The sequence below is a fragment of the Alloalcanivorax venustensis genome (assembly GCF_047495515.1).
In the GTDB taxonomy this organism is placed as follows: Bacteria; Pseudomonadota; Gammaproteobacteria; order Pseudomonadales; family Alcanivoracaceae; genus Alloalcanivorax; species Alloalcanivorax venustensis.
The window spans coordinates 1-57671 of sequence record NZ_CP179934.1; the positions used below are offsets into that span (position 1 = coordinate 1).

Consider the following 57671-nt stretch of genomic DNA (forward strand, 5'->3'; position numbering starts at 1 on the left):
TGCCCGCGAAAGGCCGGCTCTGCCGGCCGGCAGGATTCCAGAGAGGTTTGGAGTGGGGCTGAGCTACTTAGGTCGCTTTGCCGGTAGCGGAGGCTTGGCGTGAGCTGACCTACTTTAGGTCGCTTTGCCGGTAGCGGAGGCTTGGCGTGGGCTGACCTACTTTAGGTCGCGAGCGGTGCTCGCGATCGCTTCGCGACGCCTTCTGCGCCTCCGCCTGGCTCCTGCGGAGCATCGGCGGTCACATGGCCTTGTAGGGAGAGGAGTTCATCGTATCTTAAATATAAAAAACCCCCGCCACTTTCGTGACGGGGGTTCTTTATATTTAAGAGCCTGACGATGACCTACTCTCACATGGGGAAGCCCCACACTACCATCGGCGCTGAGTGGTTTCACTTCTGAGTTCGGCATGGATTCAGGTGGTTCCCACTCGCTATGGTCGTCAGGCAAACCGGTTGGTGCGTGATGTTCCACTCACCTAATGGGGTTGCCCTGCCTGCCTTTCGGCACGCAAAGCCAATTCTGGGCAATGAGATTGTCCGCGTTAGAGCGTCTCCGACACTCGCGCTATCGGTGCGTATCGATATCGTTGCGACCGCGCCTGGGCTCCGATGATGGTCTGCGGGTTTCGCAGGCCACACCGTGACCGCTTTGGCGTTATATGGTCAAGCCGCACGGGCAATTAGTACGGGTTAGCTTCACGCCTCACAGCGCGTCCACATCCCGCCTATCAACGTGGTGGTCTTCCACGGCCCTTTAGGGGCATCAAGTGCCCAGGGAGATCTCATCTTGAGGGAGGCTTCCCGCTTAGATGCTTTCAGCGGTTATCCCGTCCGAACGTAGCTACCCGGCAGTGCCACTGGCGTGACAACCGGAACACCAGAGGTTCGTCCACTCCGGTCCTCTCGTACTAGGAGCAGCTCCTCTCAAATCTCCAACGCCCACGGCAGATAGGGACCGAACTGTCTCACGACGTTCTAAACCCAGCTCGCGTACCTCTTTAAATGGCGAACAGCCATACCCTTGGGACCGGCTTCAGCCCCAGGATGAGATGAGCCGACATCGAGGTGCCAAACACCGCCGTCGATGTGAACTCTTGGGCGGTATCAGCCTGTTATCCCCGGAGTACCTTTTATCCGTTGAGCGATGGCCCTTCCATACAGAACCACCGGATCACTAAGACCTGCTTTCGCACCTGCTCGACTTGTGGGTCTCGCAGTCAAGCACCCTTCTACCTTTACGCTCATTGCACGATGTCCGACCGTGCTGAGGGTACCTTTGTGCTCCTCCGTTACTCTTTGGGAGGAGACCGCCCCAGTCAAACTACCCACCACACAATGTCCCCGACCCGGATAACGGGCCTGGGTTAGAACCTCGAACATGCCAGGCTGGTATTTCAAGGACGACTCCACGATGACTGGCGTCACCGCTTCAATGTCTCCCAGCTATCCTACACAAGCAGGCTCAAAGTCCACTGTGAAGCTATAGTAAAGGTTCACGGGGTCTTTCCGTCTAGCCGCGGGTACACAGCATCTTCACTGCGATTTCGATTTCACTGAGTCTCGGGTGGAGACAGTGCCCCCATCATTACGCCATTCGTGCAGGTCGGAACTTACCCGACAAGGAATTTCGCTACCTTAGGACCGTTATAGTTACGGCCGCCGTTTACCGGGGCTTCGATCAAGAGCTTCGCCGAAGCTAACCCCATCAATTAACCTTCCGGCACCGGGCAGGCGTCACACCCTATACGTCCGCTTACGCGTTTGCAGAGTGCTGTGTTTTTAATAAACAGTTGCAGGGGCCTTTTCACTGCGACCACTCGGTGCTTACGGGGCAAGCCCTTCACACCAAGTGGCGTACCTTCTCCCGAAGTTACGGTACCACTTTGCCTAGTTCCTTCACCCGAGTTCTCTCAAGCGCCTTAGAATACTCATCCCAACCACCTGTGTCGGTTTGGGGTACGGTTCCTTGTAACCTGAAGCTTAGAAGATTTTCCTGGAAGCAGGGCATCAACCACTTCCCAGCCGCAAAGGGCCGGTGGTCTCGACTCTCAGCCTTAGGATCCCGGATTTGCCTAAGATCCCAGCCTACGGTCTTTCCCCGGGACAACCAACGCCCGGTAGGCCTAGCCTTCTCCGTCTCTCCATCGCAGTTACAAGAAGTACGGGAATATTAACCCGTTTCCCATCAGCTACGCCTTTCAGCCTCGCCTTAGGGGCCGACTCACCCTGCGCCGATTAGCGTTGCGCAGGAAACCTTGGTCTTTCGGCGTGCGGGTTTTTCACCCGCATTATCGTTACTCACGTCAGCATTCGCACTTGTGATATCTCCAGCATGCTTCTCAACACACCTTCACAGACTTACACAACGCTCCCCTACCCAGTATGCCTAAGCACACTGCCGCAGCTTCGGTATCCAGTTTGAGCCCCGTTACATCTTCCGCGCAGGCCGACTCGACTAGTGAGCTATTACGCTTTCTTTAAAGGATGGCTGCTTCTAAGCCAACCTCCTAGCTGTCTAAGCCTTCCCACATCGTTTCCCACTTAACTGGAATTTGGGGACCTTAGCTGGCGGTCTGGGTTGTTTCCCTCTCCACGACGGACGTTAGCACCCGCCGTGTGTCTCCCGTACTGCACTCACCGGTATTCGGAGTTTGCATCGGTTTGGTAACCCGGGATGGGCCCCTAGCCGAAACAGTGCTCTACCCCCGGTGGTGATATACGAGGCGCTACCTAAATAGCTTTCGGGGAGAACCAGCTATCTCCGGACTTGATTAGCCTTTCACTCCGACCCACAGCTCATCCCAGCATTTTTCAACATACTTGGGTTCGAGCCTCCAGTGCGTGTTACCGCACCTTCACTCTGGCCATGGGTAGATCGTCCGGTTTCGGGTCTATTCCCAGCAACTAAACGCCCTATTCAGACTCGGTTTCCCTACGGCTCCCCTAGATGGTTAACCTCGCTACTGAGAATAAGTCGCTGACCCATTATACAAAAGGTACGCCGTCACCCAACAAAGCGGGCTCCGACTGCTTGTACGTGCACGGTTTCAGGATCTATTTCACTCCCCTCTCCGGGGTTCTTTTCGCCTTTCCCTCACGGTACTGGTTCACTATCGGTCAGCCAGGAGTATTTAGCCTTGGAGGATGGTCCCCCCATGTTCAGTCAAGGTTACACGTGCCCCGACCTACTCGTTTTCACTGAATCAGATTTTCGGATACGGGACTATCACCCACTATGGTCGGCCTTCCCAGACCGTTCTCCTAATCAGTCATCAGCTTAAGGGCTAATCCCCGTTCGCTCGCCGCTACTCAGGGAATCTCAATTGATTTCTGTTCCTACGGGTACTTAGATGTTTCAGTTCCCCGCGTTCGCCTCACCGACCTATGGATTCAGTCGGTGATACCCGCCTTACAACGGGTGGGTTGCCCCATTCGGAGATCTCCGGGTCAAACGGTTGTTTGCCACCTAACCGGAGCTTATCGCAGGCTACAACGTCCTTCATCGCCTCTGGCTGCCAAGGCATCCACCGTGCACGCTTCGTCACTTGACCATATAACCCAAAACAGTCATACGGCCGCAACGATTAACGATACGCACCAAATAGACACAAGTGTCAGATAAACTTCTAACGCTTGTATTCCATTGGAATACTTGGACTTTCTCATTTCCCAGATTGTTAAAGAGCATGCCGGTCCGATAACGGACTGCAGCGCTGACCAGAAGTCAGAAGCAAACGGTCGCGTACAACCGCTTGACTATGACTTCGCCGATGGCCGGCGAACGATTTTGGAAATTGGTGGAGCCGAGGAGGATCGAACTCCTGACCTCCTGCGTGCAAGGCAGGCGCTCTCCCAGCTGAGCTACGGCCCCTTTAATTCAGCACAAAACCGTAAACTGTTGATGGAACCGACCCGCCGCCTTCCTTGGAAAGCGGCGGGCTTGTTCTGGTGGGTCTGGGCCGATTTGAACGGCCGACCTCACCCTTATCAGGGGTGCGCTCTAACCAACTGAGCTACAGACCCAAAAACAGCGCTTTGGCATCTTTAACCGTTCAGACAAGCAAACGTGTGGGTCCCTGCTTGGGCAGGTACTCAAGTCGTTAAGGAGGTGATCCAGCCGCAGGTTCCCCTACGGCTACCTTGTTACGACTTCACCCCAGTCATGAACCACACCGTGGTGACCGTCCTCCGTAGTTAGACTAGCCACTTCTGGTGCAATCCACTCCCATGGTGTGACGGGCGGTGTGTACAAGGCCCGGGAACGTATTCACCGCGGCATTCTGATCCGCGATTACTAGCGATTCCGACTTCACGGAGTCGAGTTGCAGACTCCGATCCGGACTACGACTGGCTTTAAGGGATTAGCTTCGCCTCGCGACTTCGCAACCCTCTGTACCAGCCATTGTAGCACGTGTGTAGCCCAGGTCGTAAGGGCCATGATGACCTGACGTCGTCCCCACCTTCCTCCGGTTTGTCACCGGCAGTCTCCCTAGAGTTCCCACCATGACGTGCTGGCAACTAAGGACAAGGGTTGCGCTCGTTACGGGACTTAACCCAACATCTCACGACACGAGCTGACGACGGCCATGCAGCACCTGTCACTCGGCTCCCGAAGGCACCAAGGCATCTCTGCCAAGTTCCGAGGATGTCAAGACCTGGTAAGGTTCTTCGCGTTGCATCGAATTAAACCACATGCTCCACCGCTTGTGCGGGCCCCCGTCAATTCATTTGAGTTTTAACCTTGCGGCCGTACTCCCCAGGCGGTCTACTTATCGCGTTAGCTGCGCCACCAAAGTCACTAAGGACCCCGACGGCTAGTAGACATCGTTTACAGCGTGGACTACCAGGGTATCTAATCCTGTTTGCTCCCCACGCTTTCGCACCTCAGCGTCAGTGTCAGTCCAGGAGGCCGCCTTCGCCACTGGTGTTCCTTCCGATCTCTACGCATTTCACCGCTACACCGGAAATTCCACCTCCCTCTACTGCACTCTAGCGTGCCAGTATCGGATGCAATTCCAAGGTTGAGCCCTGGGCTTTCACATCCGACTTAACACACCGCCTACGCGCGCTTTACGCCCAGTAATTCCGATTAACGCTTGCACCTTTCGTATTACCGCGGCTGCTGGCACGAAATTAGCCGGTGCTTCTTCTGCAGGTAACGTCAAGTACTCACCCGTATTAGGGGTAAGCCTTCCTCCCTGCTGAAAGTGCTTTACAACCCGAAGGCCTTCTTCACACACGCGGCATGGCTGGATCAGGGTTGCCCCCATTGTCCAAGATTCCCCACTGCTGCCTCCCGTAGGAGTCCGGGCCGTGTCTCAGTCCCGGTGTGGCTGATCATCCTCTCAGACCAGCTACGGATCGTCGCCTTGGTGAGCCTTTACCTCACCAACAAGCTAATCCGACGCGAGCTCATCCATCAGCGCAAGGCCCGAAGGTCCCCTGCTTTACCCCGTAGGGCGTATGCGGTATTAGCCCGAGTTTCCCCGGGTTGTCCCCCACTCATGGGTAGATTCTCACGCGTTACTCACCCGTCCGCCGCTCGACGCCTCCTAGCAAGCTAGGATCGTTTCCGCTCGACTTGCATGTGTTAGGCCTGCCGCCAGCGTTCAATCTGAGCCATGATCAAACTCTTCAGTTCAGAAAAGCTTTTTAAGTGCCTACGCACTTAGTACATGCTCAGCTCGAAACAAATTCAACTAGGTTGACTTGTTCAAAGCCGATATCTTTTTGAGATACCTACTCCAAACAGGTCCCACACGTTTGCTTGCCTGATTGTTAAAGAGCTGCGGGGTCGGCGTTGTTGTCGTCGCCCCGTCGAGGAATGCGCATTCTACGGATCGGGCCTTTCCTGTCAAACCTTTTTTGGCGGATTCCTCGAAATTCTTTGCGGTCGGCCAATTTTCATTCAAATCCAGGCCTTAGGGCCCGATTCCTAGCGAATCGTGACCCGCGCGATCTTCTTCTTGCCCGCCTGGATCACCGCGCTTTCGCCACGGGCGAAGGTGCGCTCCTCGGTGAGCTGCTGGCCGTCCACGTAGACCGCGCCCCGCCCGAATACGTCCTTGGCGGCTTTACCATTCTGGGCCAGACCGGCAAGGCGGAGCAACGGCACCACGTGCACCTCGTAGCCCTCCTCCAGGACCACCTCCACTTCCGGGACGTTGTCGGGTATCGCCCCCAGGGAGGTCAGGTTGCCCGCCGAGGAAGGCGCCGCCTGGGCGGCCGCCTCACCGTGGAAGCGGGTGACCATCTCCAGTGCGAACGCTTTTTTGGCCTCCTGCGGGCTACCCAGCCGCTCCGCTTCCGCCTTGCGCTCTTCCAGAGCCTCATTGGAGAGACCACTGAGCAATTCATAGTAGCGCCAGGTCATATCGTCGGGGATCGACAGCAGCTTGCGGTACATCTCCCCGGGGGCGTCGTTAACGCCGACATAGTTCTTCAGCGACTTGGACATCTTCTGGACTCCGTCCAGCCCCTCCAGAATCGGCATGGTCAGGCAGATCTGCGGCGCCTGCCCATAGGCCTTCTGCAGGGTACGCCCCATCAGCAGATTGAACTTCTGATCGGTACCACCCAGCTCCACGTCCGCCTCCATGGCCACCGAATCGTAGCCCTGCACCAGCGGATACAGGAATTCGTGCACCGCGATCGGCTGATTGGCCCGGTAGCGCTTGTCGAAATCGTCGCGCTCGAGCATGCGCGCCACCGTATACTGGCTGGCCAGCTTGATCATGCCGGCGGCGCCCACCTGATTCATCCAGGTGGAGTTGAACACCACCTCGGTCTTTTCCGGGTCCAGGATCTTGAACACCTGCTCTTTATAGGTTTCCGCGTTGCGCTCGATCTCTTCGGGGGTGAGCGGCGGGCGCGTGGCGCTCTTGCCGGTGGGGTCACCGATCATGCCGGTGAAATCGCCGATCAGGAACATCACATGGTGGCCCAGCTCCTGAAACTGCCGCAGCTTATTGATCAGAACCGTATGGCCCAGGTGCAGATCCGGGGCGGTGGGATCAAAGCCCGCCTTGACTCTTAAAGGGCGGCCGCTGGCGATGCGCTCGCGCAATTCGTCTTCCTGAATGATCTCATCCGCGCCACGGCGCAGCAGCGCCAGCTGTTCGTCCACCTTGATCATCATCACCTCATTCGCGGCCCGGGAATGGCCGGACCCAGCCTGTTTTAGGAACTTGCCCCGGCGGCACCGGTCTCAAACGCCAACCCGCCGACCACATCTCACCCTGAAAAGCGCGCCATTGTAGCACTTGAAGCGGGTTGTAGAAGGCGGGTATCTTTGCTGCAACTAAATGAACGCCCTCGGCGGCGCACCTCAGAGCGTAGTAAAAGCATGAGTATTAAATTATCCGCCCTCGGCCGTGCCGCGCGCCGTTTCCCCCGCACCCATCTGATCCTCTCCGGGGCGCTGGTGATCACGGTGGGGCTGATCGCCCTGACCCCGGAATCCGGAGAGTCCCGCCCGGAACGTCTGCAAACGCTGGACCTGCCCAAGCCGTCGGCCAGCGAGGAACTGGTCCGCCAGGAAAGCGCTCAGCCGGTCGCCGACGTCCGCGCGCCGGCGGAGACGCCCGACGAGGAGCAATGGATCAAGATCACCGTGGCGTCCGGCGACACCCTGTCCGGGCTGCTGCAGTCGCGCGGCGTCAGCGCGGCGCAGGTGCACCGCCTGGTTACCGGTGACGAGCGCCTGGCCGAGCTGGCCACCATCCGCCCCGGCGATTCCCTGAATATTTCCGTGGACGAAGCCGGCGAGCTGACCTCGCTGCGCTACAGCCCGTCCCGGGTGGAAACCGTGGAAGCCACCCTGGAAGACGGCAACTGGCGGGTGGAGAACGTGGTGCGCGAATATCAGCGCCGCACCCGCTTCGCCGAGGCCACCATCGACAACTCCCTGTTCCTGGCCGGCCACGCCGCGGGCATGAGCGACAACCTGACCATGCAGCTGGCCAACATCTTCGGCTGGGACATCGACTTCGTGCTCGACATCCGCAACGGCGACCGCTTCCGGGTGCTCTACGAGGAGCTGTATCTGGATGGCGAGAAGGTCGGCGAAGGCGAAATCATCGCCGCGGAATTCTGGAACCAGGGCCGCCACCTCACCGCCTACCGCTACCAGACCCGCGACGGCGACGTGTCCTACTTCGACAGCGACGGCAACTCCATGCGCAAGGAGTTCATCCGCACCCCGGTGGCCTTCTCGCGCATCAGCTCGCGCTTCAGCACCGGCCGCAAGCATCCGATTCTGAACAAAGTACGCGCCCACAACGGCATCGACTACGCCGCCCCCAGCGGCACCCCGATCAAAGCCGCCGGCAAGGGCAAGGTGATCTTCGCCGGCGTCAAAGGCGGCTATGGCAATGTGCTGATTCTCAAGCACGGCCAGCGCTACTCCACGCTGTACGCCCATATGCGCGGCTTCGCCAAGGGCATTCGCGTCGGCAGCCGGGTGAATCAAAGCCAGACCATCGGCTATGTGGGCGCCTCCGGCCTGGCCACCGGCCCGCACCTGCATTACGAGTTCCGCATCGACGGCGTGCACCGCAATCCGCAGACCGTGCCGCTGCCCAAGGCCAGCGGCATCGCCAGCAGCGAGAAGCCCCAGTTCCGTCTTCAGAGCAGCCGTCTGGCGGCGCAAATGACCATGTTCGCCGAGGCCGCCACCCTGGCCAGCAGCAATGTCTTCTGAATCGCTGTTCGTCGGTCTGATGACCGGCACCAGCCTGGACGGCGTGGACGCCGTCCTGGCCAGCGTCACCCACGCCGGCACCCGGGTGCTGGCCCACCACGGCAGCGACCTTCCCACCGCCCTTCGCGCGGACCTGCAGCGGTTGTGCCGCCCCGGCGACGATGAAATCGACCGGGCCGGCGCCTGCCACCGGGCCCTGGGCGCTCACTATGCGGACGCCGTGGCCGCCCTGCTCAGCAAAGCGGACGTGCCGGCGGACGCCGTCACCGCCATCGGCTGCCACGGCCAGACCGTGCGCCACCGCCCCGGCGACGCCGGGTTCAGCGTGCAGCTCGGATGCCCGGACACCCTGGCGGTCCGATCCGGCCTGCCGGTAGTCAGCAATTTCCGCAACAAGGACATGGTGCTCGGCGGCCAGGGCGCGCCCCTGGCGCCGCGCTTCCACGAGCACGCCTTCGGTGATCCGCACGAGCGCCGGGTGGTTCTCAATCTGGGCGGCATCGCCAACGTCTCGCTGCTGGACAAAGGCGAATTGATCGGCGGTTTCGACACCGGCCCCGCCAATACCCTGCTGGATCAGTGGCACCAGCGGCACCAGGGCGGCGACTACGACCCGCGGGGCGACTGGGCCGCCGGCGGCGAGGTGATTCCGGCCCTGCTCGACAGCCTGCTGGGCGACCCCTACTTCCACCTTCCGCCGCCCAAAAGCACCGGCCGGGAGTACTTCCATCAGGACTGGCTCGCCCCGCATCTGGGTGCCGACATGGCACCGCGCGATGTGCAGGCCACCCTCGCGGAGCTGACCGCCCGCACCGTCGCCGAGGCGATCAGCGGGTTCCATGCCGACCGCCTGCTGGTCTGCGGCGGCGGCGTGCATAACCGGGATCTTCTCAACCGGCTCGCCCGGCATTGCGGGCTGCCGGCGGACAGCACCGAAGACGCCGGTGTCGCACCGGAATGGGTGGAGGCGGCCGCCTTCGCCTGGCTGGCCTGGGCCTTCTGGGAACGGGTGCCGGGCAACGCACCGCAAGTGACCGGCGCCGGCCGGCCGGCGGTGCTCGGCCATCTGAGCCTGCCCTGAATCGCGTGAATTATACGAAGAGCGAGCCGATCATCGCGCAACTGGTGCCGAGCAAGGCGCCGGCGGCGATATCCGACGGGTAGTGCACGCCGAGCAGCACCCGCGACAACCCCACCAACAGTGCGAACGCCAGCGCCAGCGTCGCCACCACCGGATAGAAGATACCCAGCAGCGTCGCCATGACGAAGGCCGCGGCGGTGTGGCCGGAAGGGAAGCTGAAACGGCCCGCGGGCTTAATGAAGGCGCACAGCGCCATCTCGGAATCGGCGGGTCTGGGGCGTTTGATCAGGTTCTTGAGCACCATGAAGGCCGGCACTTCCAGGCCGTAGGCCACCGCCGCCGCCAGGGCGAAGCGGGTGCCGTCATCGGGGTCGACCAGCCAGAGCATCACGACCAGCGCCGCGTAGAAGGGGCCGTCACCGAACCGGGAGATGGCCCTGGCCATGCGGGCGCGGCTGGCGGCCCGGGGCTGGGCCAGCAACCAGCACATGGCGCGGGTATCCGCGGCCGTCATTTTCTGGATGGAAGGTCTTTGTATCGTCATGCCTACAGCCTCCATGCTGCTCAAGACAATATTCTGATACTTTAATGACCGTTAAATGACAGCGCCAGCCCGACTCACACCGAGAACGACGAACCGCAGCCGCAGGTGGTGGCCGCGTTGGGGTTATTGACGATAAACCGCGAGCCCATCAGGCCCTGCTCGTAGTCCACCTGGGAACCGTCCAGATACTGGATGCTCATGGCGTCCACCAGCAGCGTCACGTCTTCACGGGCCACCGCCGTATCGTCCTCGTTCACCGCTTCATCAAAGGTGAAGCCGTAGGAAAACCCCGCGCAGCCGCCGCCGGTGATGTACACCCGCAGTTTCAGTTCGGGGTTGCCTTCGTCGTCACGGAGCTCGCGCACCTTGGCGGCGGCCCGTTCGGTCAGGATTATGGGTCCGGATTCGCTCATGTCACTCAATGCCGTTATCACATCGCCATAGTCCAGTACCCGACTATTACAGTCAAGTATTCTCGGGCCGGGCGTCCGCCTCCGCGGGGTCCGCATCCGGCCGGCCACCGGGCTTCTCGGGCGCCGGCAGGTTGCGGCGCTCTTCGTCCAGACGCACCAGCTTGCCGTTCACCCGCGCGCCCATCAGCATCTCGATCATCACGTAGAAGACATTGCCCTCCACCTGGGCCTTGCTGGCCAGTTCCAGATGCTCGGTGGCGTTCACGTCGCCTTCCACCCGGCCGTTGATGGTGATTCTCGGCACGCGGATCTCGCCACGCACCACGCCGCTCTCGCCGATCACCAGCTGGCCACCGTCTTCACCGACGGTGATATTGCCGTCCACTTCGCCCTGAACGTGCAATCCCCCGTTGAACTCAATATCGCCCACGATGCGGGCACTGGGAGCGATCAGGGTGTGATCGCGGAAATTTTGCTGACCACCCGTGCTCTTCTTGTCTCGCCCAATCACCTGTCGTCTCCTGCTTGATTATTCGATACGCCATCACCAAGGAAGGCTCTGAACCACCTCCGCGCGACGCGGCGCGGTGGCTGTCGCGGTCATCTCCAAAGCGTCGATGCGCGTGCCCTCGGGCACCGTCAGCGTACCGGAAAGCTCCTGGAAGTACCGGAAACGGAATCGCAAATCGCTGTTTTCCCCCAACAGCTCACCGCCATCCAGCGTCACCGGCTCGCCGTCACGGGAGCCTTTCAGCGCGAAGCTCACCGTGCCCGACAAGTATCCCCGGTTATCACCGGACTGAACCAGTATCAAACGGTAACGGAAGCGCCGTTCCCCGTTCTCCGGGCTCACCTCGAATTTCTCCACCTGCATGGGCGCGTCGGACGCCCCCGGGGACATCACGTTCTTGTAGAACGCCACCGCCTCTTCCAATTCCGCGCTCTGATCACGCAGGCCGCGAATCTCCTGGCGCAACTGCTCGCGGGCCTGATCGGCCACCTCCACCTCCGCCCGGTAGCGGGCCAGATCGTGGCGCACGGTGCGCAATTCCTGGCGGGCGTCGCGTAATTCCGCGCGCAGCTCGCTGTTTTTCATGTTGCTGTCCAGGGCGCCGCTCTGGCCCAGCCAGGAGCCCGCCAGAAACGCCACGATCACCGCCGCCAGCGCGGTCACTGTCAGCAGCACGCGGGTGCGCCGGCGGTGCGACGGACTCACCGGAACCAGAATGACATCGTCAACGCCCGCTCTGGGCCGGCTTCCCGTCGCCATCAGGGCAGCAACGCGGGGAGATCAATGCCGGCCGTCTCTTCCAGGCCGAACATGAGGTTCATGCATTGGATCGCCTGGCCGGACGCGCCCTTGACCAGGTTATCGATCACCGACAACACCACCAGGACGTCGCCGCCCCCGGGCCGGTGGATCGCCAGACGGCAATGGTTGGAGCCTTTCACGAAACGGGTCTCCGGATGGCTGCCCTGGGGCATCACGTCGACGAAGGGTTCGTCGGCGTAGCGCGCCTCGAAGGCCGCCTGCACCTGATCCAGCGCCGGGGTGTCGCCGTTGACGGTGGCATACAGGCTGGCATGGATGCCCCGCACCATCGGCACCAGATGCGGCACGAAGGTGACCGACACCGGCCCGCCGGCGATGTCACCCAGGCCCTGCTCGATTTCCGGCAGATGCCGGTGCCCGCCGGCGCCGTAGGCCTTGAAGCTCTCCGACGCCTCCGCCAGCAACATCGGCACCTTGGCGCCGCGTCCGGCGCCGCTGGCACCGCTGGCGGCACTGGCGATCAGTTGTTCCGGGCGCACCCAGCCGCGCTCCAGCAACGGCAGGTAGCCGAGCTGAATCGAGGTGGGGTAACAGCCGGCGCAGGCCACCAGCCGGGCACCGCGAATGCGTTCGCGGTTCACTTCCGGCAGGCCGTAGACCGCCTGATCCAGCAGTTCCGGGCAGGCATGGGGCTCGCCGTACCACTGGCTCCAGACGCCGGCGTCGCGAAGCCGGAAATCCGCCGACAGGTCCACCACCCGGGTGCCGGCGGCCAGCAACTCCGGCACCAGCCGCATGGCGACATTGTGCGGCGTGGCAAAGAACACCACGTCACAGGCCGCCAGCGCGGCCACGTCCGGCTCCTCGAACTTGAGGTCGGTGTAGCCGCGCAGGGTCGGGTACAGATCACTGACCTTCAGGCCCTGCTCGCTGCGCGAGGTAATGGTTTCCAGGCGCACCAGCGGATGCCGCACCAGCAGGCGCAGCAACTCCACACCGGTGTACCCGGTGCCGCCGACAATGCCGACTTTCAAAGGGTTCGCCGCGTCGACCTGGGTCATACCATTACTCCCGTTACTACTTTCCACTAAAGGAACCGCATGATAGGCACCACCGCCATGGGCGGCAACTTCATTGGCCGCCGCCGCGGCCCCGTTCGTCCGGCGGGCCGCTTTCGGTGCTCACCACCCGCGCCCGGTCCAGGGCCATGCCCTCGCCTTCCTGCAACCGTTCCGCCAGGGAGTCGTAAAGCGGGCGCACCCAGACCAGCTTGGCCACCGCCGCCGCCACGAACGCGCCGGCCATCAACGGCAGCAGGATGTCGTGGCGGTTGCCGGTGAGCTCCATGACGATCACGAACGACGTGATCGGCCGCTGGATCACCCCGGCCAGAAACGCCGCCATCGCCACCAGGGTGATGCCCACCACCGAGGAGTCGGGAAACAGCCCGCCGATCACATTGCCGACGCCGGCGCCGGCGGTCAGGCTGGGGGAAAACAGGCCGCCGGGAATACCGGTGAAATAGGACACCAGGGTGGCCGCCATCTTGGCGAGCGGGAAACTCCAGTCGCCGTCGGCGTCACCGCTGAGCAGGTGGCGGGCCTGTTCATAGCCGCTGCCGTAGGTCATGCCGCCGGTGACCAGCCCCAGCAGCACCAGCACCAGCGCGCACAGCAACACCACCCGGTAGGGGTGCTTGCGGCCATAGGGCGCCAGAAAACGGCTGCCGGTGATCAGCAGACGGCTGAAGGCCCCGCCCAGCAAGCCGCACACCAGGCCGGTGACGCCGATGGCGAGCCAGTCCTGGGTAATGTCCAGCGCCCCCTGGGGATGGCCGAAAAAGCTGTAATGTCCGGCGATCGCCAGCACCACCACGCCGGACAGGATAATCGCCAGAATCAGGGTGCCGCTGGTGCGCTGTTCGAACGAGCCGGACAGTTCCTCGATGGCGAACACGATGCCCGCCAGCGGCGCGTTGAAGGCCGCCGACACCCCGGCGGCGCCGCCGGCCACGATCAGGGCGTTGTCCACGTACTTCTGGTGAAGGCGGCCGACCTGCCCCACCGAGTACATCATCGCCGCGCCCATATGAACGCTGGGTCCCTCGCGGCCGATGCTGGCGCCGCACAGCAGCCCCATGCAGGTGAGCGCGAACTTCATGACGATAACGCGGAACGACAGAAAGGTGGGCCGCAGCCAGTGATAGCGCTGTTTGAGCACCACCAGCACCTGGGGAATACCGCTGCCCTGGGACTCGGCGCCGGTGCGGCGCATCACGAACACGGTCGCCAGCATCCCCAACGGTGTGATCAGCACCGGCCACAACGACGAGTGCCGCTCCATCTCAGCGAACGCCTCGGCGCACAGTTCCGCCACCCAGGCGAACCCCACGGTGACCAGACCGACCATCAGCGCGCCGATCCAGAACACCACCCGCATCTTCCAGTCCTGGAGGGTGCCCAGCTGCCGACGTGACAGACGCCGGGTGCGAAACAGATAGTATCGCAGCAGGCGGCTGGCGCGTGGTGGCTTGGTCACGGCATCCTCTTTTGTGTCAGATCGGCGTCAGCGGCTGGCACCGGAGTGGCGGAACAGGGTCCGGAAGCGGCCCGCGGCCTCAGCGGCGCGGGACGATACAAGCAAGGCGCTGTAGTATACAGCGGCTAGCGGGTGACACTCCAACGCGGTGCACCCCGACCACCCTGCGTACCGGGAGAAGACTCCAATGCTATGGCTGAAAGCGTTCCACCTTATTGCCGTGATTTGCTGGTTCGCGGCGATCTTTTATCTGCCCCGCCTGTTCGTGTACCACGCCATGGCCGAGGACCAGACCAGCCGCGACCGCTTTAAGGTCATGGAGCGCAAGCTCTACCGGGGCATCATGAACCCGTCCATGATCGCCACCCTGGTGCTGGGCATCTGGATGCTGGCGCTGAACTGGGACTACTACAAAACCCAGGGCTGGCTGCACGCCAAGATCACCCTGGTGGTGCTGCTGATCGGCTACCACCACGTCTGCCTGGCCTACCTGAAGAAATTCGCCGCCGACGCCAATACCAAGAGCGACAAGTTCTACCGGATCTTTAACGAAGTGCCGGTGTTACTGCTGGTGGCGATTGTTATCCTGGCGGTGGTGAAACCGTTTTGAGCGTATTCAATGAGACCTAATATTCTTGTCATCGCGGGCCACGACCCGTCCGGTGGCGCCGGCATCCACGCCGACATCGAGGCGATCCAGAGCACCGGCGGCTTCGCCAGCACGCTGATCACCGCGCTGACGGTACAAAACAGCCGCAAGGTCAGCAGCTTTCAACTGACCCCGCTGGAGCTTCTTGAACAGCAGGCGGACGCCCTGCTCGCCGATTATGAGTTCCAGGCGGTGAAGATCGGCATGACCGGCTCGGTGGCCACGGTGGAATGGATCGCCCGCCTGCTGGCCCGCCTGCCCGGCGTGCCCGTGGTCCTGGACCCGGTGCTCGCCGCCGAGTCCGGCGGCAGCCTGGCCCAGGGCGATCTCAACGAGGCCCTGATGGACCGGGTCGCCCCCCAGGCCACCGTGCTCACGCCCAACCTCCCCGAAGCCGGCCAACTGAGCGGCGAAACAGGGGTGGCCGAGGCGGGCGCCGCGCTCACCCGGCGCTGCGGCCGCGCGGTGCTGGTGACCGGGACCCACGACGACACCGACCAGGTCGCCAACCACCTGTTCCAGGGCGAGCACCACCGCCAATGGGAATGGCCGCGCCTGCCGGAGGTGTACCACGGCTCCGGCTGCTCGCTGGCCTCGGCGATCGCCAGCCTGCTGGCCCGCGGCCTGCCCCTGGAAGACGCCGTCGGCGACGCCCAGGCGTGGCTGCACCGCACCCTGCAGCACGCTTGGCAGCCCGGCGGCGGCCAGTTCGTACCGGACCGGAGCCTGACACCATGAGCCAGCCCCTGCAGGGCCTCTACGCCATCACCGATCCGCAGCTGACGCCCGGCGACCGCGTGCTCAGCGCCGCCGAAGCGGCCCTGCGCGGCGGCGCCACGGTGCTGCAGTACCGCGACAAACCCGCCGACGCCGACACCCGCCGCCACCGGGCCGCGCGGCTGGCCCTGCTGTGCAAGGACTACGGCGCGCGCTTTATCGTCAACGACGACGCCGCCCTGGCGGCGGAAGTGGAAGCCGACGGCGTGCACCTGGGCCAGAGCGACGGCGCGGTCGGCCGCGCGCGCATGCTGCTCGGCGACGACAAGCTGATCGGCGTGTCCTGCCATGGTCGTCTTGATCTGGCTCAAAAAGCCGCCGACGAGGGCGCCGACTATCTCGCCCTGGGGCGTTTTTTCGAATCGCGTACCAAGCCGGGCGCGCCGCCCGCGTCGCTGGACACCCTGCGCGAAGCACGCCGCCGCTTCTCCCTGCCGCTGGTGGCGATCGGCGGAGTGAATCCGCATAATGCCCGCCAACTGATCGAGGCCGGCGCCGACCTGGTGGCCGTTATCCACGCCCTGTTCGGCCACGCCGACGACGCCGACGTGGAAGCCGCCGCCCGGCGGCTGCACGCCGCCTTCCCGGCGCCCCCCTTCAAGGAGTCCCAATGAGTCGCAAGCATTCCGAACAACTGTTCCGCCGTGCCCAGAAACACATCCCCGGTGGCGTTAATTCCCCGGTCCGCGCCTTTAAGGGCGTGGGCGGCACACCGGTGTTCTTCCGCCACGCGGAAGGCCCCTACCTGTTCGACGAGGACGACAACCGCTACGTGGATTATGTCGGCTCCTGGGGGCCGATGATCCTCGGCCACAACAACCAGGAAGTGCGCGAAGCGGTGCTCAAGGCGGTGGCCGACGGCCTCAGCTTCGGCGCCCCCACCGCCGCCGAGGTGGACATGGCCGACCTGGTCTGCGAGATGGTGCCGTCCATGGACATGGTGCGCATGGTCAACTCCGGCACCGAAGCGGTGATGAGCGCGCTGCGTCTGGCGCGCGGCCACACCGGCCGCGACAAGGTGATCAAATTCGAGGGTTGCTACCACGGCCACGTGGACAGCCTGCTGGTGAAAGCCGGCTCCGGCGCGCTGACCCTGGGCACCCCCAGCTCACCGGGCGTGCCCAAGGCGGTCACCGACGACACCCTGACCCTCAATTTCAACGACGCCGGCGGGCTGGCGGAAGTGTTCAAGGCCCAGGGCGACCAGATCGCCGCCGTGATCGTCGAACCGGTGGCCGGCAACATGAACTGCGTGCCGCCCACCCAGGGCTTTCTGGAAGCCCTGCGCGAACAGTGCGACCAGCACGGCGCGGTGCTGATTTTCGACGAAGTGATGACCGGCTTCCGGGTCGCCCGGGGCGGCGCCCAGGCCCGCTACGGCGTGACCCCGGACCTCACCACCCTGGGCAAGATCATCGGCGGCGGCATGCCGGTGGGCGCGCTCGGTGGCAAACGGGAAATCATGGAAAAGCTGTCACCGCTGGGCCCGGTCTATCAGGCCGGCACCCTGTCCGGTAACCCGGTGGCGATGGCCGCCGGCCTGGCGACGCTGAAACAGCTGCGCCGCGACGGCTTCTACGAAGAGCTGGAAGCAAAAACCGAACGGCTCACCGCGGGGCTGGCCGAAGCCGCCCGGGGCGCCGGCGTCGGCTTCCACACCACGCAGGCGGGCGGCATGTTCGGCCTGTTCTTCACCGACCAGACCCGCATCAGCCGCTTCGACGAGGTCATGGCCTGCGACCAGCCGCGCTTCAACGGCTTCTTCCACGCCATGCTGGACCGCGGTGTCTATCTGGCGCCCAGCGCCTTCGAAGCCGGCTTCGTGTCGATCACCCACAGCGACGACGACATCGACGCCACCATCCAGGCCGCCCGGGACGCCTTCAGCGTTCTTTGAGGCGGACAGGAGCTAGCGGGCCAGTGCCACACACTGGCCCGCGGTCAGCGCCAGCAGATCCACCGCCGCCATCTCGATTTCCAATCCACGCCGGCCGGCGCTCATGTACAGGGTATCGAAACTCAGAGCGCTCTGATCCAGCCACAGCGGCAGGCGGCGTTTTTGCCCCAGCGGACTGATGCCACCCAGCACATAGCCGGTGACCCGTTGCGCCAGATCGGCGTCGGCCATCTGCGCCTTCTTGCCGCCGGCCGCCTTGGCCAGCGCTTTCAGATCAAGGCTCAGGTGCACCGGCACCATCGCCACCTGGGGCTGATCGTCGACCACCGCCAGCAGCGTCTTGAACACGCGGCGCGGGTCCAGATCCAGAAGCTCCGCGGCCTCCAGGCCGTAGCTTTCGGCACCGGGGTCGTGCTGGTAGCGGTGCAGCCGGAAATCGACGCCGGCGTCCTCCGCCATTTTTACCGCCGGGGTCATGCGCGGTCCGGCTGCCGCAGGGCCTGGGCCCGCGCGCGCGCTTCATCGGCGCCGCTGCGGTCGCCCTGCTCGGCGCGGGCGGCGGCCACCAGCTCCCACAGCTCGGCGCGGTAGTCGTCGTTATCCGGCGCCAGACGCAGCGCGCGCTGGGCAAAGCCTTCGGCGGCATGGCCATCGCCCTCTTCCAGCCGCAGCAGCGCCAGCTCGCGGTACAGCCACGAGGAGTTGGGCGCCATGGTCAGCGCCCGTTCCAGGTAGCGGCTGGCCGCGCCGGTCTCTCCCTGGGCACGGGCCTGCTCGGCGCGGCTCAGCAGCGCCATCGCCGGAGACCCTTGCAACTCGGTGTCGGCGGTGACCGGCTCCGCTTTCTCCGCCGGCGGCGTCACCGCGCAGCCGGACAGCAACAGCACCGCCAGCAGCGTTAGTCGAACCAGCCCTTGAACCATTCCACCACTCCTTCCTTAACCTGGGTCGCGCTACCGCAACCGTCGCTTTGCTCCGGGATGGAGGCCTCCAGCATCGGGTATTCCCGCGCCCCGGAACAGCCTTTGCCACTGGTTTTCTCCCCGGAGGGATCCATCCACACCTCTTCCACGCCCGGCGGCGGCACCTGGGACAGGCTGGTCTGCGGCAGGCCGGCCATCAGCCGGCTCCACACCGGGAGCGCGCCGGACGAGCCGGTCACACGGGCGTTTTCGTTGTTGTCACGGCCCACCCAGACCACCGACAGGTGGTTGCCGGAGAAGCCGGCGAACCAGGCGTCCCGGTATTCATCACTGGTGCCGGTCTTGCCGGCCACTTTCAGGTCCGCGGGCAGCACCGAGCGGGCGGAACGGGCGGTGCCCTTCTCCACCACCTGCTGCATGCCCCACTGAATCAGATAGGCCGGCCCGGAATCGATCACCTCTTCGGTGTCCACCGGATAGCGGGCCAGCGGCTCGCCGTCCTTATCCATCACATCGGTGATCGAACGCAACGGCGTGGCGAAGCCGCCGGTGGCGAGCGGCTGGTACAGCATCGCCACCTCGAAGGGCGTCATGCCGATGCTGCCGAGCAGAATACTGGGGTAGGCCGGAACGGTCTTTTTCACGCCCAGCTGGGACAGGGTCCGGACCACCGCGTCCGGCCCCACGTCCATGCCCAGGCGCACGGTGGCCTGGTTGCGTGAATAGGCCAGCGCGTCGACCAGCGGGATGGGGCCCTTGGATTCGCCGTCGAAGTTCTGCGGGGTCCACTTCTTGCCGGTGGTCAGCGGCACGGTGATCGGCTCGTCCGCCACCGGGGTGGCCAGGCTGTAGCGCTTGGGCCGCTGCAGCGCGGTGAGCATCACCACCGGCTTGACCAGCGAGCCCATCGGCCGGGTGGCGTCCAGGGCGCGGTTGAAACCCTGGGCGCGGGACTCGCGGCTGCCCACCAGCGCCAGCACGTCGCCCTGGGCCGGCGCCACCACCACCACCGCGCCGTTGAGCGCGTCGCCGGAGGCGTCCAGGCTGTTGAGGTGCTCACTGAGCGCCTTCTCGGAGGCCAGCTGCGCCAGCACGTCCAGGGTGGAGTGAATCCGCAGGCCCTCCTCGCCCAGCACGTCGGCCGGGTAATCCCGGGCCAGCTGACGGCGCACCAGATCAATGAACGCCGGGAAGGCGTACAGCGGCGACGCGCCGCGCGGCACCACTTCCAGATCCCGTTCGCGGAAACGCCGGTACTCCTGATCGCTCAGCGCGCCCTCTTCCAGGGCCACTTTGAGCACCGTGTTGCGACGCGCCAGGGAACGCTCCGGGTTACGACGCGGGTCGTAGTAGCTGGGGCCCTTCAACAGGGCCACCAGGGTGGCGAGCTGATGGGGCTCCAGCTCTTCCAGCGGTCGCCCGAAATAGAACTGGGCGCCCAACCCCATGCCGTGGATGGCGCGCTTGCCGTCCTGGCCCAGATACACTTCGTTGAGGTAGGCCTCGAGGATCTGCTCTTTGCTGTAGTGCAGCTCCAGCAACACCGCCATCGGCATTTCCACCAGCTTGCGGGCCAGGGTGCGGTCCTGCGTGAGCCAGAAATTCTTCACCAGCTGCTGGGTCAGGGTGCTGCCGCCCTGCACCAGGCCGCCGGCTTTTACGTTGGCCACCATGGCGCGGGCCAGCCCCCGTGGCGAGACCCCGTGGTGCTCATAGAAATCACGGTCCTCGGTGGCCAGCAGCATCTGCACCAGCAGCGGCGGCACCCGGTCCAGGGGCACGAACACCCGGTCCTCGGTGTGGCCGGGGTGGATGCTGCCGATCTGCAGCGGCTCCAACCGGGCCAGTGAATCGCCGTCGTTGCTGTCCAGCGCGCTGATCTGTCCGCCGCCGAGCGTGACGCGAATGCGCTGGGCCGGCTCGCCGCCGTCGCTGTCGCGGAAACCACGGGTATGGATCACCAGGGTGTTGCCGTCGGTGGTGTAGCTGCCCGGGGTGGGCGCGCCACCGGCGCGACGGTAGCGCATCAACTCCAGCATCTTGAGCATGTCGTTGCGCGCCAGAACCCGGCCGGGATACAACTCCACCGGACGCGCGTATACGCGCGCCGGCAACTGCCAGACGTGGCTGTCGAACCGGTCGCGCACATAGGCGTCCAGATAGGCCAGCCCGGCGGCCGCCAGCACCAGCAGCACCACCGAGACCTTGGCGATGAACCGCCAGCTGAACCAGCGCCGCCCCGCGGACCGGTTGTTTCGTTTGTTTCCCGACTTAGCGGGGCGGCGCGCGGACCCTTTACGGGCGGACGCCGGCTTTTTCGCATTCTTCGCCATGGTCGCGAGTATAGTGAGACGGTGGCCGGGAGCCTACGCAAGAAAACCCGGTTTTACACTGTTATCGGTGTCTTTATGAGTGGCGTCACAGTCACCGGGCGGGCAAACCCGGTTTGGCATGGGAGGTCGGCGCCACCATAATGGCCTCTTTTGTTAACCGGCCCGGAGTCCGCATGGAAAAGAAATACCACGTTTACGCCCTCGGCAATGCCCTGGTGGATACCGAAGTGGAAGTAACCGATGAATTCCTGACCCGTCTGGATTTGAGCAAGGGCCTGATGACGCTCGTCGATGAGGCGCGCCAGCAGGAGCTGGTGGCGGCGCTGGCCGGCGAAGCCGAACCCCACAAGCACACCTGCGGCGGCTCCGCCTGCAATACGGTGGTGGCGGCACGCCACTTCGGCGGCCGTGGCTACTACGCCTGCAAGGTGGCCGCCGACGACACCGGTGACTTTTTCGTGCGCGACCTGCAGGCCGCCGGCGTCGACACCAACATGACCGGCACCCGCGAGGACGGTGTGTCCGGCAAATGCCTGGTGATGATCACACCGGACGCGGAACGCACCATGCACACCTTTCTGGGCATCTCCCAGTCGGTCGGCGAACAGGAACTGGACGAAGACGCCATCGCCGCCTCCGAGTTCGTCTACCTGGAAGGCTATCTGGTGAGCTCCGACAGCGCCCGCGCCGCCGCCGTCCGTCTACGCCAGCTGGCGGAAAAGCACGGCGTGCGCACTTCGCTGACGTTCTCCGATCCGGCGATGGTGCAGTTCTTCCGCGACGGCCTGGCGGAAATGCTGGGCGACGGCGTCGACCTGCTGTTCTGCAATGAGGCGGAAGCCCTCGGCTACACCGACACCGACAGCCCGCAGGCCGCGCTGGAGGCGCTGAAGCCGCTGTGCCGCGCCCTGGTGATGACGCGCGGCGCGGAAGGCGCGCTGATCTGGGACGGCGAGCGGGTCCACCAGGTCGACGCGACGCCGGTCAAAGCCATCGACACCAACGGCGCCGGCGACATGTTCGCCGGCGCGTACCTGTACGCCCTCACCCACGGCCATGACCACGCCACCGCCGGCCGGCTGGCGGCCGCCGCCAGCTCGCGGCTGGTCACCGAATTCGGCCCGCGCCTCCCCGCCGAGGCGCATCTGGAAGTGCGCAAGCAGGTACTGGGCGAATAAAAAAGGGGGAGCCATGCAAGCAGTCTGCAAAACCGAGGACATCGGCGAGGAAAGCGCCCGGGAATTCATGGTCGGCGAGCAGTCGGTGATCGTGGTCAAATTCGATGGCCAGTTCCATGCGTACCTGAACTGGTGTCCGCACCTGGGCATTGAACTGAACTTCATGCCCGACCAGTTCATGGACGACGACGGCCGCTTTCTGGTGTGCGCCAACCACGGCGCCCTGTTTGAACCGGAAAACGGCGCCTGTCTGTCCGGCCCCTGCAGCGGCGACAGCCTCACCGCGGTACCGCTGGACGTCCGCGACGGGGAAATCTGGGTGGGCAACGCCGAAGCCACCGCTTAACCGAGCATTCGTCATGACCGACCAGGAAGGCTCCACCCATCCGTTCGACGCCCTCACCCCGGACGTGATTCTCGACGCCGTGGACAGCGCCGGCTTTGTCACCGACGGCCGACTGATGGGGCTCAACAGCTTCGAAAACCGGGTCTATCAGGTCGGTTTGGAAGACACCACGCCGGTGGTGGTGAAGTTCTACCGGCCGCAGCGCTGGAGCGACGCCCAGATTCTCGAGGAGCACGCCTTCAGCCGCTTCCTGCGCGAGCAGGAACTGCCGGTGGTAGCGCCCCTGGCCAACGACCGCGGCGAGACCCTGTTCTACCACGCCGGCTTTCGTTTCACGGTATTCCCTCGCCAGGGCGGACACGCTCCGGAACTGGACAACGCCGATCACCTGCTGGTGCTGGGCCGCACCCTGGCCCGCTGGCACGCGGCCGGCAACGATCGCCCTTTCCAGACCCGCCCGGCCATCGACATTACCGCCGACTGCCGGACCGCCGTGGAATACGTTAATCAGGGCGTGGTCGACCCCAACTTTTCGGGACGCTACCGGGACCTGGGCGGCGCACTGATCGAGGCCATCGAGAAACGTTTGACGGACACCTCCTGGCAAGCGATCAACGTGCACGGCGACTGCCATACGGGCAATATCCTGTGGCGCGATGATCTGCCGCACTTCGTCGACCTGGATGACAGCGTGCGCGGCCCCGCCATGCAGGATCTGTGGATGCTGCTCTCCGGCGACGCGGAGGAGAACAGCCAGCAACTGCGCACCCTGTCCGAGGGCTATGAAACCTTCCTGCCGTTTCCCTGGGAGCAGCGCCGCCTGATCGAGCCGCTACGGGCCCGGCGCATGCTGCGCCACAGCGCCTGGCTGGCGCAGCGCTGGGACGACCCGGCGTTTCCGCTGGCGTTTCCCTGGTTCGACTCTCCGCGCTATTGGCAGGACCACATTAATGATCTCGAGCAGGAGCTGGCCGCCATGGAGCGCCTGCTCGAGCATTGACGCGCGTCTAAGGCAACACCACCGGGACCGGCGCGTCCAGCACGAACTCCCCGCGACTCATCCGCGTGCGCCAGGCCAGGATTTCCACACCGCGGCGCGCCGCCTGGCGTAACAATTGCCCGTAAAGTGGATCCACATCGTCGGCGGGCCCCGCGGACCGGGCTCCACCATGCTGAACACAGAAAAACAGCACCGCCCGGTGCCCCTCATCAGCCGCGCTCATCAGGGTGCGCAGATGCTTTTGTCCGCGCTCGGTGACCGAGTCGGGGAACCGGATCGCGCCACTGTCCGGCTCCCCCGGGGCCGGCCCCAGAGTGACGTTTTTCACCTCGATAAAGGTGTGCGGCGCGGCGCGCTCGCCGAGCGCCAGATCAAAGCGGCTCTCCGCGAAGGTCACTTCCCGCTCCACGCCGTCCTCCGGTGAAAGGCCCTCGATGCGGCCGGCGCGCAACGCTTCCGCCACCAAGGCATTGGTGCGGCCGGTGTTCACCCCCGCCCAGTGGCCGTGCGCCACCCGCACCGCTTCCAGGGTATGACGGTACTTGCGCTTGGGGTTGCCGCTGTCGGAAATCAGCGCCGCCTGTTCCTCGCCGGGCAGCACGCAGTTCTTCATCGAGCCGGTGTTAGGGCAGTGCACGGTGATCTCGCCGCCGTCGGGCAAGCGTACATCGGCGAGAAAGCGCTTATAGCGACGCAGCAGCGTCACCTCGCGCAGAGGGGGATCAAAGTTCACAGTGTCTCCAGGTAAGCACTCAGGCGCTCCAAGGCCTCATGCAGGCGGCTTTCCTCACAGGTGTAAGCGAGGCGCAGATAACGCTCGGGGTGATGGTGGGCACCGAAGTCCAGACCCGGCGTCAGCGCCACCCCGGTACGTTCCAACAGGTCGCGGCAAAACGCGAAGCTGTCATCGGTGACCGCGCTCACGTCCAAATAAAGATAAAAGGCGCCCTCGGCTCCGCCCACCACCGACAGGCCCATGCCGGGCAAGGCGTCCATCAGCAGGGTACGGCGCCGGTCGAGAAGCTGACGTCGCTGTTCGGCGATCGCCAGGCTTTCTTCCCCGAAGGCGGCCATCGCGGCGTGCTGGGCCACCGTGGCCGGTGCCAGGAACCAGTTCTGCGCCAGCCGCTCGATGGCCGGCACCCAGGCTTGCGGCGCCACCAGCCAGCCCAGCCGCCAGCCGGTCATGCCGAAGTACTTGCTGAAGCTGTTGATCACCACCGCCTCGTCGCCGTGGCGCAGCACGGTATCCGCCGGCGCCCCGTAACAGAGCCCCTGATAGATCTCGTCCACCACCAGGGTGCCGCCGCGCGCCCTGCAGTCGCGGGCCAGGCCCGCCAGCCCGGCGCCGTCGGTGCGGTTGCCGGTGGGGTTGTCCGGGCTGGCCACCATCGCCACCCGGGTGCGCTCGGTCCAGGCCGCCTCGAGGGTGTCGGCGGTCAGCCGGAAGCCGTCTTCGGGCCTCAACGGCAGGGGGCGGGGCACGCCGCCGAACAGGGTCACGAACTGGCGGTTGCAGGGGTAGCCCGGGTCACACAGCAGCACCTCGTCGCCGGCGTTCAACAGGGCGCCCATAATCAACTGCAGCGCTCCCGAAGCGCCCGGCGTAACCACCACCTGGGCCGGGCTCACCGAGGCGCCGAGCCGATCACGGTAGTCCTGGGCGATGGCTTCGCGCAGCGCGGGCAGCCCGGCGGCGGGCGTGTAGCGCGTCTGGCCGCGGTCCAGGGCGCGCCGCGCCGCGTCCATGATCGGGGCGGCGCAGGGGAAATCCGGTTCGCCCACTTCCAGGTGCAGGATGTCGTGGCCGGCGGCTTCCAGGGCTTGGGCCCGCTCCAGCAACGCCATGACATGAAACGGCGGCGCCTGTTCGGCAAGATGAGACAAGATGGGACGGTTCAAGAAAAACCCCTTTCCTGTGGCCTGGGTGTCGTTATAATCCCGTGGTTTCGCCACGCAATGCGTGCGCGGGCAAGGGAACGCCCCCGCTTCGCAAGTCGCGTCAACAGCGAATCTCGCCGGAAAAACCGCGACTGTGCTGAATAGTGACAAGGCTTGCAATAAAGCGGTAAGGTCGAAGGTTACACTATTATCTGTCCTGGATTGGGCGGCCCTGTGCAAGGGCGGCTGTCGCCTGCAGGGATCTGGGCTCTTAGGTAGCGAGTCGTGACTATGTTAAGGGAGTTGATCAAAATGGCCACCGGTAGCAAGAGCAAGAAGAAAACGGCCAGCAAGGCGGGCAGCGCGGCTTCCAAAAAAGCCACCACGAAGACGACGACGGCAAAAAAAGCGGTCGCGAAGAAAGCGGCCGTGAAGAAGGCCCCGGCTAAAAAAGCCGCCGCCAAGACCACCCCGAAACGCGCCGCCTCGACATCGACCGGCAAAGCCGCCACGACCGCCGCCACCCGGAAAACCACCGCCACAAAAGCGGCCGCGAAGAAGACGACCGCGAAAAAAGCCGCGGTGAAGAAAACGGCGGTAAAAAAGCCGACGGCGAAGAAGGCCACGGCAAAAAAAGCCGCCACCGCCCCGGCCGCGAAAAAGGCTGCCAGCAAAAAACCGACGACCAAACCGGCGGCGAAGAAAACCGCCGTGAAAAAGGCCGCCGTGAAGAAAGCCGCGACCGCTAAATCCGCGACAACGCCGAAAGCACCGGCCAAACAGAGCGCGGCCAAGAAGGCGCCGGCAAAAGCCGCCGCCGGTAAAGCCGCCAAGCCCGTCGCCAAAAAGGCGGCGGCTAAGAAAAGCACCGCTCGGAAAGCTACCGCCGCGCCGGCCACGAACCCCAATCGTCCGGCCTCCGCCCAACCGAGCCGCACGCGTTCCCCGGGGACCGCCAGGAGGGCTACCGGCAGCATGGACAGGCCGCCGTCCCGTTCTCCATCTTCCAATCAGGTGACATCCAAGGTGAAGAAATCCGCATCCTCCGCCTCCAAGGCGGAAACGCTCATTCATGGTTTTACGCCTTACACGCCCAACCAAGGCGAGGAGTACATGAACGAAGCACAGCGCGCCCATTTCCGTCAGATTCTGCTGGCCTGGCGCCAGGAACTGATGGAGGAAGCCGACCGCACCATGCACCACCTCCAGGACGAAGTGGCCAACCTGCCGGACCCGGCCGACCGGGCCACCCAGGAAGAAGAATTCGCTCTGGAGCTGCGCACCCGCGACCGCGAGCGCAAGCTTCTCAAGAAGATCGAAAAAGCGCTCGACCAGATCGACAAGGACGATTACGGCTTCTGTGATGCCTGCGGCATCGAAATCGGCATCCGCCGCCTGGAAGCCCGCCCCACCGCCGAGCTCTGCATCGACTGCAAGGAACTGGCGGAAATCAAGGAAAAACAGCTGGCCGGGTGAACCGGCCGTACCGGGGGCGCTTCGCCCCCACGCCATCGGGGCCGCTGCATTTCGGCTCGCTGGTAACGGCGCTGGCCGGCTGGCTGGACGCCCGTTACCACGGCGGCCAGTGGCTGCTGCGCATCGACGATCTGGACCCGCCCCGCCAGCAACCGGGGGCGGTGGACACCATCCTGCGACAACTGGACGCCTTTCAACTGCACTGGGACGGCGACCCGGTCTATCAAAGCCGGCGTAGCGATCATTATCAGCGGGCAGTGGACACCCTGCTGGCGGAGGGCAAGGCGTTTTACTGCACCCTGTCGCGCAAACAACTGAAAGCCCTGGATCACATTCACCCCGGCCCCGCCGTGGCCCAGCCGCCGGGGCCGGACCGCGCGGTGCGTCTGACGGTGCCCGACACACCGCTGTGGCTTGACGACCGGCTGCAGGGCCGGGTGCACGCCGATCTGGCCCTGGAGGGCGGCGCCTTCGTGATACGCCGCCGCGACGGGCTGTTCGGCTACCAGCTGGCGTGCGCGCTGGACGACGCGGAAATGGCGATCACCGACGTGGTCCGCGGCAGCGACCTGCTGGCCTCCACCCTGCGCCAGCAATGGGTGCTGGAGTGCCTGGGCAAGGCCGCGCCATGCTACGCTCATCTGCCGGTGGTGATGGACCCGGCCGGCGGCAAGATGAGCAAGTCCGCCGGCGCCGCCGCGCTCGACAGTGAACGGCCCGGCGGCTTCCTGTTCACCGCTCTCGGCTATGTGGGGCTGACACCGCCGCCGACACTGCGCGACGCCGGCGTGGCGGAGCAACTGGCCTGGGCCCGCGCGAACTGGACGCCGGCCCACCAGCCCGGCGGGCGCCGGCTGCCGCCACCCTCGATTTAGGAAGCGATCATGTACACCGACCGGCTGCTGATCATTTTTATTCTCGGCACCTATCTGTTGTCACCGTCCCTGATCGACTGGTGGAGCGAAGGCGGCCGCGCCTGGTACCGCCCCTATCTGGTCTGGCTGGGGCTGATCGCATTGAGCTACTGGATCGCCAGGAGTCGGGATGTCGATGGCCTATAGTGTCAGCGATCTGATTCTGATCGCCGGCGCCTACCTGCTGTTTCTGTTCCTGGTGGCGTGGATCACCGAGAAGGGCTGGATCCCGGCGCGTCTGGTACGCCACCCGGCGGTCTATGTGTTTTCCCTGGGGGTCTACGCCAGCGCCTGGGCGATCTACGGCTCGGTGGGCTACGCCCACGACTACGGCTACAACTTCCTCGCCTACTTCCTGGGCATCTCCGGCGTGTTCCTGCTGGCGCCGATACTGCTGGCGCCGATCCTGCGGCTCACCACCACCTATCAGCTCAGTTCCCTGGCCGACCTGTTCGCGTTCCGCTACCGCAGCCGCCTGGCCGGCGCGCTGACCACCGTGATGATGGTGGTCGGCATGCTGCCGCTGCTGTCGATGCAGATAAAAGCGGTGGCGGAGTCGATCCAGATTCTCACCGGCGAGCCGGACCCGGCCTGGGTGGCGTTCTGGTTCTGCCTGCTGATCACGCTGTTCGCGATTCTGTTCGGCGCCCGCCATGCCACCGCCCGCGAACGCCACGAAGGCCTGGTGGTGGCCATCGCCACCGAGTCCCTGATCAAGGTGGCGGCGTTCGCGGCGGTGGCGCTGATCGGCCTGTTCGGCGTGTTCGACGGGCCCAGCGGCCTGGGCGTGTGGCTGGACCAGCACCCGGAGATGCTGTCGCGCCTGTACGCGCCGCTGCAGGACAACACCTGGCACAGCCTGATCATGGCGTTTTTCGTGTCCGCCGTGGTGATGCCGCACATGTTCCACATGGCGTTCACGGAAAACCTTAACCCGCGCGCCCTGGTGTCGGCGAGCTGGGGGCTGCCGCTGCTGTTTCTGGTGATGGCGCTGTGCGTGCCGATCATTCTGTGGGCCGCGCTGGCCAGCAACGCCACCACCTCGCCGGACTACTTCACACTCGGCGTGGGCCTGGCCAATGGTGGCGGCGGCGCGGTGCTGGGGTATCTGGCCGGGCTGGCCGGCGCCAGCGGCATGCTGATCGTCGCCATCCTGTCGTTGTCGGGCATGTGCCTGAACCATCTGATCCTGCCCGCCAGCCCGCTCAATTCCGCCCAGGACCTGTACCGGAATCTGCTCTGGACCCGGCGCGTGCTGATCGCCGCGATTCTCGCCCTGGCCTATGTGTTCTACCGCCTGGCCGGGCCCAATCATTCGGCGGTGGAACTGGGCGTGTTGTCGTTCGTGGCCGCGCTGCAATTCGTGCCCGGCCTGATCGGCACCCTGTTCTGGCCGTCCGGCAACCGCAACGGCCTGTACGCGGGGCTGTGCGCCGGCTTCGCAGTGTGGCTGGCGGCGCTGCTGCTGCCCATGGTGTACCCGGACTGGCACGCCCAGCACCTGGTGGAAATGTTCGGCCTGCGCCGGGCCGAAGGCGCCGACCACTGGAACCAGGTGGCGATCGTGTCGGTGGCCCTCAACGGCGTGGTGTACGCGATCATCTCCATCGTCACGCCCATGTCCCGGTCGGAGCGCACCGCCGCCGAAGCCTGCGCGGTGGACAGCCTGCGCCGCCCCTACCGCTGGGATCTCAGCGCGCAGACCGTGGACGAGTTCGTCACCGCGCTGAGCGGGCCGCTGGGGCCCGGCACCGCCGCCCGGGAAGTGGACATGGCCCTCGGCGACCTGCAACTGAATGCCAACGAAACACGGCCCTACGCGCTGCGGCGTCTGCGTGACCAACTGGAGACCAACCTCTCCGGCCTGCTGGGGCCGTCCGTGGCCCATCAGCTGATGGACGACAACCTGCCCTACAAGCCCCAGGACGGCGAATCCAGCGAGGACATCCAGTTCATCGAATCGCGCCTGGAACAGTACCGCGACCGCCTCTCCGGACTGGCCGCGGAGCTGGACAGCCTGCGCCGTTTTCACCGCCAGACCCTGCTGGAGCTGCCCATGGGCGTGATTTCCCTGGGCGGCGACGGCGAGATCATCGGCTGGAACCGGGCGGTGGAGGACCTCACCGGCATCGACGCCGAGCACACCATCGGCTCGCGGCTGGCGCATCTGCCGGCGCCCTGGGGCGACCTGCTCTCGGAGTTCGGGCGCGGCGAAGCCATGCACGAGCCGCAGCGCCATCTGGAGGTGGACGGCCAGTCCCGCTGGATCAGCCTGCACAAATCGCTGATCCAGAGCCCGGGCCCCAGCGAGCAGGCCGGCGGCCTGGTGCTGGTGCTGGAGGACATCACCGAACTGCGGCAGATGGAATCCCACCTGGCCCACAACGAGCGCCTGGCGTCCATCGGCCGGCTGGCGGCGGGCGTGGCCCACGAGATCGGCAACCCGGTGACCGCCATCGCCTGTCTGGCACAGAACCTGGACGGCGAATGCGACCGCGAGGAGCAGACTCTCAGCGCCAGCCAGATCATGGAGCAGACCCGCCGCATCACCCGTATCGTCGAATCCCTGGTCACGTTCAGCCACTCCGGCGGCCTGCGAGATACCATCCAGGGTCCGGTGAACGTGGCCGCCACCGCCGCCGAGGCCATTGCGCTGCTACTGCTCGACCCGGACCATCGGGCACAGCGATTTGAGAACCACTGCGCGCCGGATCTGGAAGTGATCGGCGACCCCCAGCGCCTGCTGCAGGTGTTCGTCAACCTGCTCGGCAACGCGGCGGACGCCAGCGATGCGGGCGACGCGATCCGCGTGCTCAGTGAAGACCACGGCGACAAGGTGCGCATCCAGGTGGAGGACCACGGCCACGGCATTCCCGAGGAATTGCGTGCCGCCCTGTTCGAGCCGTTTGTTACCAGCAAACCGCCCGGCAGAGGCACGGGGCTGGGTCTGGCGCTGGTTTACAGTATTATCGAGGACCACCACGGCACGGTATGGGTGGAAAGCCCCATCGACGGCGACCGTGGAACCCGCTTTATCATCGAGCTGCCGTGCTTCAGCGCCGGCGACTTGAGCACGCATTAAAAAAGGAACGGCACCATGAGCCATATCCTGATCGTTGAAGACGAGCCGGTGATTCGCGGCGCCCTGCGCAAACTACTGGAACGGCACGATCACTCCGTGGCTGAGGCGGAATCCGTGGAGCAGGCCCGCGAGAGCGGCCTCACCCAGTGCGACCTGATCATCAGCGACCTGCGCCTGCCCGGCGAGCCCGGCACCGCGCTGATCGAGCTGGCGGCCCCGGTGCCGGTGCTGATCATGACCAGCTACGCCAGTCTGCGCTCGGCGGTGGACGCCATGCGCGAAGGCGCCGTGGATTACATCCCCAAGCCGTTCGACCACGATGAAATGCTGATGTCGGTGCAGCGGGTGCTCAAGGAAGGCCGCATCAACCGGGGCAACCAGGCGCTGCGCCAGGACATGGAGCGCACTTACCCGGTTCGCTCCATGATCGGTGACTGCGAACCGATGCGCGATCTCAAGCACCGCATCAGCCGCGTCGGCCCCACCGACACCCCGGTGCTGATTCTCGGCGAGGCCGGCACCGGCAAGGAGCTCACCGCGCGCGCCCTGCACGAACACAGCGAGCGCGCCGCCGCGCCGCTGGTAACGGTGCACTGCGCCGCTCTGCCCAAGACTCTGCAACTGGAGGAACTGTTCGGCAACGACAGCCAACCCGGCCGCATCGAGAACGCCGACGGCGGCACCTTCTTTCTTGACGAAGTGGGCGAGCTGTCCAACGAGGCGCAAAGCCGCCTGCTGACCCTGCTGGAACAAGGGGAGATCCACCGCCAGGGCTCGCTGTCGCCGCGCCGGGTGGACGTGCGCGTGATCGCCAGCAGCCAGATGGATTTGCCGGCCCGGGTCACCGACGGTCGCTTCCGCGAGGACCTGTATTACCGCCTCAACGTGATGGAGCTGGAGCTGCCGCCCCTGCGCGAGCGCGAGGACGATATTGAGCAACTGGCCGCCACCCTGCTGACGCGCAGCTGCGAAAAGCTCAGCCGTGGGGTGCTGTACTTCACCGACGCCGCGCTCGCCGCCATGCGCGCCTACAGCTGGCCGGGCAACGTGCGAGAGCTGGAAAACGTGATCGAGCGGGCGGTGATTCTCACCGAAGAGGACGGCATCGGCCCCGCGCAACTGGGCCTGAACCCCAACCGCACCCCGCAGCGGGTCAGCCGGGCCAGCCTGGACCCCTCCGAGGATCTGTCCCTGGAGGACTATTTCACCCGTTTCGTACTGGAAAACCAGGACAGCATGACCGAGACCGAACTGGCCCAGAAGCTGGGGATCAGCCGGAAAAGCCTGTGGGAACGCCGGCAACGCCTGGGCATTCCACGCCGCAAGAGCACCCGCCGGTGAATTTCAGTGCTTGCTTTTGCGGTTTCGATCAGTGCGGAACGGGGCCGGGAGGGGTGTTACCCCAGAAGTGTTACCTTACTACACAGGGCGGTAACAGGTGTGCTACCGCGCCGGAGCTTATAACTGTTCACATTTCTTCATTTTTTTATAAGTGCTTGATTTGAAAGGGTTTAACAACTTGTTGCAATGGAAAAACCATCCATGCACTATGAATCCCACGCCACATAAGGAAAACAACAACGGCGTTAAGGCTCATAATAAGAACAAGAAAAGAAGAAGAATAAACTTGGAGCCAAAACAAGATGCCGTAACAAAAATTGGTTATGGCGCAAGGCAGAAAAAAACACAAACAATAACAACAACAGAATCAGCGCATAGGGGATCACAACCGAGGTTGTGGTCCCTTTTTACTTTCCAGGCCCGCCATATCCCTCACGCCCGGCGGACCGCCCGCCCTTTCTCCAGATCGAATAACCAGCCCGTGGCAAAAAGTGCTACCATGCCGCCTTTCATTCCGTCAGGACGTTTTTTGCTCAATGGCACGTAACCTTTCACCGAGGCTTAAAAGCGCCCTTACCTGGCTTGTCATGCCCGTGGTCTGGGCCGACGCAATTCTTACCTGGGCCCTGGCCCGGCTCGCCGGCATCGTCACCTACCCGCTACGCCTGCTCGGCCGCCCTCTGAGAACATTGACCGCCGTGGCGAGCAAAGGTTCCAGCGGCGGCACTGCCCTGCCCGAGGCGCGGATCATCCCCCGGGACCAGCATCCGATCTCCCGCAAGCAGATCTCCAGAGCGGCGCTGAATGTGCTGTATGGGTTGCACGAGCAGGGTTTTCAAGCCTTTCTGGTGGGCGGCTGCCTGCGCGACCTGCTGTGCGGCCGCGAGCCCAAGGACTTCGACGTGGTCACCGACGCCACGCCGGAGCAGGTCCAGCGCCTGTTCAAGCGCAGCCGTATCATCGGCCGCCGCTTCCAGATCGTGCATGTGCGTTTCGGCCGCGAAGTGATCGAAGTCTCCACGTTCCGCGCCTTTCAACGGGACGACCAGGAGCTCGACCGCGACCAGCACTCCGCCCACGAGGAGACCGGGCTGGTACTGCGCGACAACACCTGGGGCAGCATCGAGGAAGACGCCCTGCGGCGCGACTTCACCATCAATGCGCTCTACTACAATATCGCCGACTTCGCGCTGTACGACTTCGTCGGCAGCCGGCGCGCCATCGAGCGCGGCGAGATCAGCCTGATCGGCGATCCCGAACAGCGCTACCGGGAAGACCCGGTGCGCATGCTGCGCGCCGCCCGCTTCGCCGCCAAGCTGGGCTTCCGGCTGGACCAGAAGGCAAGCCGCAAGATTCCCGAACTGGCCGAGCTGCTGCTGCAGGTGCCGCCGGCGCGGCTGTTCGACGAGGTGCTGAAACTGTTCCTCAGCGGCCACGCCCGCGCCTCCATGCAGCAACTGCAGGACCTGGGCCTGTTCCATTTCCTGTTCCCGGAAACCGACCGCAGCCTGAAGGGCCCCCAGGGCAAGGTCTGGGAGAAGCTGATCCTGGCCGCCATGGACAACACCGACCGGCGGCTGGCGCAGGATAAACCGGTGACGCCGGCGTTCATCTTCGCCGTACTGTTGTGGCCGGTGACCGTGGCGCGCCTGGAAAAGCTGCGCGCCGACGGCATGCCGCCGGCTCCGGCCCTGCACAAGGCCGCCGGCTGGGCCCTGAACCAGCAGGTTCAGCACACCGCCATTCCGCGCCGCTTCTCCACCGTGATGCGGGAAATGTGGGACCTGCAGGACCGGCTGCCACGCCGTGGCGGCCGCCGCGCCGAGGCGCTGGTGCAGCATCCCCGTTTCCGGGCCGCCTACGATTTCCTGCTGCTGCGCGAGCAGGCCGGTGAACTGCCCGCCGGCCTGGGTGACTGGTGGACACGCTACCAGGACGCCGACGAGGACCAGCGCGAAGCGATGGTGCAGGCGCTCGGCCCCAACCAGGGCGCCAGCGGCGGTGGCAAGCGCCGCCGGCGCCGGCGCAAACCCGCCAACAGCCAGGGCTGAACAGGCATGGTGGTGATCGGGCTGGGCGGCAATCTGGCGGATCCCCGCCGGCGACTGTGCCGGACCCTGGAGGCGCTGGCCGCCTTGCCCGACACCCGGCTGGTGGGCCATTCCGATCTCTACGCCAGCGCCCCGGTGGGGCCCCAGGACCAGCCCGACTTCATCAACGCGGTGGCGGCCCTGGAAACCACGCTGGCCCCGCTGGCCCTGCTGGACGCCTTGCAGCAGCTGGAAAACGCCGCCGGCCGCGAGCGGCACCGGCGTTGGGGCGAGCGCACCCTGGATCTGGACATCCTGTTATGGGACCAGCGGACCCTCGACCTGCCCCGCCTCACCGTCCCCCACCCCGAGCTCACGCGGCGCGCCTTCGTGATCGGCCCGCTGGTCGACCTGCTGCCCGATTGCCGCTTGCCGGACGGCACCCCGGTGGCCGACTATTGGCCTGCGGTCGCCGCCCAGCCACTGCAGCGCCTGCACTGCCTGGAGGAGAACCACTTTGCTGACCGAACGCATTAACCGTCTGCGCGACAACGGCGAACTGCCCCGTTTCATCGCCGTGGAAGGCCCCATCGGCGCCGGCAAAACTACCCTGGCCCAGCGTCTGGCGGACACCTTCGGCTTCGACACCCTGTTCGAGCGCGCCGACGACAACCCGTTTCTGACCCGCTTCTATCAGGACCCGGCCCGCTTCGCCCTGCAGACCGAACTGTTTTTCCTGTTTCAGCGCGCCGACCAGCTGCGCGGGCTGCGCCAGCAGGACCTGTTTTCCGGCCCGCGGGTGGCGGATTTCCTGGTCGACAAGAACCGCCTGTTCGCCGAGGTGAATCTCGACGAGGACGAGTTCGCCCTCTACGACAACGTCTACCAGCACATGCTGATCGACGCCCCGGCGCCGGACCTGGTGATCTACCTGCAGGCGCCCACGCCGGTTCTGCGCCAGCGGGTGCTGAAACGGGGCAACGCCTTCGAGCAACGCATCGACCCGGACTACCTGGACCGCCTCAACGACGCCTACACCCGCTTTTTCCACTTCTACGACCGGGCCCCGCTGCTGATCGTCAACGCGGCGGAAATCGACCTGGCCAGCGGTGACGCGGACTACCAGCAACTGGTGGCCGAGTTGCTGGACATCCGCACCGGGCGCCACTATTTTAACCCCCGGCCGCTGGTCTAAACGCAGTTTCCCGGGGGAAAACACCCATGCCCGTTACCATCCGCACTCTCAACAAGCGCAAGCAGGACGGCGAGAAGTTCTCCATGCTCACCGCCTACGACGCCACCTTCGCGCGTCTGATCAGCGAAGCGGGCGTGGACGCCGTCCTGATCGGCGATTCCCTGGGCAACGTGATCCAGGGCCGTGACAGCACCGTGCCGGTGACCCTGGACGACATGGTCTACCACACCCGGTGCGTGGCCCGCGGCAACCAGGGCAGCCTGGTGCTGGCCGATGTGCCCTTCCTGGGCGCCGCCACGCTGGAGCGCATTCTCGAGGCCAGCGGCGCGCTGATGCAGGCCGGCGCCAACATGGTCAAGCTGGAAGGCGGCGCCTGGCTGGCCGAAGCGGTCACCGTGCTCAAGCGCAACGGCGTCCCGGCCTGCGTGCATCTGGGCCTGACCCCGCAGGCGGTCAACGCCTTCGGCGGCTACCGGGTCCAGGGCAAGGACGAGCAGGGCGCCCGCGAGCTGCTGGAGGCCGCCGTCGCCCTGGAAAAGGCCGGCGCCGCCATGCTGCTGCTGGAGTGCGTGCCGCGCGCCCTGAGCGCGGAAATCACCGCCGCCGTGAACATCCCGGTGACCGGTATCGGCGCCGCCCCGGAGTGCGACGGCCAGGTGCTGGTGATGCACGACATGCTCGGGCTCAATGCCAGCCCGGCGCGCTTCGTGAAGGACTTCATGGCGGAGGCCGGCGGCGATGTGGCCGCGGCGTTCCGCGCCTACGACCGGGCCGTCAAGGACGGCCAGTTCCCCGCCGAACAGCACTGCTTCTGACCACCATGGAATTGCTGCATACCGTCGCCGAGGTGCGCGAGCGCGTGCGCCAGTGGCGCCAGGCCGGAAAACGGGTGGGCTTCGTGCCCACCATGGGCAATCTGCACGAGGGCCACCTGAGCCTGGTGCGCGAGGCCCGGCGCCACAGCGACGAGGTGGTGGTGTCGATTTTCGTCAACCCCACCCAGTTCGGCCCCAATGAGGACTTCGACGCCTACCCACGCACCCTGGACGCGGACTGCGCCCAGCTGCGCGACGCCGGGGTGGCCATGGCGTTCGCCCCGCCGGTGGAGGAAATCTACCCGCTGGGGACCAACCAGACCTGGGTGGACGTGGACGCCCTGGGCGATTATCTGTGCGGCGCCGACCGGCCCGGCCATTTCCGGGGCGTGACCACGGTGGTAAGCAAATTATTCAATATTGTTCAGCCTGATCTGGCGGTGTTCGGCGAGAAGGATTTCCAGCAACTGGCGGTGATCCGCCGCATGGTGGCGGAATTGCTGATGCCGGTGCGCGTGATCGGCGCCGCCACCGACCGGGAGCCGGACGGCCTGGCGCGCAGCTCCCGGAACGGCTTCCTCACCGCCGAGGAGCGCACCAGAGCACCGCTGCTCCAGCAGCACCTGCAGGAGGCGCGGCGCGCCATCGAGGCCGGCGAACGCGACTACCGGGCCCTGGAACAGCGCCTGGCGGCGTCGCTCGCCGGGCACGGCTTTGATGTCGATTACGTGACCGTGGCCAACGCCGACAGCCTGGTCCCCGCCGGCCCCGGCGACCGCTCTTTGGTGGTCGCGGCGGCGGCGCGCCTGGGGCGTCCCAGATTGATCGACAATGTGACCGTGAAATTGGCTGAGACTGCCCTATAATGCCGCTCTCAGCGTCGGCTCAGGGCACGGGGTGCCCCCCACCGGTTTATTGTATGTGACCGGTGATTCATGCATACTGCCGCCCCCCTGTCAGCGGCCGTTATTCAGTGCCCGTGCAAGGGTTGTTTAGAGAGGTACCAACATGCAGTGCACCATGCTGAAAGCCAAGTTGCACCAGGCCCGCGTCACCCATGCGGAACTTGAGTACGAAGGCTCCTGCGCCATCGACGGCCGTCTTATGGACATGGCCGGCATCCTTGAATACGAGCAGATCCAGATTTACAACCTGGACAATGGCGAGCGCTTCGAAACCTACGCGATCCGCGGCGAAGAGGGTTCGAAGATGATTTCCGTGAACGGCGCCGCCGCCCACAAGGCGCAGCCCGGGCACCGCGTGATCATCTGCGCCTACGCCAACTATTCCAGCTCCGAGTTGATCAATTATAAGCCCCGTCTGATTTACATGGACGAAGGCAACGAGGTTAAAGGGACCAGCAACGCTATCCCGGTGCAGGTGGCCTGAGCCGCCTGTACCACCTCGCCCTGAACGCCGGCCTCGAGCCGGCGTTTTTGTATCCAGCCCCTTGATGCTACCCCCTCCCCGCGCGCGCATCTCTTCGCCTTTGGTAGTAGACGTCCCTTTCCCAGCGCCGCTAGCGGTACACTGTCCTCAATGGCATTTGATAAGCCGGTCTTTAGACAATAGTTTAATTCCAGGCGTATCGCCGTTGGCACGATAATACGGCGCCGTATTACCCCCGCGGCTTCAGGGCGGGGCGGCCAGACAATAAACATCAGCGGGCAGTACGAAGGAGGCTGACATGTCCGAGCAAAAGATCTACCCGGTTCCGGAGGCGTTTAAACGCCAGACACTGATGGATCGGCAAACCTATGATCGCTGGTATCAGCAATCCATCGACGATCCCGATACGTTCTGGGCCGAGCGCGCGGACCAACTGCTCGACTGGCAGACCCGCTGGGACACGGTCAGCGACTGGGACTTCAAGGAAGGCCGCGCGGCCTGGTTCCAGGGCGGCAAGCTCAACGCCTGCTACAACTGCGTCGACCGCCACCTGCCCGAGCGCGCCCAGCAGACCGCGATCATCTGGGAGGGCGACGAGCCCGACCAGGAAAAGCACATCACCTACCAGGAACTGTTCGAGCAGGTGTCGCGCTTCGCCAACGCCCTGAAGGACCGCGGCGTGAAAAAAGGCGACCGGGTGGTGATCTACATGCCGATGATCCCGGAAGCGGCCTACGCCATGCTGGCCTGCGCCCGCATCGGCGCGATTCACTCGGTGGTGTTCGGCGGCTTCTCGCCGGAAGCCCTCAAGGACCGCATCCAGAACGCCGGCGCCTGCGCCCTGATCACCGCCGACGAAGGCGTGCGCGGCGGCAAGGTGGTGGCACTGAAAGCCAACGCCGACAAGGCCCTGAGCGGCTGCGATTCGGTCCACACCTGCCTGGTGGTGGAACGCACCGGCGGCGATATCGACTGGGACGACCAGCGTGACATCTGGTACCACGACGCGCTCGCCAAGGCGGACGCGAACTGCGAGCCGGAATGGGTCGACAGCGAGGACCCGCTGTTCACCCTGTACACCTCCGGCTCCACCGGCAAGCCCAAGGGCGTGGTGCACACCACCGCCGGCTACCTGCTGCAGAGCGCCCTGACCCACAAGTACGTGTTCGACTATCAGGACGGCGACATCTACTGGTGCACCGCCGACGTGGGCTGGATCACCGGCCACAGCTACATCGTCTACGGGCCGCTGGCCAACGGCGCCACCACCCTGATGTTCGAGGGCGTGCCCACCTACCCGGACGCCTCCCGTCACTGGCAGGTGGTGGACAAGCACAAGGTCAACATCTACTACACCGCGCCCACCGCCATCCGTGCCCTGATGGGCCAGGGCGACGAGCCGGTGACCAAAACCGACCGCTCCAGCCTGAAACTGCTGGGCACCGTGGGCGAGCCGATCAACCCGGAAGCCTGGCAGTGGTACCACAAGGTGGTGGGCGAGGAACGCTGCCCGATCGTCGACACCTGGTGGCAGACCGAGACCGGCGCCATCATGATCGCGCCGCTGCCCGGCGCGGTGGACCTGAAGCCCGGCTCCGCCACCCTGCCCATGTTCGGCGTACAGCCCGGCCTGATGGACCCGGACGGCAAGGAACTGGAAGGCGCCACCTCCGGCAACCTGGTGATCAAGGCCAGCTGGCCGAGCCAGATCCGCACCGTGTACGGCGACCACCAGCGCATGATCGACACCTACTTCAGCGCCTACCCCGGCTATTACTTCACCGGCGACGGGGCGCGCCGCGACGAGGACGGCTACTGGTGGATCACCGGCCGGGTGGACGACGTGCTGAACGTCTCCGGGCACCGGCTGGGCACCGCCGAGATCGAATCGGCTCTGGTGCTGCACAAGAGCATCTCCGAGGCCGCCGTGGTGGGTTACCAGCACGACGTCAAAGGCCAGGGCATCTACGCCTATGTGTCGCTGATGCGCGGCGCCGAGGGCAGCGATGAGCTGATCAAGGAGCTGCGTGATCTGGTCACCCAGGAAATCGGCCCGATCGCCAAGCCGGACCTGATTCACTTCGCCCCCGGCCTGCCCAAGACCCGCTCCGGCAAGATCATGCGGCGCATTCTGCGCAAGATCGCCGCCGACGAGCTGGACAGCCTGGGCGACACCTCCACCCTGGCGGACCCGGGCGTGGTGGACGAGCTGATCAAGACCCGCAAGAACAACGGCGACAGCGGATAGCGGCTCTTTTGTGATAAGGAAAAAGGCGGCCTCGGGCCGCCTTTTTTATGCCCGCCGCTGGTGGCGCAGCAGGAACACCAGCGGGATCGCCGCCATGTTGATCCACATCAGCAGGCGGAAATCGTTCATATAGCTGATCTCCGCCGCCTGGCTCAACAGCGTCTGGTAGACCGCCGCCGGCACGCTGCCCACCATCTCTTTCATGGGCAGCCCCTGGCTCAGCCAGGGGGCCAGCTGCAGGTGCTCACCGAGCTGCTGCTGGTTGATCCACAGATTGCGCGACAACATGGCGGTCATGATCGAGATGCCGACGCTGGAGCCCAGGTTGCGCGACAACGAAAACAGCGAGGCGCCCTCGGTGCGCAGTGACGGGTTGAGCGTGGCGTAGGTGAGCGCGCTGGCCGGCACGAACACCAGCCCCAGGCCCAGCCCCTGCAGCACCCCGGTCCAGATCAGCGTATTGCGGCTGACCTCCAGCGTGAAACCGGCCATCTCGTGCAACGAGAAGGTGATGAACAGCAGCCCGGTGATCACCAGCACCCGCGGGTCCAGCCGGGTGCGCATCAGGCGTCCCACCAGCATCATCGAGAACATGGAGCCCAGCCCGCGCGGCGCCAGCACCAGGCCGGTGGTCACCGCCGGGTAGTCTTTCCACTGCTGCAGGAAGGGCGGCAGCAACGCCATGGTCGCCAGCAGAATGATCCCCACCACGAAGATGAACACCAGCCCGGTGACGAAATTACGGTCCTTGAACAGCGCCGGATCGATAAAGGGGTCCTTGCGGGTCAGCGAATGGACCACGAACAGATACAAGCCGAGCAGAGCCAGAACGGCTTCCAGCTGAATCTCAAAGCTTTCGAACCACTGCACCTGTTCGCCGCGATCCAGCATCAGCTGGAAGGCACCGATGGCCAGGCCCAGATAGGCGAACCCCATGATGTCGAAGCGCACCTTGCGGGTTTCGGTTTCACTGACGCTCAGCCAGATGCCGGCGAACGCCAGCAAGCCGAACGGCAGGTTGATGTAGAACACCCAGCGCCAGCTGTACCACTCGGTGAGCCAGCCGCCCAGCGTGGGCCCGAGGATCGGCCCCACCATCACGCCCATGCCCCAGATCGCCATGGCCTGGCCGTGTTTTTCCACCGGGTAGGCGTCCAGCAGCACCGACTGGGACAGCGGCACCAGCGCGGCGCCGAACACCCCCTGCAGGATGCGGAAGAGGACCATCTGATCCAGCGAGGCGGACAACCCGCACAGCCCGGAGGTCACCGTGAACCCGGCCACCGACCAGAGGAACAGCCGGCGCCGCCCCAGGCGGCTGGCCATGAACCCCACCGTCGGCGTCATGATGGCGGCGGCCACGATGTAGGAGGTCAGCACCCAGGTGATCTGGTCGGTACTGGCGGACAGGCTGCCCTGCATGTGCGGCAGGGCCACATTGGCGATGGTGGTGTCGAGCACCTGCATCACCGTGGCCAGCATGATGCTGATGGTGACCAGGCGCTGGTCGTTAAGGCGTGCCATGGTCGCCGCTGGCGGCCACCGGTGTGCCGGCCACCGGTTTGCCGGCCACCGGTTTGTCGGCGAGCGGCGACGCCTGCGTATCAATGGTGATTTCCGCGCTCATGCCCGAGCGCAGCGGCGGCTTGCCGTCTACATCCAGCAGCTGCAGCCGCACCGGCACCCGCTGCACCACCTTGACCCAGTTGCCGCTGGCGTTCTGCGGCGGGATCAGCGCGTACTCGGAGCCGGTGGCCGGGCTCAGGCTGCGCACCCGGGCCCGCCAGGTGACCCCCGGATAGGTGTCCACCACCACCTCCACGGTCTGCCCCTCACGCACGTTGGTGAGCTGGGTTTCCTTCAGGTTGGCTTCCACCCAGGCGGAGCGGTCGCGGGCCAGGGTGAGCACCGGCACGCCCGCGTTGACGCGCTCACCGACCATCGGCGTGGCGCCGCCGAGAATACCGTCGGCGGGGGCCACGATGCGGGTGTGGGCCAGGTCGTATTCGGCCTGGTCCAGCTTGGCGGTGGCCGCCTGATAGTCCGGATGCTCCTCCACCGCCACATCCGGCCCGCCGCCGAGTTTGGCGCGCAGGCTGGCGAGTTGCTGGTCGATGACCTCCGCGTCCGCCCGGGCCTTGTCGCGCTTCTGCCGCGCCGCCTCCAACTGGGATTGCGATACCGCCACCTTGTCGAGCCCCTGGAAGCGCTGCAATTCCCGCTGGTAGTAGCTCAGGTCACGGCGCGCCTGAGCCCGCTGGGCCTGCAGCCGGGCATAGTCGGCACGCTCGGAAAGAATGCGGTTACGCACCGCGCGCTGATCGGCGCGCGCCTCCGCCAGGGCAATGCGGTAAGGCTGGGGGTCGACCTCGGCGAGCACCTGGCCGCGCTGGACCGGCTGGTTGCGCTCCACGTTGACCGCCACCAGAGGGCCGCTGACGTCGGCGGTCAGCGAGATCATGTCGATCTTGATGTAGGCGTTTTCGGTGGTCACGTAGCGGTGACCGCCGAATATCAGCCATAGCACCACGGCCAGAGCGATCAACAGGCCCAGCCCCATCCCCAGCCGCCGGTTGCGTTGCGTTGTGGTCACTGTGCGTCCCCCTGATCCGGTCGATCACAGAGGTTGGCGCGCATCGCCTCCAGCACCTCTCTGAACGTATCGATTTGCTCGCTGGTCAGCCCGTCGAAGGCCCGCTCGCGGGTCAGCGCCGCCAGTTGGCGTAGCCGCTCCAACGCCGGCGTGGCCGCTTCGGTGAGATAAAGCCGACGCCGGCGCCGGTCGGAAGGGTCCCCCCGACGCTCCACCAGGCCTTCCTGTTCCAGCCGTTCCAGTTGCCGCGTCAGCGAAATCGGCGCCACATCGAGGATCTCGGCCAGCGCCGCCTGGTGGACGCCCTCGTGGCGGGCGAGATGCCAGAGCACCTGCCAGCGGGCGCGGGTCAGTCCCTGTTCGCGGGCGCGCCGGTCGAAGTCGCGGCGGATCATACGCGCCACGTCATGGACGTTGAGCCCGACCATGGTGTCTTTGGTCATCGCGAGGTCTCCCGGCTGCCTATCCGCGCTTTAGTAAGCGCACTTATCGTAAGCAAGCTTATGATATTGATCCAACTATGGCAACCCGGTTGTCTTTTTCGACGGAGCATAAAAAAACCCGCCTAAGCGGGTCTTTTTAGTACTGACGGAGCCAGGGAAAATCAGCTTTCCTTCGCTTCCTTCATGGACAGCTTGATGCGGCCACGCTGGTCCACGTCGAGGACTTTCACCTTGATGATGTCGCCCTCGTTGACGTAGTCGGACACCTTCTCCACGCGCTCTTCGGCGATCTGGGAGATGTGCAGCAGGCCTTCGGTGCCGGGCATGATCTGCACGAAGGCACCGAAGTCCACCACGCGCATGACCTTGCCTTCGTAGATCTTGTCGATCTCCGCCTCGGCGGTGAGCTCTTCCACGCGACGCTTGGCTTCCAGGGCCGCCTCACGGGTTTCGCCGTAGATCTTCACGCTGCCGTCGTCTTCCAGGTCGATGGTGCACCCGGTTTCGTCGGTGAGGCCGCGGATGGTGGCGCCGCCCTTGCCGATCACGTCGCGGATTTTCTCCGGGTTGATCTTCAGGGTGAGCAGGGTGGGCGCGTTGTCGGACACCTGGGAGCGGGACTCGGAAATCGCCTTGGCCATCTCGCCGAGAATGTGCAGCCGGCCTTCCTGGGCCTGCTCCAGCGCCTTCTCCATGATCTCCTCGGTGATGCCCTCGATCTTGATGTCCATCTGCAGGGCGGTCACGCCGCGCGCGGTACCGGCCACCTTGAAGTCCATATCGCCGAGGTGATCCTCGTCACCGAGGATGTCGGACAGTACCGCGAAGCGGCCGTCCTCTTCCTTGACCAGACCCATGGCGATGCCGGCCACCGGGGCGGTCAGCGGTACGCCGGCGTCCATCAGCGCCATGGAGGTGCCGCACACCGACGCCATGGAGGAGGAACCGTTGGATTCGGTGATTTCGGACACCACGCGGATTGAGTACGGGAACTGCTTCTCATCGGGCACCACCGCTTCGACGCCACGGCGGGCGAGACGGCCGTGGCCGATTTCGCGGCGCTTGGGGCTGCCGATCATGCCGGTTTCACCGACGCAGTACGGGGGGAAGTTGTACTGCAGCATGAAGTGGTCCTGGCGGGAGCCTTCCAGGGCGTCGATGAACTGGGCATCGCGCATGCCACCCAGGGTGGCGGTGACGATCGCCTGGGTTTCGCCGCGGGTGAACAGCGCGGAGCCGTGGGTTTTCTTGAGCATGCCCACCTTGCATTCGATCGGGCGCACCGCGTTCAGGGCACGGCCGTCGATACGCGGCTTGCCGGAGACCACCGCCTCGCGCACCACGTTCTTTTCCACCTTGCCGAACAGGTCCTTCACTTCACCGGCTTCCGGCGCGCCTTCTTCTTCGGTGGCGAACTCGGCCACACAGGCGTCGCGCAGCTCGCCGACTTTCTGCTGGCGGGCCATTTTGTCGGTGATGGTGTAGGCGTCCGCCAGAGCGGCTTCGTACTTGCCCTTGATGGCATTCTTCAGCTCGGTGTTCTCTTCAGCCGGCTGCCACTCCCAGGCGGGGGTGCCCACTTCGGAGGCGAACTCGTTGATCGCCTGGATCAGGCCCTGCATTTCCTGGTGGCCGAACAGCACCGCGCCCAGCATCTGGTCTTCGCTGAGCTCCTGGGCTTCGGATTCCACCATCAGCACGGCGGCTTCGGTACCGGCGACCACCAGGTTGAGGGCGGACTCTTCCAGCTCGGAATAGGTCGGGTTGAGCAGGTACAGGCCGTCCTTGAAGCCCACGCGTGCCGCGCCGATGGGGCCGCTGAACGGAATGCCCGAGATCGCCAGGGCGGCGGAGGTGCCGATCATGGCGGCGATATCCGGATCCTGGTTCTTGTCCGAGGACATGACCGTGGCCACGATCTGGACTTCGTTCATGAAGCCCTTGGGAAACAGCGGGCGAATCGGCCGGTCGATCAGACGGCAGGTCAGGGTTTCTTTCTCGCTGGGACGACCTTCACGCTTGAAGAAGCCGCCGGGAATGCGGCCGGTGGCGTAGGTCTTTTCCTGGTAGTTCACGGTGAGCGGGAAGAACGGCTTGTTGGGGTCGGCTTCTTTTTTGCCGACCACGGTGACCAGCACCTGGGTGTCACCGATGGTGACCATCACGGCGGCGGTGGCCTGGCGGGCGATCTGCCCGGTTTCCAGGATAACGGTGTCGCCGCCGTATTGAATCTCTTTACGCACTATATTGAACATATCGCTTCTCGTCTCTCGTCTCGTCTTTCGTCTCTTCGCTTTTTCATCGCGTGCCGGGGCATCATAACCCTGCCCCCAAAACAACAGAAGCCCGGCACCGGGCCGAGCTTCCGTTTCAATCACCGGTCACACCGGGGCCTGCTTAGCGGCGCAGGCCCAGACGTTCGATCAACTTCAGATAGCGGTCGCGGTTCTTGCCGGCCAGGTAGTCCAGCAGCTTACGGCGCTGGTTAACCATGCGGATCAGGCCGCGACGGCTGTGGTGATCCTTGTGGTGATCCTTGAAGTGACCCTGAAGCTGGTTGATGTTCTCGGACAGCAGGGCAACCTGCACTTCCGGGGAACCGGTATCACCTTCCTTCTGGGCAAAATCCTTCAGGATTTGTGCTTTTTGCTCGGTGGTCAAAGCCATTTTTTCGCTCCAATATGCGGTTAAGTCGCGGTCGGCCGCGCATATTTACAGCCGCCGCCCTCGTTGAAGGCCGACCCTCGGTCAGCCGGATACCAGACGACGCGGCGCGATGCGCCCGTCTTCCAGCACTTCACCGACGCCCATGAAGGTGTCGGTGGAAGCTTCATAAATACTTACCCAGCCGTCCAGGGGACGGTCACTGGTCATCACCGGCTGGCCCTGGCGCAGGTAGTGCGCGGCGCTCTCGGCCAGCTGGACGCGCGGCCAGTCTGCCACGCTGGTCGACAAAGGCAAGAGCAATTCGTCCAGGGCCTCGAAACCGCCCTCCGCCTTGATCTCGCCAAGCTGCTCCAGGGTCAGCATGCGCTCCGCCGGGTAGGGCCCCGCGGAAAGCCGGCGCAGCGCGGCCACATGGCCGCCGCAGCCCAGCGCTTCGCCGAGATCCTCGACCAGCGAGCGCACATAGGTGCCTTTCGAGCAGGCTACCTCGAAATCCACCCGGTCGCCCTCTTCCAGGCGCACGTCCTTGATTTCGTGGATGGTCACCGGGCGCGGCTGGCGCTCCACGGTGATGCCTTCACGGGCCAGCTTGTAGAGCGGCGTGCCCTGGTGCTTGATCGCCGAATACATGCTGGGGATCTGCTCGATGTCGCCGAGAAACCGCTCCAGCGCTTCGGCCACCTGCCCTTCGGTCACGTTCACCGGGCGGGTTTCACGCACCTCGCCGTCCGCGTCGCCGGTTTCCGTGGCCACGCCCAGCTGGGCGGTGACCCGGTAGCGCTTGTCGGCGTCCAGCAGAAACTGGCTGAATTTGGTCGCCTCGCCGAAACAGATCGGCAGCATGCCGGTGGCCAGCGGGTCCAGGCTGCCGGTGTGCCCGGCCTTGGCCGCGGCGAACATTTTCTTGGCCATTTGCAGGGCCCCGTTGCTGGTCACGCCCTGGGACTTGTCCAGCAACAGAATGCCATTCAGATCACGACCTCCACGGCGCCGTTTTCCCACTGTCTTCGCTCCGTGATCAATCGTTCTTGGTGTCGTCGTCGTCCTGATCGGGACGCAATTCCCGATCCTCGGCGCGCGCCTCGTCGATCAGCTGCGACAGCTCCGAGGCGCGCTCCGGTGTTTCGTCATAGTGAAAACGCAATTTCGGCGTGGTGCGGGTGTTGAGGGTCTGCGCCAGCGAGCTGCGCAGGAAGCCGGCGGCGCCGGTGAGCACCTTCTCGGCCTCGTAGCCCGCTTCGGCCCCTTCACCCAACAGGGTGAAATAAACGTCGGAGTAGGACAGATCCCGGGATACGGTCACGTCCTGCACCGTCACCAGCCCCACGCGCGGATCCTTCAGCTGAAACTGAAGCAACCGCGACAGCTCACGCTGAATCTGATCCGCGATGCGGTCGGTGCGCTGAAAACCACTGGGGCGGCGATGACGGCTCATAACGAGGGCGCACTCAGAGAGAGCGCGCCACCTCCTTCACTTCGAACACTTCGATCTTGTCGCCGGCCTTGACGTCGTTGTAGCTCTTCACGGCGATACCACACTCGACGCCGTTGCGGACTTCCTGGACGTCGTCCTTGAAGCGGCGCAGGGATTCCAGCTCGCCCTCGAACACCACCACGTCGTCGCGCAGCACGCGGATCGGGCGGTTCCGGTACAGGGTGCCTTCCACCACCATACAGCCGGCCACGGCGCCGAACTTGGAGGAGCGGAACACGTCGCGGACTTCCGCCACGCCGAGGATCTCCTCGCGCTTCTCCGGTGCCAGCAAGCCGCTCATGGCCTGCTTGACGTCATCGATCAGCTCGTAGATGACGCTGTAGTAACGCAGGTCGATGCCTTCCTGCTCGCACAGGCGCTTGGCCTTGGAATCGGCACGCACGTTGAAGCCCAGCAGTACCGCCTCGCTGGTAATCGCCAGGTTGACGTCGGATTCGTTGATCGCGCCAACGCCGGAGGACACCAGGCTCACCTTCACTTCGTCGGTGGACAGGTCGTGCAGGGCGCCGACCAGCGCTTCCAGAGAACCGCGCACGTCGGTCTTGAGCACGATGTTGACCTGGCTGGCTTCCTTGCTGCCCATGTTCTCGAACAGGTTTTCCAGCTTGGAGGCCTGCTGACGCTTGAGCTTGAGATCGCGGTCGCGGTCCTGGCGGAATTCCGCCACTTCGCGGGCCTTCTTCTCGTCCGGCACCACCTGGATCTGCTCGCCGGCTTCCGGCGCGCCGTCCAGGCCCAGCACTTCCACCGGAATCGACGGACCGGCCTTCTTGACCTGCTGCCCGGTCTCGTCGACCAGGGCGCGGACGCGGCCGTAGTGGGCGCCGGCCAGCAGCATGTCGCCGACCTGCAGCTCACCGGACTGCACCAGCACCGAGGCCACGGTACCGCGACCCTTCTCGATGCGGGATTCGATCACCACACCGCCGGCCGGGCCGGTGGCGGGGGCACGCAGTTCCAGCAGTTCGGACTGCAGCAGCACCGCGTCCAGCAGCTCGTCGATACCCTGACCGGAGTGCGCGGACACGTTCACGAACTGGTACTCGCCGCCCCACTCTTCCGGGATCACGTCCTTGCCGGCCAGCTCGGTTTTAACCCGATCCAGGTCGGCGTTTTCCTTGTCGATCTTGTTGACCGCGATGATCAGCGGAATACCCGCCGCCTTGGCGTGGTTGATCGCTTCCTCGGTCTGCGGCATCACGCCGTCGTCCGCGGCCACCACGATGATCGCGATGTCCGTCGCCTGGGCACCGCGCGCCCGCATGGCGGTGAACGCCGCGTGGCCCGGGGTATCCAGGAAGGTGATCATGCCTTTCTCGTGCTGCACGTGGTAGGCGCCGATGTGCTGGGTAATGCCGCCGGCTTCACCGGCCGCCACCTTGGCCTTGCGGATATAGTCCAGCAGCGAGGTCTTGCCGTGGTCGACGTGGCCCATGATGGTCACGACCGGCGCACGCGGTCCTTCCTCGATGCCGGTGTAATCCACCAGATCCGCCAGATCGTCTTCCAGCGCCTCTTCCTCGCCTTTCACCAGCTTGGGCGTGTGGCCCATTTCCTCGGTGAGCAGTACCGCCGTTTCCTGGTCGATGTACTGATTCACGGTGGCCATTTCACCCATCTTCATCATTGCCTTGATGAGTTCCTTGGCCTTGATGTTCATCCGCTGGGCCAGCTCAGCCACGGTGATGGTTTCGGGAATCTCTACGTCGTATACCATTTTCTCCGTGGGGCTCTTGAACCCGTGCTGTTTGTTCATGGAGCTGCGCATCTGGCCATGGGCCACGCCGACCGAACCCTTCTTGCGACGGCGGCGGCGGGACTGACGCTCCTCGGTGCGATAACCGGCTTCAACGGCATCACGGACGATGGAGGACCCTTTGTCGTCCTCCTCTTCTGTTTTCGCCGGCTCGGGCTCGCCGCCGCGCTTCTCCAGCTCCTCGGCGATGCGCTGAGCTTCCTCGGCGGTGCGGCGGGCGGCCTCTTCCTCGGCTTTCTTGCGGGTTTCGGCCTCCTGCTTGCGGCGCGCCTCTTCGGCTTCACGCTGCTTGCGCTCTTCCTCTTCGCGCTGGGCACGCTGCTCGGGGGTTTCTTCCTTCGCCACCTTCTTGGTGGACGCCTTGGGCACGGAGGTACGCTTGGTCTTCTCCTGGCTGGCTTTCTCTTCGCCGGCCTGGCGCTCCTGCTCGGCGCGGGCCTTGGCTTCCTGCTCGCGGCGAAGGGCGTCTTCCTCTTCCGCCTTGCGCTTGGCTTCCTCTTCCTCGGCCTTGCGCTTGGCGGCTTCCTCGGCTTCGATGCGTGCCTGCTCTTCGGCGGCCAGGCGCTCCTGCTCCAGGCGCTCCTCTTCTTCCACCGCGGCGCGCTTCACGTAGGTGCGCTTCTTGCGCACTTCCACGTTTACCGTTTTCGCCTTGCCCGCGGCACCAGTGGTCTTGATGGTGCTGGTGGAGCGCCGCTTCAGGGTAATCTTCTTGGGCTCCGCATCCTGGGCACCATGGGACTTGCGCAGGTGCGCGAGCAGCTGCTGCTTTTGTTCGTCCGAGACGCCTTCACCGGCGTCCGTGTGTGGCAATCCGGCTTCCTTCATCTGCGTGAGCAGTGTATCCACCGGGATGCCAACCACGTCGGCCAGTTTCTTTACGGTCGTTTCTGCCATGTCAGCAACACTCTCCTGTCCGCGTCTTGGTGGCGCCCTGCTTCAAATTCCGGCGTGCTACTTATTCGCCGGCTTCCTCGCCTTCGAACCAGGGGGCACGGGCGGTCATAATCAATTGGGCCGCGCGCTCTTCCTCCAGCCCTTCAATGTCGAGCAGGTCGTCCACCGCTTGTTCGGCAAGGTCTTCCATGGTGACGATGCCTCGGGAGGCCAATTCCACCGCCAGATCACGGTCCATGCCTTCCATTGCCAGAAGGTCGTCGGCGGGTTCGGCCTGATCAAATTTCTCTTCGGATACCAGCGCCCGGGTCAGCAGCGCGTCCTTGGCCCGCTGGCGCAGCGCCTCGACGATGTCCTCGTCGAAGCCTTCGATGGCGAGCATTTCCTCGGTGGGCACGTAGGCCACTTCCTCGAGGGTGGAGAAGCCTTCATCCACCAGCACGCCGGCCACGTCCTCATCCACGTCGAGGAACGCCATAAAGGTTTCCAGCGCTTTTTCCGCTTCTTCCTGCTGCTTGTTCTCGGCGTCGTCGGTGGTCATCACGTTCAGCTCCCAGCCGGTCAGCTCGGAGGCAAGACGGATGTTCTGACCACTGCGGCCGATCGCCTGGGCCAGCGCGGATTCGTCTTCCACCGCGATGTCCATGGTGTGGCTTTCCTCGTCGACGACGATGGAAGCGACTTCCGCCGGCTGCATGGCGTTGATCACCAGCTGCGCCGGGTTGTCGTCCCACAGCACGATGTCGATGCGCTCGCCGGCCAGCTCGTTGGAAACGGCCTGTACCCGCGCGCCGCGCATGCCGACGCAGGCGCCCACCGGGTCGATACGCTGATCGTTGGTCTTCACCGCGATCTTGGCGCGCGAACCCGGGTCACGGGCCGCGCCCTTGATCTCGATCAGCTCTTCGCCGATCTCCGGCACTTCGATCTTGAACAGCTCGACGAGCATTTCCGGGCAGGCGCGGCTGGCGAACAGCTGCGGGCCCCGGTTTTCCTCGTTGACGCCCAGCAGATACGCACGCAGGCGGTCGTTCTGGCGCACGCTCTCGCGGGTGATCATGTGCTCGCGGGTGATCAGCGCCTCGGCGTTGGCCCCCAGGTCGAGCACGATGGAATCGCGGCTGGCCTTCTTGACCACGCCGCTGATCAGCTCGCCGATGCGGTCGCGGTACTCTTCGACGATCTGACGCCGCTCCGCTTCGCGCACCTTCTGCACGATCACCTGTTTCGCCGTTTGCGCCGCGATGCGACCGAAGCTTTCCGACGCCACCTCTTCTTCATAGGTGTCGCCGATCTGCAGCTTCTCGTCGTGCTCGTGGGCTTCGTCCAGCGTCAGCTGACGGCCGAATTCATAGAGCTCTTCATCGGGCACCACGTGCCAGACGCGGAACGTGCGTGAGTCGCCGCTGACGCGGTCGATCTCGACACGAATCTCCACATCTTCTTCCTTGAAGCGCTTTTTGGTCGCCGCCGCCAGGGCCGATTCAATGGCCTCGAAGATCACGTCGCGGCTGACGCCTTTCTCGTTGGAAACTGTTTCCGCTACCAGCAGGATTTCTTTGTTCATGGCCAGGCCTTTACAAAATTCTCCAGGGCACGCTCAATCAAAGCGAGGCTGTAATCGGGCGCGATCCACCTGACTGTAAGGAACGCGCAGGCTTTCGCCATCAAGCTCCATTACCAGCGTGTCGCCGTCCACGGCCACCAGGGTCGCCGTCATTTTACGCTTGCCCGCCACCGGGGCCAGCAGCGTGAGCTGCACGGATTCGCCCTGGTAGCGTTCAAAGTGGGAAAGCTCGAAGAGAGGGCGATCCAGACCCGGGGAGGACACTTCCAGGTTGTAATCACCGGGAATCGGATCTTCCACGTCCAGTACGCCACTCACCTCGTGGCTCACCAGGGCACAATCGTCGACGTTAATGCCGTCATCGTGGTCGATAAAAAGACGCAATACCGCACCGCGGCCCTGGAGATATTGCACACCCCAGAGCGTATAACCCAGGTCTTCCACCACGGGAGCCAGCAGCTCCTTGAGTTGTTCCGCGCGTTTCGACATTGCCTCTCTTTTCCGGTGCCACAAACAAAAAATGGGCATAACGCCCATTCCCACTTGCGACCCCGGTTGTGTATAGCAAAAAGCCCCTTCTAGAGGGGCTTTTTGTTCGTCAGAACCGGGAGTCGGCCCTGATAAGTGGTAGCGGGGGCAGGATTTGAACCTACGACCTTCGGGTTATGAGCCCGACGAGCTACCAGACTGCTCCACCCCGCACTTGAAATCGAGCGCAAATACTAAATATTCACGCCGGTTTTGTCAAACCTAATCCTGAAAAAAACGTTTATTTTTCCAGGATTTATACTCATCTTCCGGCGGTTGCTTCCAGCCCTGCCCCGCCCCGGGGACCAGGCTGAAAAACCGCGGGCTTCGCTGGAAGCCGCGGAAGGCTCCAAACGGAACCTGTCCTGATTTTGGTGCCGAAGGCCGGACTTGAACCGGCACGACCGTAAGGTCACTACCCCCTCAAGATAGCGTGTCTACCAATTCCACCACTTCGGCGAAGAACTGATTTACTGCTTCCCGGAATCGGACGTCGTCTCATCCGGGGCCGGGGATTCTAACCCAGCCGACGGCACATCTGAAGTCTCTTTTTCAGATTTCCCGGAATCCATCCCGGGCGCCTCGGCGGGAACGTCCGCGCCCTGGGCCGGGCCGGTGGACGGTACGTCGCCGGAGACCGGCTCGTCGGCGTCGTCCAGCGCCGGCACGTCCTGATCGTCCACGGATTCCAGGGCCGGCAGGAAGCTGCCCGCGCCTTCCGCTTCCTGGCGCGCCATCCAGGCCAGGCCCAGGCTGGTGACAAAAAACACCACCGCCAGAACCGCCGTGAAACGGGTCAGAAAATTGGCGGACCCGGCGCTGCCGAATACGGTCTGCGAACCGCCGCCACCGAAAGAGGCGCCGGCGTCGGCCCCCTTGCCATGCTGGATCAGGATCAGGCCGATAAGACCGAGGGCCGCCAGCACGTGCACCACATGAAGCACAATATCCATAAGTTAAATCAACCTGCCGCCCGACAAATGGCGATAAATTCTTTTTCGTTCAGTGAGGCCCCGCCGATCAGTCCACCATCGATGTCCGGCTGGGCAAACAGAGGGGCGGCATTATCCGCCTTTACGCTGCCGCCGTAAAGGAGGCGTAGGCCGGCGGCCACATCGGGGTCGCGGGCGGCCAGGGCGGCACGCAGGTCGGCGTGCACCGCCTGGGCCTGTTCCGGCGAGGCGGTGAGGCCGGTTCCGATCGCCCAGATCGGCTCATAGGCCAGCACCGCGCGGTCGAAAGCGGCACTGCCGGCGGCCTCCACCACCGCCATCAACTGCCGGACCACCACATGCTCGGTGTCCCCGGCTTCGCGCTGGCGCAGGGTTTCACCGACACACAGAATCGGTATCAGCCCGGCCTTTTGCGCGCGCAGGAACTTGCTGGCGACCAGGTCGTCGTCCTCGCCGAAGTGCTCGCGGCGCTCCGAGTGGCCGACGATCACGTAGCGGCAGCCCATATCCACCAGCATTTCCGCCGATACTTCCCCGGTGAAGGCGCCGTCCTCGTGGTCGCACAGGGTCTGTGCGCCCAGCCCCACGCCGCTGTCCTTCAGTTCGGCGCCGAGCGCCTGCAGGTACGGGAACGGCGGGCACACCGCCACTTCCGCGCTGCCCAGATCCGCCGCCGCCAGCGCGGCGCCCAGTTCGGCGACCAGGCCGTACCGGCCGTTCATCTTCCAGTTCGCCGCCACTAACGGTGTTCTTGTCATTCGAGCGTTGCTCCTGTCATGCGATCGCCGTTTCCACGGCCTCCGCCAGATGGCGGCAGAGCCGCTCCACCTGGTCGGCGTCTTTGCCTTCCACCATCACCCGCACCAGCGGCTCCGTGCCGGAGGGGCGCAACAATAAACGGCCGTTACGGCCCAGTTCCTGCTCCACCTTATCGATGGCGGCGCGCACGCCGGCCTCTTCCATAAACCCGTCCCGCCGGCTGCCGCGCACGTTGATCAGCGTCTGCGGCAGCAGCGGCGCGGCACTGGCCGCCTCGCGCAGGGACAGGCCCTCGCGGCGCAGCGCGTCCAGCACCTGCAGCGCCGCCACGGTGCCGTCGCCGGTGGAGGTGCGGTCGAGACAGACCAGATGCCCGGACGACTCGCCGCCCAGCAGCCAGCCACGCTGATCGAGCTGCTCCATCACGTAACGGTCGCCGACCTTGGCGCGGGCGAAGGGAATATCCAGATCCTGAAGCGCCAGCTCCAGGCCCAGGTTGGACATCAGGGTGCCGACGACGCCGCCATTGAGCCGGTCCCGGCGCTGGCGGTCGCGGGCGATCAGATAGAGCAGCTGGTCGCCGTCCACCAGCGTGCCCTGATCGTCCACCATGATCAGGCGGTCGGCGTCGCCGTCCAGGGCCAGCCCGAGATCGGCGCCCTCGGCGACCACCCGGCGGCACAGCGCCTCGGGCTTGGTGGAGCCGCACTCCAGATTGATGTTGAAGCCGTCCGGCTGGTTGGCGATCGCCACCACCTCGGCGCCCAGCTCCTCCAGGACGTCCGGGGTAATGTGATAGGCCGCGCCGTTGGCGGTGTCCACCACGATTTTCAGACCGTGCAGATTGAGCCCCGGCGTGGTGCTTTTGCAGAATTCGATGTAGCGGCCGCGGGCGTCGTCGATGCGGCGCACCTTGCCGAGACGGTCGGTGGCGACCACCGAGATCGGCTCATCCAGCATGCGCTCGATTTCCGCTTCGATCTTATCGCTGAGCTTGCGGCCGTTATCGCCGAAAAACTTGATGCCGTTGTCGGTGTAGGCGTTGTGCGACGCGGAAATCACGATGCCCGCCTGGGCATGCAGGGTGCGGGTCAGATAGGCGATGGCCGGCGTGGGCATGGGCCCGAGCAGCCTGACGTCCACGCCGGCGGCGGAAATGCCCGCTTCCAGGGCCGACTCGAACATGTACCCGGAAATGCGGGTGTCCTTGCCGATCAGGATCTTGCTGCCGCCGTGGGCGGCCAGCACCCGGCCGGCGGCCCAGCCCAGCTTGAGCACGAAATCCGGCGTGATCGGCGGTTCCCCAACGGTGCCGCGAATGCCATCGGTCCCGAAATATTTGCGACTCATCCTTAGCCTCCCTGAAGCAGCACCGTCGTCGTTTACAGGCTGCGGTGCACGGCGTGGGCGAAACGCACACCGTCCACGGTTTCTTTTACGTCGTGGGCGCGCACGATACGCGCGCCCCGCTCCACACACATCACCGCCGCCGCCAGGCTGCCCGCCAGGCGCTGTTCCACCGGGCGGTCCAGCACCTTGCCGAACAGGGACTTGCGCGACAGGCCCACCAGCAGGGGCAGTTCCAGCCGCGCCAGCTGCGACAGCTCCGCCAGCAAACGCAGATTATGCTGCACCGTCTTGGCAAAACCAAAACCCGGGTCCACCAGCAGCTTGTCGCGGGGGATACCGGCGTCCACGCAGGCGGCGACGCGCTGCTCCAGGAACGCGATCACCTCGGCGGTGACGTCTTCGTAGAAGGGGTCGTTCTGCATGGTGCCGGGCTCGCCCTGCATGTGCATCACGCACACCGGCAAACCGGTACCGGCGGCGGCCTCGAGGGCGCCCGGACGGCGCAATGAGCGCACGTCGTTGATCATGCCGGCACCGGCGTCGGCGCAGGCGCGAATCACCGCCGGCGTGCTGGTGTCCACGGAAACCAGGGCGTCCAGCTCCCGGTGCAGGGCCTCCACCACCGGGATCACCCGGTCCAGCTCCTGCTGCTCGGAGACCGGCGCGGCGCCCGGCCGGGTGGACTCGCCGCCCACGTCGATGATCGCGGCGCCGTCGGCGAGCATCTGCTCGGCCTGGCGCAGAGCGGCATCCAGGGAGGTGTAGCGGCCACCGTCGGAAAACGAATCGGGGGTCACATTCAGGACCCCCATAACGACGGGCGCGGACAAATCCAGTGTCCGCGCCCCACAGCTCAGCGTGTTGGTGTTCATCGAACCATCATCAATGGGTATTGGCGGGCCCGCCTATGGCGTCGTCGCCGGTCTGACCGTCGCCGGACTCGTCCGAAGAGGCGGAGGCGCCGGGGCCGGGGCCCTGGTCGCGCCAGTCCTTCGGCGGACGGGGCTTGTGGCCGGACATGATGTCGCTGATCTGGTCCGCGTCGATGGTTTCGTACTGCATCAGGGCTTCCGCCATCAGATCCAGCTTTTCGCGGTTGCTTTCCAGCAGGTCCTTGGCCCGGTGGTAACAGCTGTCGATGATGGCGCGCACTTCCCGGTCGATCTCCTCGGAGGTCTGCTCGGAAACGTGCTTGCGCTGGGACATCTGCTTGCCGAGGAACACTTCGCCCTCGTCTTCCTCGTAGGCCAGGGGGCCCATCTTTTCACTCAGGCCCCACTTGGTGACCATCGCCCGGGCCATTTTGGTAGCCCGCTCGATGTCGTTGGAGGCCCCGGTGGTGACACCGTCGAAGCCAAGCGTCATCTCCTCGGCGATACGGCCGCCGAACAGCGAGCAGATGGAGGATTCCAGCGCCCGCTTGGACACCGAGTACTTGTCTTCCTCGGGCAGGTACATGGTCACGCCCAGGGCGCGGCCACGGGGGATGATGCTGACCTTGTAGACCGGATCGTGGTCCGGCACCAGCCGGCCGACAATGGCGTGGCCGGACTCGTGGTAAGCGGTGTTCAGCTTCTCTTTCTCGCTCATCACCATGGAGCGGCGTTCGGCGCCCATCAGGATCTTGTCCTTGGCTTTCTCGAAGTCCTCCATGGAGACCACGCGCTTGTTGGCGCGGGCCGCGAACAGCGCCGCCTCATTGACTAGATTGGCCAGGTCCGCGCCGGAGAAGCCCGGCGTGCCGCGGGCGATCAGCGAGGCGTCCACGTCCTCGGACATGGGCACCGGGCGCATGTGCACCTTGAGCACCTGCTCGCGGCCACGGATGTCCGGCAGCGGCACCGTCACCTGACGGTCGAAGCGGCCCGGGCGCAGCAGCGCCGGGTCCAGCACGTCGGGACGGTTGGTGGCGGCGATCACGATCACGCCGTCGTTGTCGTCGAAACCGTCCATCTCCACCAGCAGCTGGTTCAGGGTCTGCTCGCGTTCGTCATGACCGCCGCCCAGGCCGGCGCCACGGCTGCGGCCGACGGCGTCGATCTCGTCGATAAAGATGATGCAGGGGGCGTGCTTCTTGGCCTGATCGAACATGTCCCGGACCCGGGACGCGCCCACGCCGACGAACATTTCCACGAAATCGGAACCGGAAATGCTGAAGAACGGCACCTTGGCTTCGCCGGCGATGGCCTTGGCGAGCAGGGTCTTACCGGTACCCGGCGAGCCGACCATCAGCACACCACGGGGAATCTTGCCGCCAAGACGCTGGAATTTGGCGGGATCACGCAGGAACTCGACCAGCTCCTGCACTTCATCCTTGGCCTCTTCCACGCCGGCCACGTCGGCGAAGGTGGTCTTGATCTGGTCCTCGCCCATCAGGCGGGCCTTGGACTTGCCGAACGTCATCGGCCCTCCGCCGCCTTTACCGCCGCCCTGCATCTGGCGCATGAAGAAGATGAAGATCGCCAGGATCAGCAGAATCGGCAGTACGGACAGGAACAGCTGGGTCAGGAAGCCCTGACGCTCGGGTTCCTTGCCGGTCACTTCCACTTCGTTCTGAATCAGCGTGGGAATCAGGTTGGTGTCCATCGCCGGCGGCTTGACGGTCTCGAAGCGGGTGCCGTCGTTCATCTGGCCGGAAAT

Annotated in this window: 49 protein-coding genes, 4 tRNA genes and 3 rRNA genes (1 of these 56 running past the window's edge); 21 read left to right on the forward strand and 35 right to left on the reverse strand. The window is 64.7% G+C overall.

Annotation, left to right across the window (positions count from 1 at the left end; all coding sequences use genetic code 11):
* Positions 1-328: 328 nt before the first annotated feature.
* The 6 genes from rrf to tyrS form a co-directional block, all read right to left on the reverse strand.
* A 5S ribosomal RNA gene (gene rrf / locus ACMG4O_RS00005) occupies positions 329-444 on the reverse strand.
* A gap of 214 nt (positions 445-658) precedes the next feature.
* Positions 659-3550 (reverse strand): 23S ribosomal RNA (locus ACMG4O_RS00010).
* 244 nt (positions 3551-3794) lie between these two features.
* A tRNA-Ala gene (locus ACMG4O_RS00015) sits at positions 3795-3870 on the reverse strand.
* A 75-nt stretch (positions 3871-3945) separates the two neighbouring features.
* A tRNA-Ile gene (locus ACMG4O_RS00020) sits at positions 3946-4022 on the reverse strand.
* A 78-nt stretch (positions 4023-4100) separates the two neighbouring features.
* Positions 4101-5640, reverse strand: a 16S ribosomal RNA gene (locus tag ACMG4O_RS00025).
* Together the 16S, 23S and 5S rRNA genes with 2 tRNA genes alongside form the textbook arrangement of a ribosomal RNA operon.
* Positions 5641-5934: 294 nt before the next feature.
* The gene (gene tyrS / locus ACMG4O_RS00030; protein WP_414434848.1) at positions 5935-7134 is read right to left on the reverse strand and encodes a tyrosine--tRNA ligase; all 1200 of its coding nucleotides are present in this window, start codon (positions 7132-7134) and stop codon (positions 5935-5937) included.
* A 210-nt stretch (positions 7135-7344) separates the two neighbouring features.
* Here tyrS and ACMG4O_RS00035 point away from each other — a divergent pair, with 210 nt between their 5' ends.
* Both ACMG4O_RS00035 and ACMG4O_RS00040 read left to right on the forward strand, forming a co-directional pair.
* Positions 7345-8700, forward strand: coding sequence for an OapA family protein (locus ACMG4O_RS00035; RefSeq protein ID WP_194854881.1), 1356 nt, complete (start codon positions 7345-7347; stop codon positions 8698-8700).
* On the forward strand, positions 8690-9781 hold the full coding sequence (locus tag ACMG4O_RS00040) for an anhydro-N-acetylmuramic acid kinase (protein ID WP_414434137.1): 1092 nt from the start codon (positions 8690-8692) through the stop codon (positions 9779-9781). Before ACMG4O_RS00035 ends, ACMG4O_RS00040 begins: the two co-directional genes overlap by 11 nt.
* Before the next feature lie 10 nt (positions 9782-9791).
* Here the strand turns inward: ACMG4O_RS00040 and ACMG4O_RS00045 are convergent, their stop codons facing one another.
* The 6 genes from ACMG4O_RS00045 to ACMG4O_RS00070 form a co-directional block, all read right to left on the reverse strand.
* Positions 9792-10325, reverse strand: coding sequence for a phosphatase PAP2 family protein (locus tag ACMG4O_RS00045; RefSeq protein WP_414434138.1), 534 nt, complete (start codon positions 10323-10325; stop codon positions 9792-9794).
* 74 nt (positions 10326-10399) lie between these two features.
* Entirely contained in the window at positions 10400-10738 is a 339-nt protein-coding gene (erpA, locus tag ACMG4O_RS00050) for an iron-sulfur cluster insertion protein ErpA (protein WP_067604808.1), read from the reverse strand.
* Between the two features lie 52 nt (positions 10739-10790).
* A complete protein-coding gene (locus ACMG4O_RS00055; protein ID WP_142948339.1) occupies positions 10791-11249 on the reverse strand; it encodes a bactofilin family protein in 459 nt (152 codons plus the stop codon).
* 33 nt (positions 11250-11282) lie between these two features.
* Complete coding sequence (locus ACMG4O_RS00060) at positions 11283-11924, reverse strand: DUF6776 family protein (protein ID WP_194854883.1); 642 nt, start codon at positions 11922-11924, stop codon at positions 11283-11285.
* Positions 11925-12007: 83 nt separating this feature from the next.
* Positions 12008-13072 (reverse strand): N-acetyl-gamma-glutamyl-phosphate reductase, encoded by a 1065-nt coding sequence (argC, locus tag ACMG4O_RS00065; RefSeq protein WP_142948337.1) that lies wholly within the window; start codon positions 13070-13072, stop codon positions 12008-12010.
* A gap of 70 nt (positions 13073-13142) precedes the next feature.
* Positions 13143-14549 carry a chloride channel protein gene (locus tag ACMG4O_RS00070; RefSeq protein WP_414434139.1) on the reverse strand — a complete coding sequence of 469 codons (1407 nt, stop codon included), beginning with the start codon at positions 14547-14549 and terminating at the stop codon, positions 13143-13145.
* A 187-nt stretch (positions 14550-14736) separates the two neighbouring features.
* Here ACMG4O_RS00070 and hemJ point away from each other — a divergent pair, with 187 nt between their 5' ends.
* The 4 genes from hemJ to hemL are packed head-to-tail and all read left to right on the forward strand — an operon-like array spanning position 14737 to position 17872.
* Positions 14737-15159: a protoporphyrinogen oxidase HemJ gene (gene hemJ / locus ACMG4O_RS00075; RefSeq protein ID WP_414434140.1), complete on the forward strand. Its 423-nt coding sequence runs from the start codon at positions 14737-14739 to the stop codon at positions 15157-15159.
* A gap of 9 nt (positions 15160-15168) precedes the next feature.
* A complete protein-coding gene (gene thiD, locus ACMG4O_RS00080) occupies positions 15169-15936 on the forward strand; it encodes a bifunctional hydroxymethylpyrimidine kinase/phosphomethylpyrimidine kinase (protein WP_335629173.1) in 768 nt (255 codons plus the stop codon).
* Entirely contained in the window at positions 15933-16589 is a 657-nt protein-coding gene (thiE, locus tag ACMG4O_RS00085; protein ID WP_414434141.1) for a thiamine phosphate synthase, read from the forward strand. Before thiD ends, thiE begins: the two co-directional genes overlap by 4 nt.
* Positions 16586-17872 (forward strand): glutamate-1-semialdehyde 2,1-aminomutase, encoded by a 1287-nt coding sequence (gene hemL / locus ACMG4O_RS00090; protein ID WP_414434142.1) that lies wholly within the window; start codon positions 16586-16588, stop codon positions 17870-17872. The genes thiE and hemL overlap by 4 nt, the downstream gene beginning before the upstream one ends.
* 12 nt (positions 17873-17884) lie before the next feature.
* Here the strand turns inward: hemL and ybaK are convergent, their stop codons facing one another.
* The 3 genes from ybaK to mrcB are packed head-to-tail and all read right to left on the reverse strand — an operon-like array spanning position 17885 to position 21128.
* Positions 17885-18349, reverse strand: coding sequence for a Cys-tRNA(Pro) deacylase (gene ybaK / locus ACMG4O_RS00095; RefSeq protein WP_335629175.1), 465 nt, complete (start codon positions 18347-18349; stop codon positions 17885-17887).
* Positions 18346-18795 carry a tetratricopeptide repeat protein gene (locus ACMG4O_RS00100; protein ID WP_194854889.1) on the reverse strand — a complete coding sequence of 150 codons (450 nt, stop codon included), beginning with the start codon at positions 18793-18795 and terminating at the stop codon, positions 18346-18348. The genes ybaK and ACMG4O_RS00100 overlap by 4 nt, the downstream gene beginning before the upstream one ends.
* Entirely contained in the window at positions 18771-21128 is a 2358-nt protein-coding gene (gene mrcB, locus ACMG4O_RS00105) for a penicillin-binding protein 1B (protein ID WP_414434143.1), read from the reverse strand. The genes ACMG4O_RS00100 and mrcB overlap by 25 nt, the downstream gene beginning before the upstream one ends.
* A gap of 173 nt (positions 21129-21301) precedes the next feature.
* Between mrcB and ACMG4O_RS00110 the strand changes: the two genes are divergently transcribed.
* The 3 genes from ACMG4O_RS00110 to ACMG4O_RS00120 are packed head-to-tail and all read left to right on the forward strand — an operon-like array spanning position 21302 to position 23652.
* On the forward strand, positions 21302-22306 hold the full coding sequence (locus ACMG4O_RS00110; protein ID WP_194854891.1) for an adenosine kinase: 1005 nt from the start codon (positions 21302-21304) through the stop codon (positions 22304-22306).
* A gap of 13 nt (positions 22307-22319) precedes the next feature.
* The gene (locus tag ACMG4O_RS00115) at positions 22320-22652 is read left to right on the forward strand and encodes a Rieske (2Fe-2S) protein (protein ID WP_142948327.1); all 333 of its coding nucleotides are present in this window, start codon (positions 22320-22322) and stop codon (positions 22650-22652) included.
* Between the two features lie 13 nt (positions 22653-22665).
* The gene (locus ACMG4O_RS00120; protein ID WP_414434144.1) at positions 22666-23652 is read left to right on the forward strand and encodes a serine/threonine protein kinase; all 987 of its coding nucleotides are present in this window, start codon (positions 22666-22668) and stop codon (positions 23650-23652) included.
* A gap of 7 nt (positions 23653-23659) precedes the next feature.
* Here the strand turns inward: ACMG4O_RS00120 and sfsA are convergent, their stop codons facing one another.
* From sfsA to ACMG4O_RS00135, 3 genes are all read right to left on the reverse strand, one after another.
* On the reverse strand, positions 23660-24385 hold the full coding sequence (gene sfsA, locus ACMG4O_RS00125; RefSeq protein WP_414434145.1) for a DNA/RNA nuclease SfsA: 726 nt from the start codon (positions 24383-24385) through the stop codon (positions 23660-23662).
* Positions 24382-25554 carry an aminotransferase class I/II-fold pyridoxal phosphate-dependent enzyme gene (locus ACMG4O_RS00130; RefSeq protein ID WP_414434146.1) on the reverse strand — a complete coding sequence of 391 codons (1173 nt, stop codon included), beginning with the start codon at positions 25552-25554 and terminating at the stop codon, positions 24382-24384. Before ACMG4O_RS00130 ends, sfsA begins: the two co-directional genes overlap by 4 nt.
* A gap of 179 nt (positions 25555-25733) precedes the next feature.
* Entirely contained in the window at positions 25734-26441 is a 708-nt protein-coding gene (locus ACMG4O_RS00135) for a hypothetical protein (RefSeq protein WP_414434147.1), read from the reverse strand.
* Between the two features lie 205 nt (positions 26442-26646).
* Between ACMG4O_RS00135 and dksA the strand changes: the two genes are divergently transcribed.
* From dksA to acs, 12 genes are all read left to right on the forward strand, one after another.
* Positions 26647-27009, forward strand: a complete 363-nt coding sequence (dksA, locus tag ACMG4O_RS00140; protein WP_228547840.1) for an RNA polymerase-binding protein DksA — start codon at positions 26647-26649, stop codon at positions 27007-27009.
* Positions 27006-27884: a tRNA glutamyl-Q(34) synthetase GluQRS gene (gluQRS, locus tag ACMG4O_RS00145; protein WP_370202045.1), complete on the forward strand. Its 879-nt coding sequence runs from the start codon at positions 27006-27008 to the stop codon at positions 27882-27884. The genes dksA and gluQRS overlap by 4 nt, the downstream gene beginning before the upstream one ends.
* Positions 27885-27893: 9 nt before the next feature.
* Complete coding sequence (locus ACMG4O_RS00150) at positions 27894-28070, forward strand: hypothetical protein (protein ID WP_185956885.1); 177 nt, start codon at positions 27894-27896, stop codon at positions 28068-28070.
* The gene (locus ACMG4O_RS00155) at positions 28060-31005 is read left to right on the forward strand and encodes an ATP-binding protein (RefSeq protein WP_414434849.1); all 2946 of its coding nucleotides are present in this window, start codon (positions 28060-28062) and stop codon (positions 31003-31005) included. Before ACMG4O_RS00150 ends, ACMG4O_RS00155 begins: the two co-directional genes overlap by 11 nt.
* A gap of 15 nt (positions 31006-31020) precedes the next feature.
* Positions 31021-32346: a sigma-54-dependent transcriptional regulator gene (locus ACMG4O_RS00160; RefSeq protein WP_414434148.1), complete on the forward strand. Its 1326-nt coding sequence runs from the start codon at positions 31021-31023 to the stop codon at positions 32344-32346.
* Between the two features lie 587 nt (positions 32347-32933).
* Entirely contained in the window at positions 32934-34397 is a 1464-nt protein-coding gene (gene pcnB, locus ACMG4O_RS00165) for a polynucleotide adenylyltransferase PcnB (protein WP_142948320.1), read from the forward strand.
* Between the two features lie 6 nt (positions 34398-34403).
* A complete protein-coding gene (gene folK, locus ACMG4O_RS00170; RefSeq protein ID WP_414434149.1) occupies positions 34404-34913 on the forward strand; it encodes a 2-amino-4-hydroxy-6-hydroxymethyldihydropteridine diphosphokinase in 510 nt (169 codons plus the stop codon).
* Entirely contained in the window at positions 34894-35571 is a 678-nt protein-coding gene (locus ACMG4O_RS00175; RefSeq protein ID WP_370184257.1) for a deoxynucleoside kinase, read from the forward strand. The genes folK and ACMG4O_RS00175 overlap by 20 nt, the downstream gene beginning before the upstream one ends.
* A 26-nt stretch (positions 35572-35597) precedes the next feature.
* Positions 35598-36386: a 3-methyl-2-oxobutanoate hydroxymethyltransferase gene (panB, locus tag ACMG4O_RS00180; RefSeq protein WP_335629180.1), complete on the forward strand. Its 789-nt coding sequence runs from the start codon at positions 35598-35600 to the stop codon at positions 36384-36386.
* A gap of 5 nt (positions 36387-36391) precedes the next feature.
* On the forward strand, positions 36392-37252 hold the full coding sequence (gene panC, locus ACMG4O_RS00185) for a pantoate--beta-alanine ligase (RefSeq protein ID WP_194854900.1): 861 nt from the start codon (positions 36392-36394) through the stop codon (positions 37250-37252).
* A 142-nt stretch (positions 37253-37394) separates the two neighbouring features.
* The gene (gene panD, locus ACMG4O_RS00190) at positions 37395-37775 is read left to right on the forward strand and encodes an aspartate 1-decarboxylase (RefSeq protein WP_067612187.1); all 381 of its coding nucleotides are present in this window, start codon (positions 37395-37397) and stop codon (positions 37773-37775) included.
* Positions 37776-38073: 298 nt separating this feature from the next.
* Complete coding sequence (gene acs / locus ACMG4O_RS00195; protein WP_335629181.1) at positions 38074-40023, forward strand: acetate--CoA ligase; 1950 nt, start codon at positions 38074-38076, stop codon at positions 40021-40023.
* A 45-nt stretch (positions 40024-40068) separates the two neighbouring features.
* On the opposite strand, the gene ACMG4O_RS00200 is transcribed toward acs, so the two are convergent.
* The 17 genes from ACMG4O_RS00200 to ftsH form a co-directional block, all read right to left on the reverse strand.
* A complete protein-coding gene (locus ACMG4O_RS00200) occupies positions 40069-41547 on the reverse strand; it encodes a DHA2 family efflux MFS transporter permease subunit (RefSeq protein WP_414434150.1) in 1479 nt (492 codons plus the stop codon).
* The gene (locus ACMG4O_RS00205; protein ID WP_414434151.1) at positions 41534-42616 is read right to left on the reverse strand and encodes an HlyD family secretion protein; all 1083 of its coding nucleotides are present in this window, start codon (positions 42614-42616) and stop codon (positions 41534-41536) included. Before ACMG4O_RS00205 ends, ACMG4O_RS00200 begins: the two co-directional genes overlap by 14 nt.
* Positions 42613-43059, reverse strand: coding sequence for a MarR family winged helix-turn-helix transcriptional regulator (locus ACMG4O_RS00210; protein WP_142948314.1), 447 nt, complete (start codon positions 43057-43059; stop codon positions 42613-42615). Before ACMG4O_RS00210 ends, ACMG4O_RS00205 begins: the two co-directional genes overlap by 4 nt.
* Positions 43060-43220: 161 nt before the next feature.
* Entirely contained in the window at positions 43221-45314 is a 2094-nt protein-coding gene (pnp, locus tag ACMG4O_RS00215) for a polyribonucleotide nucleotidyltransferase (protein ID WP_142948313.1), read from the reverse strand.
* A 142-nt stretch (positions 45315-45456) separates the two neighbouring features.
* A complete protein-coding gene (rpsO, locus tag ACMG4O_RS00220) occupies positions 45457-45726 on the reverse strand; it encodes a 30S ribosomal protein S15 (RefSeq protein ID WP_067610763.1) in 270 nt (89 codons plus the stop codon).
* An 81-nt stretch (positions 45727-45807) separates the two neighbouring features.
* Entirely contained in the window at positions 45808-46728 is a 921-nt protein-coding gene (gene truB, locus ACMG4O_RS00225; protein WP_414434152.1) for a tRNA pseudouridine(55) synthase TruB, read from the reverse strand.
* 16 nt (positions 46729-46744) lie between these two features.
* Positions 46745-47161 carry a 30S ribosome-binding factor RbfA gene (gene rbfA / locus ACMG4O_RS00230; protein WP_067610759.1) on the reverse strand — a complete coding sequence of 139 codons (417 nt, stop codon included), beginning with the start codon at positions 47159-47161 and terminating at the stop codon, positions 46745-46747.
* 13 nt (positions 47162-47174) lie between these two features.
* Positions 47175-49874, reverse strand: coding sequence for a translation initiation factor IF-2 (gene infB, locus ACMG4O_RS00235; RefSeq protein WP_142948311.1), 2700 nt, complete (start codon positions 49872-49874; stop codon positions 47175-47177).
* Between the two features lie 61 nt (positions 49875-49935).
* A complete protein-coding gene (nusA, locus tag ACMG4O_RS00240; protein WP_142948310.1) occupies positions 49936-51441 on the reverse strand; it encodes a transcription termination factor NusA in 1506 nt (501 codons plus the stop codon).
* A gap of 33 nt (positions 51442-51474) precedes the next feature.
* Positions 51475-51930, reverse strand: a complete 456-nt coding sequence (gene rimP, locus ACMG4O_RS00245) for a ribosome maturation factor RimP (protein ID WP_067610333.1) — start codon at positions 51928-51930, stop codon at positions 51475-51477.
* 136 nt (positions 51931-52066) lie between these two features.
* Positions 52067-52143, reverse strand: a tRNA-Met gene (locus tag ACMG4O_RS00250).
* A 198-nt stretch (positions 52144-52341) separates the two neighbouring features.
* A tRNA-Leu gene (locus tag ACMG4O_RS00255) sits at positions 52342-52428 on the reverse strand.
* An 11-nt stretch (positions 52429-52439) separates the two neighbouring features.
* A complete protein-coding gene (secG, locus tag ACMG4O_RS00260) occupies positions 52440-52922 on the reverse strand; it encodes a preprotein translocase subunit SecG (RefSeq protein ID WP_142948309.1) in 483 nt (160 codons plus the stop codon).
* Between the two features lie 8 nt (positions 52923-52930).
* Complete coding sequence (gene tpiA, locus ACMG4O_RS00265) at positions 52931-53680, reverse strand: triose-phosphate isomerase (RefSeq protein ID WP_414434153.1); 750 nt, start codon at positions 53678-53680, stop codon at positions 52931-52933.
* Positions 53681-53696: 16 nt separating this feature from the next.
* The gene (gene glmM / locus ACMG4O_RS00270) at positions 53697-55031 is read right to left on the reverse strand and encodes a phosphoglucosamine mutase (RefSeq protein WP_370202054.1); all 1335 of its coding nucleotides are present in this window, start codon (positions 55029-55031) and stop codon (positions 53697-53699) included.
* A gap of 32 nt (positions 55032-55063) precedes the next feature.
* Positions 55064-55903 (reverse strand): dihydropteroate synthase, encoded by an 840-nt coding sequence (folP, locus tag ACMG4O_RS00275; RefSeq protein ID WP_142948306.1) that lies wholly within the window; start codon positions 55901-55903, stop codon positions 55064-55066.
* Positions 55904-55913: 10 nt separating this feature from the next.
* Positions 55914-57671: the 3' portion of an ATP-dependent zinc metalloprotease FtsH gene (ftsH, locus tag ACMG4O_RS00280; RefSeq protein ID WP_185956884.1), read on the reverse strand. It continues 162 nt past the right edge of the window; only the last 1758 of its 1920 coding nucleotides appear in the window; the start codon falls outside the window, past its right edge — the gene reads right to left on this strand; its stop codon occupies positions 55914-55916.

Excerpts from the sequence above, each read along its gene's own strand:
- tyrS (WP_414434848.1), bottom strand. The coding sequence starts at position 7,134 with ATGATCAAGGTGGACGAACAGCTGGCGCTGCTGCGCCGTGGCGCGGAT.
- ACMG4O_RS00035 (WP_194854881.1), top strand. The coding sequence starts at position 7,345 with ATGAGTATTAAATTATCCGCCCTCGGCCGTGCCGCGCGCCGTTTCCCC.
- ACMG4O_RS00040 (WP_414434137.1), top strand. The coding sequence starts at position 8,690 with ATGTCTTCTGAATCGCTGTTCGTCGGTCTGATGACCGGCACCAGCCTG.
- ACMG4O_RS00045 (WP_414434138.1), bottom strand. The coding sequence starts at position 10,325 with ATGACGATACAAAGACCTTCCATCCAGAAAATGACGGCCGCGGATACC.
- erpA (WP_067604808.1), bottom strand. The coding sequence starts at position 10,738 with ATGAGCGAATCCGGACCCATAATCCTGACCGAACGGGCCGCCGCCAAG.
- argC (WP_142948337.1), bottom strand. The coding sequence starts at position 13,072 with ATGACCCAGGTCGACGCGGCGAACCCTTTGAAAGTCGGCATTGTCGGC.
- hemJ (WP_414434140.1), top strand. The coding sequence starts at position 14,737 with ATGCTATGGCTGAAAGCGTTCCACCTTATTGCCGTGATTTGCTGGTTC.
- thiD (WP_335629173.1), top strand. The coding sequence starts at position 15,169 with ATGAGACCTAATATTCTTGTCATCGCGGGCCACGACCCGTCCGGTGGC.
- thiE (WP_414434141.1), top strand. The coding sequence starts at position 15,933 with ATGAGCCAGCCCCTGCAGGGCCTCTACGCCATCACCGATCCGCAGCTG.
- hemL (WP_414434142.1), top strand. The coding sequence starts at position 16,586 with ATGAGTCGCAAGCATTCCGAACAACTGTTCCGCCGTGCCCAGAAACAC.
- ybaK (WP_335629175.1), bottom strand. The coding sequence starts at position 18,349 with ATGACCCCGGCGGTAAAAATGGCGGAGGACGCCGGCGTCGATTTCCGG.
- ACMG4O_RS00100 (WP_194854889.1), bottom strand. The coding sequence starts at position 18,795 with ATGGTTCAAGGGCTGGTTCGACTAACGCTGCTGGCGGTGCTGTTGCTG.
- mrcB (WP_414434143.1), bottom strand. The coding sequence starts at position 21,128 with ATGGCGAAGAATGCGAAAAAGCCGGCGTCCGCCCGTAAAGGGTCCGCG.
- ACMG4O_RS00110 (WP_194854891.1), top strand. The coding sequence starts at position 21,302 with ATGGAAAAGAAATACCACGTTTACGCCCTCGGCAATGCCCTGGTGGAT.
- ACMG4O_RS00115 (WP_142948327.1), top strand. The coding sequence starts at position 22,320 with ATGCAAGCAGTCTGCAAAACCGAGGACATCGGCGAGGAAAGCGCCCGG.
- ACMG4O_RS00120 (WP_414434144.1), top strand. The coding sequence starts at position 22,666 with ATGACCGACCAGGAAGGCTCCACCCATCCGTTCGACGCCCTCACCCCG.
- dksA (WP_228547840.1), top strand. The coding sequence starts at position 26,647 with ATGAACGAAGCACAGCGCGCCCATTTCCGTCAGATTCTGCTGGCCTGG.
- ACMG4O_RS00150 (WP_185956885.1), top strand. The coding sequence starts at position 27,894 with ATGTACACCGACCGGCTGCTGATCATTTTTATTCTCGGCACCTATCTG.
- ACMG4O_RS00155 (WP_414434849.1), top strand. The coding sequence starts at position 28,060 with ATGGCCTATAGTGTCAGCGATCTGATTCTGATCGCCGGCGCCTACCTG.
- ACMG4O_RS00160 (WP_414434148.1), top strand. The coding sequence starts at position 31,021 with ATGAGCCATATCCTGATCGTTGAAGACGAGCCGGTGATTCGCGGCGCC.
- pcnB (WP_142948320.1), top strand. The coding sequence starts at position 32,934 with ATGCCCGTGGTCTGGGCCGACGCAATTCTTACCTGGGCCCTGGCCCGG.
- folK (WP_414434149.1), top strand. The coding sequence starts at position 34,404 with ATGGTGGTGATCGGGCTGGGCGGCAATCTGGCGGATCCCCGCCGGCGA.
- panB (WP_335629180.1), top strand. The coding sequence starts at position 35,598 with ATGCCCGTTACCATCCGCACTCTCAACAAGCGCAAGCAGGACGGCGAG.
- panC (WP_194854900.1), top strand. The coding sequence starts at position 36,392 with ATGGAATTGCTGCATACCGTCGCCGAGGTGCGCGAGCGCGTGCGCCAG.
- panD (WP_067612187.1), top strand. The coding sequence starts at position 37,395 with ATGCAGTGCACCATGCTGAAAGCCAAGTTGCACCAGGCCCGCGTCACC.
- acs (WP_335629181.1), top strand. The coding sequence starts at position 38,074 with ATGTCCGAGCAAAAGATCTACCCGGTTCCGGAGGCGTTTAAACGCCAG.
- ACMG4O_RS00200 (WP_414434150.1), bottom strand. The coding sequence starts at position 41,547 with ATGGCACGCCTTAACGACCAGCGCCTGGTCACCATCAGCATCATGCTG.
- ACMG4O_RS00210 (WP_142948314.1), bottom strand. The coding sequence starts at position 43,059 with ATGACCAAAGACACCATGGTCGGGCTCAACGTCCATGACGTGGCGCGT.
- pnp (WP_142948313.1), bottom strand. The coding sequence starts at position 45,314 with ATGTTCAATATAGTGCGTAAAGAGATTCAATACGGCGGCGACACCGTT.
- rpsO (WP_067610763.1), bottom strand. The coding sequence starts at position 45,726 with ATGGCTTTGACCACCGAGCAAAAAGCACAAATCCTGAAGGATTTTGCC.
- rbfA (WP_067610759.1), bottom strand. The coding sequence starts at position 47,161 with ATGAGCCGTCATCGCCGCCCCAGTGGTTTTCAGCGCACCGACCGCATC.
- infB (WP_142948311.1), bottom strand. The coding sequence starts at position 49,874 with ATGGCAGAAACGACCGTAAAGAAACTGGCCGACGTGGTTGGCATCCCG.
- nusA (WP_142948310.1), bottom strand. The coding sequence starts at position 51,441 with ATGAACAAAGAAATCCTGCTGGTAGCGGAAACAGTTTCCAACGAGAAA.
- rimP (WP_067610333.1), bottom strand. The coding sequence starts at position 51,930 with ATGTCGAAACGCGCGGAACAACTCAAGGAGCTGCTGGCTCCCGTGGTG.
- secG (WP_142948309.1), bottom strand. The coding sequence starts at position 52,922 with ATGGATATTGTGCTTCATGTGGTGCACGTGCTGGCGGCCCTCGGTCTT.
- tpiA (WP_414434153.1), bottom strand. The coding sequence starts at position 53,680 with ATGACAAGAACACCGTTAGTGGCGGCGAACTGGAAGATGAACGGCCGG.
- glmM (WP_370202054.1), bottom strand. The coding sequence starts at position 55,031 with ATGAGTCGCAAATATTTCGGGACCGATGGCATTCGCGGCACCGTTGGG.
- folP (WP_142948306.1), bottom strand. The coding sequence starts at position 55,903 with ATGAACACCAACACGCTGAGCTGTGGGGCGCGGACACTGGATTTGTCC.